This is a genomic window from Flavobacterium pectinovorum (assembly GCF_006438875.1).
GTDB classification, from domain to species: Bacteria; Bacteroidota; Bacteroidia; order Flavobacteriales; family Flavobacteriaceae; genus Flavobacterium; species Flavobacterium pectinovorum_A.
The window spans coordinates 1-57,671 of the sequence record NZ_RCZH01000006.1 but is presented as its reverse complement, the minus strand read 5'-3'; the positions used below and the strand labels follow the sequence as shown (position 1 = coordinate 57,671).

Sequence of the window (57,671 nt, the reverse complement as noted above, 5' to 3'; positions counted from 1 at the left end):
TTTAGTTAACTCGATATATTCAGGAGTATAAATATGTCTGTCGATTTCGATAATTAATTCATCGATTTCAATTTCAGGATTTTCATTTCGGCTAAAAGCCAATAAACTGCGTTTGATTTCAGACTTTGGAGTTCCTTTTACTCTGGTGATTTTGATTGGATAGAGTTCAGATTCTTTAGCTAAAGCAATAAAACTTTCTTCTTCTTTGAAAGGAAGAATAATAGCAAATATTCCGTTTTCAGAAAGTAATAAATCGGCTGCTTCAACCAATTCTTCAAAAGGCATTGCATCTTGAAAACGAGCTAAATCGCGTTGTTCGTTTTCGGTCTTATAATCTTCAGCATAGAACGGTGGGTTTGAAACAATCAAATCGTATTCATCTTCCGGCTCTTCAATAAATTCATCCAAACCTGCATGGAAACAGAATAAACGATCTCCCCAAGGAGAATTCTCAAAATTATCTACCGCTTGTTCGTAAGCTTCTTCGTCAATTTCAAGAGCATCAATTTGTTCAGCATGAGTTCGCTGAGCCAGCATCAAAGCGATAATTCCGGTTCCCGCACCAATATCCAATACGCTAAACGGATTATGATTTATTGGAGCCCAAGCACCAAGTAAAACACCATCGGTTCCTACTTTCATGGCCGTTTTGTCTTGTTGAATAGAGAATTGTTTGAATGTAAACATATATAAATTCCAATTTTTTTAAATTCCAAATTCCAAACTGAAAAAAGAAATTCCAATAGAGAAATCCCAAATTCCAATTGGAATGAAATATTTTGTTTGAGTTGCAAAAATAAGATTAAAATCCTAATTAATTATTTTGATGTTTTGGTGATTATTGCTGATAGAATCTTTCTTAATTCTTCGACTTCGAATAATAAAGAATCTGAGAGTATTCTTTGATCGGGATTTAATTCATGTAATAGTCATAACCAGAATTTAGATTCTTTAGCTTCTTTTCGAGAGATTTTAAGTCGAAATATTAAATCTTTGTCTCCAAGTTTTTTCGTTGGCTTCAATATAATTTGCTCCTACAGAACCAGATGATCTGACTAATTGCTTTCAGTCTTCTATATTTGATGTTGTTTTGGGTAGATTTCTAATATAAATTCTACACTCTTTTGCAAAAAGAAAAGTTCTCTCTTCTAAATCATAAGGTTTTCCCATAAAAATAAATAAATTCCAATTTTTTAAATTCCAAATCCCAATAATGAGAATTTAAAGATAAAACAAATCATTTACAATTTGAAGGTTTTTTCTTTCAAATTTATTGTAATCACAATGATTTCGGCACCAAATTGGAATTTGGAATTTTTCTATTGGAATTTTCTTTTTTTTTTTAGATTTGGGATTTCTTTTTTGGAATTTCCTCTATGTTAGTTGGAATTTGGAATTTCTCTATTGGAATTTTCCTATTTGGTTGGAATTTGGAATTTTAAAAATTGGAATTTCTAAACTTAAAGGTACATCTCAACAAGCCCTTCTGGCAAATTCATGATGACTTTTTTATTGTCGCGATCGATTTTTACAAGGAAATGGTCGATCATCGGAATTAGCATTTCTACTTCTCCATTTAAAACTTCAAAAAGAGGTTGTGCAGTAGTATCGTTTACGGCAGCAATTTTTCCGAAAACGCCTAAACGCTGATCTTCAATTTCAAAACCGATAACTTCGTGGAAATAGAATTTGTTACCGGAAAGTTTTGGCAACATACTTAATGGAAGATAAATTGCATTGCCCATAATAGCATCCGCATCTTCTTCGGTATTCATGTCCTCAAAACGAATTCTAAGAAAATCGTTTTTGTGTAAGGAGCTTTTTTCAATAAAAAAAGGAACCAGGTGTTTGTTGCATTCAACAAACACTGATTCCAGATTTTCGTATAACTCAGGTTCGTCCGTGTCTAAATAAGCCAGAACTTCACCTTTGAAACTAAATTTTTTAGCGATTTTACCTAAATAAAAACATTCTTCTTTACGCATTCCCGCTAAATATAATTATGCTTCAGTTGTTTCGTTATTCTCTTCAGCAGCAGGAGCTTCTTCAGTAGCAGCTTCCGCTTCAACTTCAGTAACTTCTTCTTCAACTGCAGGAGTTGCAGCAGCGATAGCATCAGCTTCAGCCTGAGCTGCAGCAGCTAAACGTTTAGCGTTAACTTCTTGTTCTGCTTTAAAAGCTTTAGCTCTAGCATCAGCTTGCGCTTTTGTTAAACCTTCTTTTTTAGCATCAACTTTTCCAGCTTTAGCATCTAACCAAGCAGATAATTTAGCATCAGCTTGTTCTTGCGTTAAAGCACCTTTACGAATACCTCCATCAAGGTGGTGTTTCAATAAAGCTCCTTTGTAAGAAAGAATTGCTCTGGCAGTATCAGTTGGTTGTGCACCATTGTGCAACCATTTTACAGCGCTATCAATGTTTAATTCGATAGTTGCAGGGTTTGTGTTTGGATTGTAAGTACCGATTTTCTCTAAGTATTTACCATCTCTTTTTGAGCGTGCATCTGCAGCTACAACCCAGTAAAAAGGTTTTTGTTTTTTACCGTGTCTTTGTAATCTAATTTTTACTGACATAATCGTATGATTAAATTTTGAGGTACTCGACCTCTATTAATTAAGGGTGCAAAGATATAATTTTTTTGTAAATAATGGGTTTCAAACCCTATTAATTATATCAGAGATGGATTTTTAGTAATTTTTGTATCGTTTTTGACTCCTTTTTTTTAAAATATTTATCTTAAATGTGATACTTTTGCTTTAAACTTATTTTTTTATGAAAAAATATTATTGGCTATTTATTACTATTTTTTTACTTGCATCTTGTGAGGAAGATGTAAAATTCAATACTCCGGCTTTTCAAGGTTTAAAAGACAACGTTTTTTGGAGAGCTCAAAATTATTCAGCTCAGGCAAAAGCTAGCGGTGGCGTGTATGTTAGTGGTGGTTTAGGAACCAATACTGTGACTCTTAAATTACCTTCTTTAGGACCAAAAACGTATGTTTTAGGTGTAGATAATTTAACAGCCGCTTCGTATTCAGATAGATTTGCAATTGATAAACCTGAGTTTACAACCGGAACAAATAAAGGTAGCGGACAAGTTATTATTACGGAATTTGATGCCGAAAAAAGGACTATTTCCGGAACATTTAAATTTACTGCAGTAAATACAAATACAGAAGATCTTGAAAATCCAAGTGTAACCTTTACAGAAGGTGTTTTTTATAAGATTCCGTACAATCCTGTGGTAACTTCTGGTAATTAAGTTTTTCATTTGCAATTGTTTGGTTTTATTCATTTCTATTTTTTTAAATCAAAATAAAAACATAAATAAACTAATATATAGTAGATTACAGAAAAATAAGACTACATTTGCTACATTATTATAAATAAGTACATATGAACATTTTTGTTGGAAGCCTTCCATTCAGTATTGAGGAAGCAGATTTAAGAGAGTCTTTCGAGGCTTACGGAGCAGTAGATTCAGTTAAGATCATTACTGATAAATTTACAGGAAGAAGCAAAGGTTTTGGTTTCGTAGAGATGCCAAACGATGCTGAGGCTCAAAAAGCAATTGATGAATTGAACGGAGCTACTGTTCAAGGTCGTGCAATTGTGGTTAATAAATCTGAACCGAAACCAGAAGGCGAAAGAAGAAGCTTCAACAATAACAGTCGTGGTGGAGATTCACGCGGTGGTTATGGTGGAGGAAACAACCGTGGTGGAAATGACCGTGGTGGTAACAGAGGAGGATATTAATATTTTTTTCTAAATATAAATAGAAAGGGATCAATGTAAATTGATCCCTTTTTTTATGCAATAAATTTTGTTTCTTTTGTAGAGATGCACAGCAGTGCATCTAACATCCAACAGAAAGCGAAGAAGCACTACTGTGCGCCTCTACGTGAAACCTGAAACAAAAAAACTATAGATTCGCAACCAGCCAATCTCCAACTTCGCTGGTTTTGTAAGTTTTAGTTCCTTTTGCAGCTAAATCTTCAGTTACAATTCCTTGTTCTAATGATTTATTTACTACAGCTCTAATTGCTTCGGCTTCGTCTTTTAGTCCAAACGCATCTTCGAACATCATAGCAGCAGATAAAATAGTTGCCAATGGATTAGCAATGTTTAATCCAGTTGCTTGTGGGTAAGATCCGTGAATTGGTTCGTATAATGAAGTATGTTCTCCAACAGAAGCAGAAGGCATTAATCCCATTGAACCAGAAATTACAGAAGCTTCATCAGTTAAGATATCTCCAAATAAATTCTCAGTAATCAATACATCGTAAGAGTTTGGCCATTGAACCAAACGCATTGCTACAGCGTCAACAAACTCGTATGAAACTGTAACTTCAGGATAATCTTTTTCCATTGCCTGAACAGTTTCTCTCCATAAACGTGAAGTTTCCAAAACGTTTGCTTTATCAACACAACATAATTTTTTGCTACGTGTCATGGCTAGTTCAAAGCCTTTTTTTGCTAAACGCTGCACTTCGGCTCTTGTGTAAACACAATTGTCAAAAGCAGTTTCTCCGTCGTCTCTTCTTCCTTTTTCTCCAAAGTAAATTCCACCGGTTAATTCTCTTAAGAAAACTAAATCAGTTCCTTCGATTCTTTCTCTTTTTAAAGGAGAATTATCAATTAAAGAAGGGAATGTAAATGTTGGACGAACGTTAGCGAACAAACCTAGTTTTTTACGCATCAACAATAATCCTTGCTCCGGACGAACTGGAGCGCTTGGATCGTTATCATATTTTGGGTGACCAATTGCTCCGAATAAAACAGCATCAGCAGCCATACAAATTTCGTGAGTTTCGTCAGGATAAGGAACTCCAACGGCATCAATTGCACATGCTCCGGTTAGTGCTGAAGTCCATGTTATTTCGTGATTGAATTTTTTTGCAATAGCATCAGATACTTTTACGGCTTCATTAATTACCTCAGGACCAATTCCGTCTCCTGCTAAAAGGGCTATGTTAAATTTCATTATTTGGTGTTTATTAATTATTTATTAAGGTTCAAAGTGGCAAAGGTTCAAAGCAACAAAGGGAAAACCTCTGTTCCTCTGTAACTTTGAACCTTTGTCCCTTTTTAAGGAACTACATTAAGCATTTTTTGGGTAGCGATAATCGCCGCAACAGTTTGATCAGAATCCAATCCTCTTGTTTTAAATTCTTTTCCATTATCATTGATCCAGGTAATAATAGTCTCGCATAAAGCATCAGAACTACTTCCGGGTGGGATTCGAACAGCATAATCAATCAGTTTAGGCAAAGTCATTTTTTTGCTTTTATAGATTTTGGTTAGTGCATTCATGAAAGCGTCAAATTGTCCATCACCTTGAGCGTGTTCTTCTATGATTTCGCCATCAAGATTTAAGCTTAATGTTGTTGATGGACGTGTTCCTTTGGAATGAACTAATATATAAGATTCAATGGTAATTTTATCTTGATAGGTATGACTGTTCAAAACATCCGATATAATGTACGGGAGATCTTCTTTGGTAACCGTTTCTTTTTTGTCACCTAATTCGATGATTCTTTGGGTAACCAATTTCAAATCTTCATTGTTTAATTTTAAACCTAATTCCTGAAGATTTTTTTCGATATTGGCTTTTCCTGAAGTTTTCCCTAAAGCATATTTTCGTTTTCTTCCAAAGCGTTCCGGAAGCAAATCATTAAAATATAAATTGTTTTTGTTGTCTCCGTCAGCATGAATTCCGGCAGTTTGGGTAAAAACATTATCACCTACAATTGGCTTATTTGCAGGGATTCTGTATCCTGTAAAAGTTTCAACCAGTTTACTAACGGTATAAAGAGAAGTTTCCTTGATGTTGATGCTTACTTCTGGCAGATAATCATTTATAACGGCAACAGTACTTTCAAGCGGAGCATTTCCTGCGCGCTCACCCATTCCGTTTACCGTAACGTGAAGTCCGTTTATACCCGCTTTTACCGCTTCCATTACATTGGCAACACTTAAATCATAGTCATTATGCGCATGGAAATCAAAATGTATTTGAGGATATTTTACTCTTATTTTTGAAAGGAATTCAAAAGTTAATGATGGAATTAAAACCCCTAAAGTATCAGGAAGCAAAATTCTTTTGACAGGCTGAGTGGATAAAAAATCGAGAAATTGAAAAACATAATCAGGAGAATTTCGCATTCCGTTGCTCCAGTCTTCCAGATAAACATTGGTTTCAATATCGTTTTCTTTTGCCAAAGCAATGATTTGGGCGATTTCAGAAAAATGTTGTTCAGGAGTTTTTTTTAATTGATGCGTCAAGTGATTCATTGAACCTTTGGTCAATAAATTCTGAACTTTAGCTCCGGCTTTTTTCATCCATTCGATCGAAACACCACCGTCTACAAACGAAAGGACTTCAATACGATTGATGTAACCTTTTTCGGTTGCCCAGGTAGTAATTCCTTTTACGGCTTGAAATTCTCCTTCACTTACGCGAGCCGAAGCAATTTCGATTCTGTCAATATTTAATTCTTCCAACAATAATTGTGCAATGGTTAGTTTTTCTGCAGCAGAAAATGATACTCCTGATGTTTGTTCACCATCACGGAGCGTCGTGTCCATTATTTCAATTTTTCTTTTTTCCATATTGATTGTCTATATTTCTTTAAAAGTGAAATTATAGTTGTGCTTTTATATTTTTCCCCTTACTTCGTTTAGTTTCATGGTCATCGAAAGGGCTGAATTTTCTATCCAGTTATTGTATTCTTCGATTGTCTTTAATCGTAATCCTTCCTCTAAATAACCTTCTTCGACCATTTGAGAAGAACCGGCAACTTTAGACCAAATCCCTATTTTTGATTTAAAATCGGAATCTTCCTGATTGTAAACTTCATCTGAATTTATTTTTTCAATAGAATGAAAACCCGCTTCTTGTAATAATTGAGGTAAATCTTCAGCAATCTTATTATTCATTCCGGCATCTTCTCGCCATTTCAAAAAAGTTTTATAAAACTCCTGCATGCTTTGCGGTGGCAACGGATTCCATATTAAATTGGTGTGATCATAGTCCAGAATCGAAATTTGACCGTTTGGCTTCAATAACGATTTCATTTTTATTAAAGCTTCTTTCGGATTGCTTAACCATTGTAATGTTCTGGCTGAAATAATTAAATCAAATTGTATTTCAGGATTGTATTCAAATAAATCAACAGCAATTAATTCTAAATTAGAAACCGATTGATAAAATTCCTGGCCACTTTTTATGAAACTTTCTGTATTGTCGATTCCAATAACTTTTCCGTTAAAGCCAATAGTATTTGCAATGTCTTTTGAAATTGAACCTGTTCCGCACCCAATATCTAAAATCGTCATTCCGGGTTTTAAAATCTGAATCAGATTTCGATAATCTTTTGATAAACTTCTATCGTTAAATATTTTTGTTGCGTTTTCGTCCCTTTTAATATGTTTATTGCCTTTCATTTACAATGGGATTATTTTTAAAGCTGATTTCTATATCGGATTATTTGGAAACATTCCTTCGGTCGATTTCATTTAGAAAGACCCGACAAGTTTCGAAAACCTGTCGGGTCTAATAGATCGAGCAAGATTTTATTAATACGGAAGCTTATCAGCGAAAGTCACGATATCTTCCTTAATATTCTGTAAATAATCAATGTCGTCAAAGCCATTAACCATATTATTTTTTTTGTATCCGTTAATAGCAAAAGATTCTGATTGACCAGTTGCTAATAAAGTAATCGTTTGGTTTGGTAAGTTGATTTCTAACTCCGTTTTAGGATCAGCTTCGATTGCTTTGAAAATAATATCAGCAAATTCCGGGCTAACCTGAACTGGTAAAACTCCGATATTCAAGCAGTTTCCTTTGAAAATATCTGCGAAGAAACTTGAAACTACAGCACGAAATCCGTAATCATAAACAGCCCAGGCTGCATGTTCTCTTGAAGATCCTGAACCGAAGTTTTTTCCTCCAACAAGGATTTTTCCGCAGTAAGTTGAATTGTTTAAAACGAAATCAGCTTTTGGAGAATCGTCTCCATTGTATCTCCAGTCTCTAAAAAGATTGTCTCCAAAACCTTCACGCTTTGTAGCTTTCAGGAAACGAGCCGGAATGATTTGATCTGTATCTACGTTCTCAATTGGCAGCGGCACTGCACTGCTGGTAAGTATATTAAATTTATCGTATGCCATTTTTTGGAATTTTAGATTTTAGGATTTAGATTTTAGATTTTCTTTTGAAAACTTAAACTTAGAACCTAAAAATGTTTTGTATTAAATAATGTTGATCATTTTATTTGAAGAAATTTAGATAAAGATTTACTCAAAGTGAGAAATCTAAAATCTATAATCTCCAATCTAAAATAACTCTCTCGGATCCGTTAGTTTTCCTGTTACAGCAGCAGCGGCAGCCATAATTGGACTCGCTAATAATGTTCTTGATCCAGGACCCTGACGACCTTCAAAGTTTCTGTTTGATGTACTAACTGCATATTTTCCGGCAGGAACTTTATCATCATTCATTGCTAAACAAGCAGAACAGCCAGGCTGACGTAATACAAAACCAGCTTCAGTTAAAATATCCAATAAACCTTCTTCTTTAATCTGAGCTTCAACAACGTGAGAACCCGGAACTAACCAAGCAGTAACATTATCTGCTTTTTTTCTTCCTTTTACAATTTCTGTAAAAGCTCTAAAATCTTCAATACGTCCGTTTGTACAACTTCCTAAGAAAACAAAATCAATTGGTTTCCCAATCATAACATCGTCTTCCTGAAAGCCCATGTAAGCAAGCGATTTTTTATAAGTTTCCTCACCACCTTCAACTTGATTGGCGTTCGGAATATGTTTTGTAATACCAATTCCCATTCCAGGGTTAGTACCGTAAGTAATCATTGGTTCAATGTCAGCAGCGTTGATGTTTAATTCAGCATCAAAAACGGCATCATCATCAGTTTTAAGTGTTTTCCAATAAGCAACTGCTTTATCCCAAGCTTCGCCTTTTGGAGCATATAATCTGCCTTCAAGGAAATCAAAAGTTTTTTGGTCAGGCGCGATCATTCCACCACGGGCACCCATTTCGATACTTAGGTTACAAACTGTCATACGGCCTTCCATAGTCATGTTTTCGAAAACATCACCTGCATATTCAACAAAATAACCAGTACCTCCAGAAGTAGTCAATTGAGCAATAATATAAAGTGCAACGTCTTTTGGACCAACACCTTTGCTTAATTCACCATTTACGTTAATACGCATTTTCTTTGGTTTTGGCTGCATGATACATTGCGTAGAAAGTACCATCTCAACCTCAGAAGTTCCGATACCAAAAGCAATTGCTCCAAAAGCACCATGAGTAGAAGTATGAGAATCTCCACATACAATAGTAGCACCTGGCAAAGTAATTCCGTTTTCAGGACCAACTACGTGTACAATTCCATTTTTAATGTGACCTAATCCCCAGTGCGAAATACCGTATTCAGCAGCATTATCTTCAAGCGCTTTAAGCTGATTGGCTGATAAAGCATCTTCAACTGGTAAATGTTGGTTTATGGTTGGTGTATTGTGATCTGCAGTTGCAAAAGTACGCTCTGGGTATAAAACCTTAACGCCTCTGGCTTTTAATCCTAAAAAAGCAACAGGACTCGTAACCTCATGAATGAAATGACGGTCAATAAAAAACACATCTGGTCCATCTTCAATTTTACGCACTACATGTGAATCCCATACTTTGTCAAATAATGTCTTACTCATTTTTTATTTTTTTTAATTGTAATATTCTAACCAAAGCAATTCCTGCTCATTATAATAGAAAAACAAAATTAGAAAAAGATATAAGGTCGTCAATTTCAATATTTCATTATATACGATACCCAAACTGAAATACAAATTGCGAATGGCTTTTTTGTAATCAGATTTGGTTGTAGAATGAATATAAATTGGTTTTGCTTTTCTTTTTTGGCTTAATTTTGATTTGCTTGCTTTATTTTTAATAGTTGGCAAATTTATCTCAAAATCAATACATAATATAATGTTTAATTGAAAAAAATGTAACAAAATCAATGAAAATAGTAATAATTGTTAGTTTTAAAATCTTTTTTTACTTTTTAAAAAGCTTCATTTATTGGTTTTTTGAAGCTTAAAAAATCAAATTTTTAATGATCTTTTATGTTGAAAATTTCATTTAAATACTACGACATCCAAGTGGATGAATTTTATGAAATTTTATGATTTTTTAAAAGAAAAAGAGACTTATTGAAAGTGAATAATTTTGAAGACTAATTCAAGGAGTTTTTAAACTCTAATGGTGTTAAATTGGTTTTCTTTTTGAATAATTTACTAAATGACTGAGGATATTCAAAACCTAATTGATAGGCGATTTCTGCTACCGACAGATTCGTGGTCATCAGGAAATCCTTTGATTTTTCAATTAGTTTGGAATGAATATGTTGTTGTGCATTTTGTCCGGTTAAATTCCGAAGCATGTCGCTCAGGTAATGACTGGAAACGTTGATTTGTGAAGCAAGAAAATCTACTGTAGGTAATCCTCTTTTTAGGGTTTCGGCATTGTCCAGATAATTACCAAGAGTTTCTTCTACTTTGGTTAATAAATCATTGCTGATTGTTTTTCTGGTAATGAATTGGCGTTTGTAAAAACGATTACTGTAATTAAGTAAAACGTCTATATAAGAAACGATTACATCCTGGCTCATTTCGTCTATAGCAGTATGAAGTTCACTATCAATGCTTGTTAATAAACCTGTAATAGTTGTTTTTTCGCTATCAGAAAGATGAAGTGCTTCATTGGTATCATATGAAAAGAAGCCGTATTTTTTGATGTTTTTTCCTAAAGGATAATTTCTGATAAAGTCCGAGTGGAAAAGTAAGGTATAACCAAAATATTCAATTCCTTCTTGATTATCGGTAAAAATCAATTGATTGGGTGAAGTAAACATTAATCCGCCTTCATTAAAATCATAATAACCCTGACCGTAACCCATTTTTCCGTTAGTTGAGTATTTATAGGATATTTTATAGAAATCTAGTAGAAAATGGTTATTAGTTAAATCAGCATCTATAACCAGTTTGGTGTTGTCGACCAAACTTATCAGAGGATGAAGCGGTTTTGGGAGTTTAAATAAACTATGAAATTGTGATAAAGAGGAAATTTTTGTCGGATTGTTGTTTTTCTTTTCCATGATATAAATTTATAAAAAAATTCAAAACTAATACCGTTCAGGTTATCAAAACCTGAACGGTACCAGATAATAAATTATGCTCCTAAAAATTGTTTCCCCAATGCAGCACGAAAAACTTCGTCTCCTTGTTCCAGTCTTTGTTTGTAAAGTGCTTTAGCATCTTCTCCTGCTACATATCTCAGTTTGTTTTTTCCGTCTGTAGCGGCTTCATAAACTACGTCGGCAATTTGTTCCGGAGTTGATGCCATTTCAAACATGGTGTCAACATTTGAAAGTAAGCTGTTTGTCATTGCTTCATATTCAGGTTTAGTTCCTGAATCAAGTGAGCCGTGTAGAAATTCTGTTTTGATACCACCCGGAGAAACTGTTTTAATGTTTATTCCAAACGGATTTAATTCAAACGCCATGCTTTCGCTCCAGCCTTCAAGTCCCCATTTTGTTGCGTGATATACAGAGCTTAAAGGAAAAGCAATCAATCCGCCTATCGAAGTAGTTGAGATGAACAATCCGCTTTTTCTTTCTCTGAAATATGGAATAAAAGCATTTGTAACACGAATTACTCCCAATAAATTAGTGTTAAGTTGTTTTGTAATCTGGTCATCATTAAAGCTTTCCAAAGGACCAATCAAGCCATAACCGGCATTGTTAAAAACGATATCAATATCGCTTAATGCAATGGCTTTTTGAACCGTGCTTTGTATTTGGTCATAATTGGTAACATCAAGTGGTAATAGCGTTACATTATTTAAATTAGAAAGTTCTGTTTCCTTTTCAGGATTTCTCATTGTTGCGATTACATTCCATCCTTTTTCCTGAAATAATTTTGCTGTAGCTTTCCCTAATCCTGAAGAAGCGCCTGTAATAAAAATAGTTTTCATAATAATTGTTTTAAATTGATAGGGCAAAGTTCAGGATAGAGTACAGTTTAAAAGTGTTCATTTTGGTGCAATGAGTATCCAAAATGAATAATCGAAGTTTTTCGGATAAAAAGGAGGTTGTTATCTCTTTGAGCGTAATTTTTTTAACACCTAGAAACATAGATTTGTTGCTTAAAAAAGGCGTTTCACTTATTTAAACACATCCCGTCCCGACGCTCAATGTCATTAAGTTAAGAAAAATGCAATGTAACAATTTGTTTTTGTTCCATCGGAACATTTCATTGGTAGCCCAATAAATATGGCGTTTTTTCACGTTCCTTAGGAACGTTTGATTTTATAAATAATTATTGGTAAAAACATATACAGATTACATATACAATTTCTCAAACGTCCCAATGGGACGATGTTTCTCTCGATACATTTTTTTTCTACCAATGAGGTGTTCCGATGGAACAAAATATTTGTCGAATAAATCTCGCGCAAAGTCGCAAAGCCGCCAAGTTTACATACATTTTCTTTGCGACTTTGCGCGATTTTTTTTAGTCTTAATTATCTAAAAAAAGCTTAACTTAATGACATTGCGCTTCGGGATCGGGCAATGTCATTAAGTTAAGAAGAAATCTATAAAATTACTTAACAGTTTAATCAAGAAAGTAATTAGGAAAATCCGTTTTTATCAGCGTTTTCGCTTTAGCGAATCAGTAAAATCAGTGTCTAATTTTTGACGCGGATAAAACAGATTTACTTCGTAAAAACGCGGATAAAAACGGATTTGATTTGCAATAATTTTATTTTTTAAAAGCTTAACTTAATGACATTGGGCTTCGGGACTATGTGTAAAAAGCTAGATTTTTTTAAGCCTCTTTTTTACAATACAAAAACCTATGTTTCTATATGTTTATTTTTTTTCACGAATTACAGCTATAGGTTTATTTAATGCTTTTGTTAACAACTTTAGCTTCGTTATTTCTCTAAAAAAAGTGTAAATTTGAACTTCCTCCATTTTCTAAAAAGCAATTTTTTATAATCCATATAATCAGTGGTTTATATTGGAATTTGGAATTTAATTTTTGCTATTTTAATTCTATGTATTTAATATTCGATACCGAAACTACTGGATTACCAAAACGTTGGGATGCTCCAATAACCGATTCTGATAACTGGCCTCGCTGTATTCAGATCGCCTGGCAGCTTCATGACGAAATGGGAACGCTTATAGAACATCAGGATTATTTAGTTAAACCTGACGGATTCAATATTCCGTATGATGCAGAACGTATCCACGGAATTTCGACAGAATTGGCTGAAGCCGATGGAATCACGTTGGCTGAAGTTTTGGAGAAATTCAATATTGCTTTAAGCAAAACCAAATTTATTGTGGGTCAGAATTTAGGTTTCGACGTTAATATTATGGGCGCCGAGTTTCATAGAGCTGGCGTGGATTCCACTATGAGTTCAATGCCGGTTTTGGATACTTGTACGGAGGTTACGGCTTCATTACTAAAACTTCCCGGAGGTCGTGGAGGTAAATTTAAATTACCAACCCTAACAGAATTACATAGTTATCTTTTTAATAAACCTTTCGCGGAAGCGCACAACGCAACTGCTGATGTTGAGGCAACTACGCGTTGTTTTTTAGAGTTAATCAGAAGAGAAGTTTTTACCAAAGAAGAACTGGATGTTCCGAAGGATTACTTCAGGGAATTTCAGAATAGAAATCCTCAGGAATTTCCTTTAATAGGTTTAAAACACATCAACTTAAAAGCAGCTTCTGATAAAATCAGAGAGCAGTTAAAAGCTTTAGAATCTGTAGGTAAAGAAACTACAGTTTCACATTCTGACAGAGAAGATTTTAAAACCGCAAAATACGCGCATCTACACAATCATACGCAGTTTTCGGTTCTTCAATCTACTATAGGAATTGGAAATATAGTTGCAGCTACAGCCAAAAACGGAATGCCAGCTGTTGCCATGACAGATACCGGAAACATGATGGGAGCTTTTCACTTTGTGAGTGCCGTTATGAACCACAATAAAGCAGCATCCGGAAAAAATAAGGCATTAGTTGAAGCTGGTGAAGAACCAACGGAAACTGAAATGAAACCAATTGTGGGTTGCGAGTTTAATGTTTGCGACAACCATTTGGATAAAAGCAAAAAAGACAACGGAAATCAGGTTGTTTTATTAGCCAAAAATAAAAATGGATACCACAATCTGGCAAAAATGTCGTCGATTGCATTTACCAATGGTTTCTATTATGTTCCGAGAATTGATCGAAAAATTATCGAAAAATACAAAGAAGATATCATGGTTTTATCCGGAAATTTATACGGAGAGATTCCGAGTAAAATTCTAAATATCGGTGAAAACCAGGCCGAAGAAGCTTTGATTTGGTGGAAAGAACAATTTGGCGATGATTTCTATCTGGAGATTATGCGTCACAATCAGGAAGATGAAAATCGTGTAAATAAAACCCTGATTGAGTTTTCTCAAAAGCACAATGTCAAATTAATTGCGACAAACAATACCTATTATTTAAATAAAGAAGACGCCAATGCGCACGATATTTTGTTGTGTGTAAAAGATGGTGAAAAACAAGCTACACCAATTGGTCGTGGTCGAGGATATCGTTACGGATTACCAAATCAGGAATATTATTATAAGTCAGGAGAAGAGATGAAAAAACTCTTTGCCGATTTACCGGATTCGATCATCAATATTCAGGAAATTGTAGACAAAGTCGAAATTTATTCGCTTTACAGAGATGTATTGCTTCCTAAATTTGATATTCCAGAAGAGTTTGTTGTTGTTGAAGATGAAGCTGATGGCGGAGTTCGAGGTGAAAATAAATATTTGCGACACCTGACAATGGTTGGAGCAGCAAGAAGATATGGCGAAATTACAGAATCGATTCAGGAACGTTTGGATTTTGAACTATTAACGATTTCAAATTCCGGATATCCTGGTTACTTTTTGATCGTTCAGGATTTCATCGCCGAAGCTAGAAAAATGGATGTTTCGGTTGGTCCCGGTCGTGGATCTGCGGCGGGATCTGCGGTTGCATATTGTTTAGGAATTACCAATATTGACCCCATTAAGTATGATTTGCTTTTTGAGCGTTTCCTAAATCCGGATCGTGTATCCATGCCCGATATTGATATTGACTTTGATGACGAGGGTCGTGGTCGTGTTATGGATTATGTAATCAATAAATACGGTCAGAATCAGGTAGCGCAAATTATCACTTATGGTAAAATGGCAACCAAATCAGCGATTCGTGATACGGCTCGTGTACTGGATTTACCATTATTTGAAGCCGATAGAATTGCAAAACTGATTCCGGCAATGATGCCATCCAAATGGAATTTGGCGCGTTTTATTTCTGAAAGCGAAGATGAGGTTAAAAAAGCTCTTCGTTCAGATGAATTTGATAATGTAAAAGAATTAATCGCCATTGCCAATGAAGATGATTTGGCAGGAGAAACGATTCAACAGGCAAAAATCCTTGAAGGATCGATGCGAAATACCGGAATTCACGCCTGTGGGGTAATTATTACGCCATCGGATATTACGAATTTCGTTCCTGTAACCACCGCAAAAGATTCTGATTTATATGTAACACAGTTTGATAACTCGGTGGCAGAAAGTGCCGGATTACTTAAAATGGACTTCTTGGGTCTGAAGACCCTTACGCTAATAAAAGATACCGTTAAACTGGTAAAATATAGAAACGGAATTGACTTAGATCCGGATACTTTCCCGATTGATGATGTTGAAACATATGCACTTTTCCAAAGAGGAGAAACGGTTGGAATCTTCCAATACGAGTCACCCGGAATGCAGAAATATATGAAGGATCTGAAACCAACGGTTTTTGGAGATTTAATTGCCATGAATGCTTTATATCGTCCGGGACCTTTGGAGTATATCCCATCTTTCGTAAGAAGGAAAAATGGTGAAGAAGAAATCAAATACGATTTAGATGCCTGTGAAGAATATTTAGGAGAAACCTATGGAATTACCGTTTACCAAGAGCAGGTAATGCTTTTGTCGCAATCGCTGGCTGACTTTACAAAAGGTGAAGCCGACGTTTTGCGTAAAGCGATGGGTAAAAAACAAAAGGAAGTTCTGGATAAAATGAAGCCTAAATTTGTGGAACAAGCGGCGAAAAAAGGTCATGATGCTAAAATTTTAGAGAAAATCTGGAAAGACTGGGAAGCATTTGCGAGTTACGCCTTCAACAAATCTCACTCGACTTGTTATGCTTGGATTGCGTATCAAACCGCTTATTTAAAAGCGCATTATCCTGCAGAATACATGGCTGCGGTTCTTTCGAATAATATGAATGATATTAAACAAGTATCATTTTTTATGGAAGAATGTAAACGAATGGGATTACAGGTTTTAGGACCGGATGTCAATGAGTCGTATTATAAATTTACTGTAAATGACGAATATGCGGTACGTTTTGGGATGGGAGCTATTAAAGGAGTAGGTTCCGGAGCTGTGGCAACAATTGTAGAAAGCAGGAAAGACGGTAGATATAAGTCGATTTTTGATTTGGCAAAACGTATTGATTTGCGTGCAGCCAATAAAAAAGCAATCGAAAATCTGGCACTTGCCGGAGGTTTTGATTCGTTTGAAGGAACAACAAGAGCACAATATTTTCATGATGATGGCGACGGAATTACATTTTATGAAAAAGCAATTCGTTATGGATCGAAGTTTCAGGAAAACGAAAATTCGTCGCAGGTAAGTTTGTTTGGAGAAACGAGTGAAGTTCAGATTGATGAACCTGTTGTGCCCCCATGCGAAGATTGGAGTACAATGGAAAAATTAGCCAAAGAGAAAGAAGTAGTTGGAATTTATATTTCCGGACATCCTTTGGATGATTTTAGATATGAGATGAAATACTTTTGTAATGCCAGATTAGAATCGCTGAAAAGCATGAATGAATATGTAGGTAAAAATCTAAATTTTGCCGGAATCATTAATAACGTGCAGCATCGTGTGGCAAAAAACGGAAAAGGCTGGGCAGTATTCAATTTAGAAGGATATGATGAAAGTTATGAGTTTAAGATTTTTGGTGAAGAATACTTAAAATTCCGCCATTTTCTAATTCAGAATAATTTTGCTTTCCTTAAAATTTTAATAAAAGACGGTTGGGTAAATCACGATACAGGCAAAAAATCAGATCCAAGAATGCAATTTGTTGAGATAAGACAATTGCAGGATATTCTGGAAGCATTTGCCAAGAAATTGATTTTATTATTGAATATAAAAGACTTGCAGGAAGATTTTATATACAAGTTGAGTGAGCTATTTAATGAGAATAAAGGAGACAATACCGTGGCATTTGAAATCATGGAGTTAGAAAAAATAAAACGCTTGGTTGAGGTCGAAACACCAACTGATTTTGAAGAAAGCGACGATCCTGTTTTTGCAGATGAAGCCGAAGATGGAGAGGTTTCTATAGAGGAAACAAAGATTCAGGAAGTAAATGAGATCGAAGAAATAAAAGTAGTAACCAAATTAACACTGCCAAGCCGCAGGTTAAAAATTAAGATTTCTGCTGAACTATTGCATGAATTAGAGAAAATGCAGGTAAATTTTAAGCTAAACTAAATTTTAACAGTTAAAATTTAATTGAATGCATTTTTTTTTAGTTAAAAATATGCATGCATAATACTTTTTTAGTAATATTGCTTAAAATTACAACGATTTCGTTCTAAGTCTAACAAAGCAAACTTTAGACATATGTTAAAATATTCTATGTTTGTATAAATTAATTAAATCAGAATTATGAAAAAGAACCTATTTTTATTAGGATTATTAGTTTGCTCTATGGCCACAATGGCGCAAACAGAAAAAGCAGATAAACCAGAAACTTGGTATTTTAAAATTGGTGGATCTTATTTCAACCAAACTGCTTCTACTGAATTTCCAACAGTTGGAGGAAATGCAGCATTAGATAGAACTTATGTTGGAGGAAAATTAGTATCTGAAAAAAGTATTACAGGTTCATTTGGACAAGGATTTAGAACAGGAATTACAGCAGGTTACCGTTTTTCAGCACGTTTAGGAGTTGAATTAGGAGCAAATTACTACTCAAGTAATTCTAAAACAATGGCACAAACAACATCTGATACACCATATATCCCAACATCTGCAACAACAGGAATTTATAATTTCAAATCAGTAGGTGAAATTACTGCCTTTGATATTGCTCCGTCTATCGTAATGTTTTTAGGAGAATCTCATGGTTTTGAACCATATACTAAAGTTGGAGTTTTAGTTCCAATTCACGGGGATTTAGAAATTACTACAGACGCAGTTGCACCAGTTGGAGTTAATCCAGGTACTGGAGCTCCAGTTTTTGGAAACGTTCACAGTGTTGATAAAGTAAAACCAAACCCAACATTAGGATTCTCTGCTGCTATGGGTACTTCTTATAAATTAGGAAAACATATCTCAGCTTTTGCTGAATTGGAATACCGTAACTTTACAGTACACGGAAAAACTAAAGAAACTACAGACTTTACAGTTAATGGCGCTGATAAATTAGGAACTAGAACTACAGCTCAAATTCATACTAATTACAGAGATGGTTTAGATGTTAATTCTAATAATGCTCTAACTAATCCAAATGGAGTAAACAAAGACAAACCAATGGATGAGTTAAGTTCTTACGTTGGAATCTCAGGTTTAGGATTAACTTTAGGTCTTAAATACAGCCTATAATTCTAAAGACATTTATAGTTTATAAAAAAGAGGATATTCAAATGAATATCCTCTTTTTTTGTGCTTTTTTGTCATTTCGACGAAGGAGAAATCACACGCGTAACTCGACAAAGATTGGCGATTTTCTTTGCGTAATTTCTAGTGTGATTTCTCCTTCGTCGAAATGAAAAGATTGCGTAATCTGTTTATTTTACAACGGATTTTAATTCATCCATAGCATTTCTTTAGGAGCTAATCCCGATAGAAATTCTGAATTGCTTCCAGTTTTAGCTCAATGTCATTAAGTTAAGAGAATATTGCCGAATAAATCGCGCAAAGTCGCAAAGTCGCAAAGAAAATGTATGTAAACTTGGCGGCTTTGCGACTTTGCGCGATTTTTTTTTAGTCTTAATTATCTAAAAAAAAAGCTTAACTTAATGACATTGAGCTAAAACTGGAAGCAATTCAAAATTCTAATAGTATCAAGAATTCCTAAACTCCTTCAAAACTTCATCAATAACCCAGGTTGTTCTTGCGGCTGAATTTCCTTTTGATGGATTGACACCTTCATTGCCTAAGAGTTCTGCAACAACAGTTTCAATAAGAGGTTGCTGAATATGAACCGGATTTTCGATCGTGATACTTTCTTTCTCTCCATTTATGTATTGAATATGAATAGGATCATTGCCAAAAGTTGAGAAAGAGATTTTTCCCTTATCACCTACTATATCAGTATTGTCATAACGTTCAAAACTGGTAAAATTCCATAAACCGGTTCCGTGAATTCCATTTTCGAATAAAAAAGACATCGAAACGGAATCTTCGGCAGGATAGGCAAGAAGTTGCGAACTTGCATGTCCACGAACAGATTTAATCGGACCTAATACAAAATCAAGAAAATCTAAAGTATGGCAAGCCAAATCAACAAAAATTCCACCACCGGAAATATGTGGTAAAACCGTCCAGGGAAGATTGATTTCGTCATCATATCTTTCTTCAAACGGATGGTATAAAATACAGTTTACATGTCTTATTGTTCCTATTTTATTTTGGTCAATTAGTTCTTTAATCTTTAAGAATCGGGGTAAACTTCTTCTATAATACGCTACAAATAAAGGTACATTGTGTTCTTTGCAAACACTGATCATTTCGTTGCATTCTTCAAAGGTCAAAGCCATTGGTTTCTCCACGTACACAGGTTTTCCGGCTTTGGCACACAAAATAGTATATTCTTTATGAGACGATGGAGGAGTTGCAATATAAACGGCATCAACTTCAGGATCATTAATTAAATCAACTGCATTTGAATACCATTTAGGAACATTATGGCGTTTAGCATAATCTTCGGCAAGGGCTGCATCCCTGCGCATTACAGCAACTAAAGATGAGTTTGGAGTTTTCTGAAATGCAGGTCCGCTTTTTACTTCCGTTACATTTCCACAACCTATAATTCCCCATTTTACAATTTTCATTTTCTGCTTTTTTTAGTTAATTCAAATTTAAAAAAGGTTTGCCACGAATTGCGCTAATTTTCACGAATTATTTTTTCACGCTCCCGATAGCTATCGGGATAAAAAGATTTAAGCAGATGAACGCAGATTTTAATAAAAAGGTTCGCCACGAATTTCACGAATTTTCTCGAATTTTTATTTTGATACTACTTAAAAAGTTAGCTATGAATTCACGTTATTTTTTCACGCTCCCGATAGCTATCGGGATAAAGAGATTTAAGCAGATGTACACAGATTTTAATAAAAAGGTTCGCCACGAATTTCACGAATTTACACCAATTAAATTCGTGCTAATTTGTGCAATTCGTGGCAAAAAATGCAGTACAAAAAAACCACGAACTCACAAAATAATTCGTGAATTCGTGGCTATAAAAAAAATAGACTAAAGTTTACTTTTTAGGCAAAGCTTTAAATCCCATATTGTAAAGTGTGAATGCTTGAATGTCTACATTTTCCTGAATTGTTGCGGCAACAGATTTTCCTGCTCCATGACCCGCTTTTACATCAATACGAATCAAAACTGGATTGTTTCCTGTTTGCTTGTCTTGCAATTCAGCGGCAAATTTAAAACTATGCGCAGGAACCACACGATCATCATGATCACCCGTTGTAACCATAGTTGCAGGATATTGAACGCCTTTTTTAACGTTTTGAACCGGAGAATATCCTTTAAGGTATTCAAACATTTCTTTATTATCCTGAGAAGTTCCGTAATCGTAAGCCCAACCTGCACCGGCAGTAAAAGTATGATAACGCAACATATCCATTACGCCAACAGCCGGTAAAGCTACTTTCATTAAATCAGGACGTTGCGTCATTGTTGCACCAACTAACAAACCTCCGTTAGAACCACCGCGAATCGCTAAGAAATCTGATGAAGTATATTTTTGAGCAATTAAATATTCGCCAGCCGCAATAAAATCGTCAAATACATTTTGCTTTTGCAATTTAGTTCCCGCATCGTGCCATTTTTTACCATATTCACCACCACCTCTTAAATTGGCAACAGCATAAACACCGCCATTTTCCATCCAGACAGCGTTTGCAATGCTGAAACTTGGCGTTAAGCTAATGCTGAATCCGCCATAACCGTATAAAATAGTTGGGTTTTTACCGTCAAGTTTTAATCCTTTTTTATACGTGATAATCATCGGGATTTTAGTTCCGTCTTTTGAAGTGTAGAATACTTGTTTTGATTCGTAATCTTCACTTTTAAAATCAACTTTAGGTTTTTGATATACTTCTGATTTGCCTGATTTTGGCTCAAGAGAATAAATGGTTCCCGGCGTAGTATAATTGGTAAAGCTGTAGTACAATGTTTTATCCTGTTTTTTTCCTCCAAATCCACCAGCAGTTCCTACCGCCGGAAGTTTGATTTCACGAAGTAATTTTCCGCTGTAATCATATTGTTGTACAAACGAAACGGCATCTTTAGTATAATTGGCAAAAAAGAATCCACCACCAGTTGAAGGCGATAAAGTATTTTGAGTTTCCTTGATGAAATCTTTCCAGTTTTCAGGTTTTGGATTGCTAAAATCAACCGAAATAACGCGACTGTTAGGCGCATTTAAGTCCGTTTCGATAAACAATTTATTCCCTTCATTTTCAATAATAGAATTTGAAGTATTAAAATTGTCTACAATAGTAATAATAGGACTATTTGGAACCGTTAAGTCTTTAATATATAATTCGTTTCCGTAAGTAGAATTTGCTGCAGTAATTACTAAAAAACGATCGTCTTCTGTAACATGACCACCAACATATCTACGTTTTTGGTCTGCGCCAAAGATTACTTTGTCCTCTTTTTGAGAAGTTCCCAGTTTATGAAAATACAATTTATGCTGATCAGTTTTTGCAGATAATTCACTTCCCTTTGGTTTCTCATAACTAGAGTAATAAAAACCTTCGTTACCATGCCAGGAAACACCACTAAATTTTACATCGACCAAAGTATCTTCCAAAACTTTTTTAGACAATGCATCGATAATAATTACTTTTCTCCAATCGCTTCCGCCTTCAGAAATGGCATAAGCGGCTTTATTTCCGTCTTTCGAAAAATCCAATCCGCCAAGCGAAGTCGTTCCGTCTTTCGAAAAAGTATTAGGATCTAAGAAAACTTCCTCTTTACCATTTTGTCCTTTTCTATAAACAACAGATTGATTTTGAAGTCCGTTGTTTTTTGAATAATAAGTAAATTTCCCTTCTGTATATGGAGCACTAATTTTTTCATAGTTCCACAATTTTTCCATGCGTTTTTTAAGTTCATCACGGAAAGGGATTTTATCCAGATATCCATAAGTAACTTCATTTTGAGCCTTTACCCAAGCTCCTGTTTCTGCTGATTTGTCGTCTTCAAGCCAGCGATATGGATCACTAACTTTGGTATCAAAATAAACATCAACAGTTTCTCCCTTTTTAGTTTCGGGATATTGAATTTTATTCTGTCCAAATGAAATTCCTGCGGTTGTAATAGCCATTATAAGAAATGTTTTTTTCATTGTTTAAGTTTAAACGGTTATAACAAAAATAAAACTTTTTGTTGTGAAACAAAGTTTAAACTATATAAGTTATATAAGTAAATATAAGCTGAGGCTAAACTTAAATGAACTTATATAACTTATATGGTTTAGATTAAAATTACAAGTTGAAATTAACTCCCAGAACAATATTTCTTCCAATATTAGGAATTCCGTCTGTTTTTAATCTTGAAAGGTGAGCAATGTATTTTTTATCAAATATATTGTTTCCGTTCAGGTTCACATCAAAAGCATGTTTCCCAAGTTTTACAGTTCCGCCAAAGCCAAGATTTACCAACGTATATCCGTTTGAAGCCGTTTCAAAACCGCTTACGTTACTCTGATTAAAAGTTGAGGAAACATTTAGGGAAGCATATCCTTCTTGGAACCAATCTTTGATTTTGAACTCCGTTCTTAATGTATTATTCCAATTATTTGCCGGAATCATAGGCAAATAATCACCGTTTTGCTTTTTGCCCGTTACAGTTTCAAAGCTAGTCTCAAAATGTAACCAATCTAACGGATGCGGGTGAAAATGCAAACCAACTTCACCACCATACAAATTGGCATTATCCTGAGTATAAGCAAAAACATTATTGTCTTCACGAACTTCTCCCGTTGGCGAAGTGTAGATGTAATTATTGATATGATTGTAAAAACCGTTAATGAAAAACTCAAAATGTGTGTTTTTGTATTCTAAATTTAAATCAGTCTGAACGTTTTGTTCTGTTTTCAAAGCAGCATTTCCAATTTCATATCGGTTTGTACCTTCATGTACACCGTTTGAAGTTAATTCGGCTAAATTTGGCGCTCTAAATCCTGTAGCAACATTCAATCGAAGCGTTAAAGGTTCAGCCAGTTTTGTTTTGTATCCTAAAGAAGCATTGAAGCTGTCAAATGATCGGTCTAAAGCCTGAAAATAGCCTTCTTCGCCTTCAATTCCGTGTGCTATAGAAGTAATTTTTCTATTGTCAAAACGCAATCCCGCTTGCAAAACATTACTTCCCCATTCGTAATTTGCAGTTCCAAAAGCACCAAAATCATTCGTTGTTGCGTCAGGAATCAAGTATTCTTCTCCAGAATTAGTATTCGTTTGATGCATTCCCTGAACGCCAAAAATAGCTTCAATTTTACCAAACTTCGGAAAATGATATTTAGCATTGTAATTAAAAGTATTCAGTTTCATATGAAGAGAAGCGTTATTACTATTTTCAAACTCGCTTCTGTCATTGGCGATATAACCTAAATCAACATCTAATTTTGAGTTTTCAAAAAAGATAACATTGTTCAAACTCAATAAATGATTGAAGATTCCTTGTCTTGGGAATTCTGTGTTTTTACTTGAAGATTGTTCTCCAATTCCATTATCCGGCATTCCAAGATCTAATTTATTGTAATTATATCTCAAAACACTTGAAAAGCTTGAGTTACTGTAACCAATTCCGGTTTTAAAGTCAGTTTCGTTATAACGAGTGTTTGTTACGCGTTCTCCATCGGCAATTTTATAATCAGAATGTGTGTTGAAACTTCCGCGAGCCAGAAATTTCCAATTATCAGTAGACGTTTTTAATCCAATAGAAGAATTACTTCCTTGTGTATTGGTAAAATATTTTTGACTGAAATTAGCTTTAAACGTATTCGCGTCCGCAAATTTCTCAGGATTAAAATACAAAACTCCACCTAAAGCATCAGAACCGTACAATAATGAAGCAGGTCCTTTTATAACTTCAACACTTTCGATTCCGGCATCATTTAAACCTAAACCATGTTCGTCTCCAAACTGCTGATTCTCGATACGAACACCTTGCGAATAGACCAAAACACGGTTTCCGCTAAGTCCGCGAATTACCGGTTTTCCGATAGAAGTTCCGGTAGAAATTTGTGAAACTCCCGGAATCGTTGCTAAACCTTCGATTAAAGTCGAAGTTCCTTTTTGTTGTAACGTTTTGATGCTTTCATGCTCAACTTTCATTACGTTTTGCGATTGCAATTTGTTGAAAGGCGTTGAAACGACAACTTCATCCATTTCAAAAATAGATTCCGTAAGCGATATATCCAGCGTGTTTTGTTTTAATAGTTTATTGATAGTTTTATTTTGAGTGGTATATCCAACAAAAGAAAAAGCAAGTCCTAAACTTCCATTTGGAAGATTCTTAAATTCGTATTTTCCGTTTTCATCAGTCTTAGTTCCTTTGTGTAATTCAGGCGCATAAACAGAAACGTTTGGCATAGGTTTGTTTTCAAGATTCGTTACCGTTCCTGAAACTGAATTTTGAGCCGAAAGCAGGCTCGAAAACCCTAAAATAAGGGCTAATATTATTTTTTTCATTTGAAAATGATGCTATAGTTAAACTCGTTGAGCGTTTTTTAACACATAGTAACATAGTATTTAAAGTATTCGAAAAGGCGTTTCACTTTGTTAAAATGCACATAGCTTTTATCTATGTGAAAGAAATATATTTCTTTTTAACGACCTCTTTAATAACAATATATGATCTATGTGTTTAGATTTTTTCTTTTAAAACAAAAACCAAACAGAATAGTAAAATTTGCCGATCCTGAAAAGTTTCAGAATGGGGAAATCGACTAATTTTTTTGAATTAGATTAAAAAGATTTTTGATTTTATTTCGAATGTTCGAAATTTAAGCAACTATAGTTTGAGGAGGACCGCGCAATAAATAGGCACTTTCTGAAAATGGAAATATCTTTTCTGAAAGGGCAAAGAAATAAGGAATTTCTTTGTGAAAGGTGCGAAATTGAAATGAAAATTCCTGAGGAACAATATAGCTTCCAAAAGTAAAATGACATACATAACATAGGTCATAATTATGGTGCTGATGCGTTATTTCTCCGCTTGGATCACTGTAGTCGTGATGACATTGCTTTTCTGAAAGTTGCTTTACAATATGCTCATAACTGTGTATCGACTGAAACAATATCGAGAACAATATTGTTAGAGCGAAAGAAACACTTAATATGAGCTGCTTTTTCTTCATGCAATGCAAAGGTATAAAAGCGCAATGAAAAAACGTTCTATTTTTTAGATTCTATTGGTTATTTATTGAAAAAAGCGCAACAAATGGTTTTATTCGTCGATAAAAAGAGAATAATTACGTTCTAATTGTCAGCTGAACTATCATTATATTATATTTGTAAGTAAAATAAATAGACCCTAAAAAACGTTTACTTGAAAAACTCTTTAAAACCAAAATACGATATGCGATTTCTTTTTAGTTGTTTGTTTTTAGTATCGTTTTTCAATGTTTTTTCGCAAGAAGAGACAAAACCTAAAATTGCACCGATTGTAAAAATCGATTCCCTATATCGGGAAGACCAGTTTTATTTTTCGATCACCTATAATCTTCTGACTCAGGTTCCGCAAGGGCTTAAACAGAATAAGTTTTCTGCCGGACTTTCAGCAGGATTCTTGCGCGATATGCCTATTAATAAAAAAAGAACCATTGCAATTGCTACAGGTTTAGGTTTGAGTTATCAGAATTATTATCAGAATCTTACTATTTTACAAACTCCAAGCGGAGGTTTGGCTTATGAAGTCAGTGATTATAATGATATTACTTCCAATAGATACCGTCAATATTTAGTAGATCTTCCAATAGAGTTTCGATGGAGAAATTCGACTTATGAAAGTTATAAGTTCTGGAGAATTTATGGCGGATTTAAATTAAGCTATGTTTTCTCCAATAAATCTGTATTGGATAATGGCGAAGAAACGTATAAAGTCACTAATAATCCGGATATAAATAAATTTCAATACGGTGTTTATTTGGCTGCGGGTTATAATACCTGGAATGTTTATATCAATTATGGTTTAAACACTTTGTTTAAGAAAAACCTACAAACGGTTTCCGGACAAAATATCGATGTGAGAACGCTCAATGCGGGATTAATATTCTACATATTATAACCACAGATACAAAAACAGCAATTGCGGTAAAATTCCAATAAACGTCCCGATTAATAATTCGTTTGGAGAGTGAGCTTCCATTTCTAATCGCGAAGATGCTACAATACCGGTCAATAAAATCAAAAGAGCCGACCAGTAAGGATTTTGCAATTGCAAGTGAATCGATAAGCCAATTACAAAAATTGTAAATCCGCTAATGGCCATCATGTGTAAGCTTGCTTTAATTTTAAAAAGCGAACATACTAAAGCCAAAATGGTGCTAAATAAGGCTGCAAGAAAAAAGAAATGCAACTCTGGATAACGTGCAATTACAATGCTTCTTTTGACCAATAAAATATATAAAAAACACTGTAAAACAAGCGGAATTTTGCGTTGCGAAGTTTCATGAACCATTACAGATTTTACATGTCCTGTTGAACGTAACAGTAAGAAAAACAATATTGGAACTAAGATTGTAATGATCAGAATCTGAAATAAAACATAATATTTTTCCTGATTCGTAAAAATATCATTTTTACAAAACAGATAAAATAAAGTGGCATACATCGATATGAAGATCGGATGTAGAATATAGGAAAATATTGGAAGTATTTTTTTCAAAACGTACTATTTAGTGGTGTCAAGCAAATATAAACAAATAATGGTTTTTGACTTATTCTTTTTTTGCCACAGATTAAAATGATTAAAAAAGATTATTTTTTTTTCGCCACGAATTTCACGAATTTTCACAAATCAGTACGAAAAAATAATTCGCGAAAATTCGTGAAATTCGTGGCTAAAAAACTAACACAGATAAGAAATCATCTTAATCCTTTTAATCTGTGGCAAAAAATAATTAGTGAAAATTTGTGAGATTCGTGGCAAACCTTTTTTTAAATTTGACAAAAGAAATTTTCTAAATGAGCATAAACTTAAAAAGCCTAATCCCAGTTCTAAAAGCGGAATGGATTGGCTCAGACACTGATATTTTTGTCGATCATATTTCGATTGACAGTCGTTCGCTGCAAAACGGATCGAAAACCTTGTTTTTTGCCTTGTCAGGCGTTAATAATGATGCTCATTTGTATATTCCTGAACTTATAGAAAATGGCGTTCAGAACTTTGTAGTACAATATATTCCTGAGAATTGTTCCGGAAAAGCAAATTTTCTAGTGGTAAAAAATCCCTTAGATGCTTTGCAGGAATTTGCCGGTTATTACAGAGATCTGTTTGATTTTCCAATTATCGGACTGACCGGAAGTAACGGAAAAACAATTGTAAAAGAATGGCTTAATTTTTTACTGAGTCCGGATTATAATATTATCAGAAGTCCTAAAAGTTACAACTCGCAGGTTGGAGTTCCATTGTCTGTTATTGCGATTAATGGGAAACATAATTTAGGCATTTTTGAAGCTGGAATTTCGACGGTAAACGAAATGGTTAATCTCGAGAAAATCATTAAACCTACAATTGGTGTTTTGACGAATATTGGTTCGGCACACGATGAAGGTTTTCAGAATCTGGAACAAAAAATCAACGAGAAATTATTGCTTTTCAAACAATCAGAAGTGATTATTTATCAAAAAAATGAAATTGTTGATTTGTGCTTAAAGGAGTTTTTAAAAGATAATGATTCAGCAGAAAGGCAACTTTTCTCCTGGAGTTTTACCGATAATTCTGCCGATGTTTTTATTCTGAAAAAAGAAAACAAAAACGACACAACGATTATTCAATATAAATATAAAGGCGAAACGTTTAGTTTAGAAATACCTTTTAGCGATTCGGCTTCGATAGAAAATGCAGTTTCCTGTTTGTTGGTTTTACTTTATTTTATGTATGATTTTGGCACGATTCAAAACCGTATGCAAATGCTGTATCCGGTTCGAATGCGATTGGAAGTTAAAAACGGAATCAACAATTGCAGTATTATCGATGATAGTTACAGTTCTGATTTTCAGTCGCTAAAAATTGCTTTGGATTTTCTGGAAAGTCAGAATAAAAAGAATGCGTCTAAAACAATTATTTTATCTGATATTGTTCAAAGCGGATTTTCAAACGAAGAATTATATACAAAAGTTGCACAGCTTATCGCCGATAATAAAGTAAATCGGGTTATAGCAATCGGAACAACTATTTCTTCCTTTGCAGCTAAATTTTCGAACTGTATAACCTTTCAAAATACAACTGAATTTATTACTCAAATTGAAAGTTTGAATTTCAATAATGAAACTATTTTAATAAAAGGAGCAAGGTCGTTTCAGTTTGAGCAAATTGTTTCTTTGCTTGAAGAAAAAACGCATGAAACAGTTCTTGAAATCAACATGGATTCGATTAGTCATAATCTGAATTACTATAAATCAAAATTGTCCGATGATGTGAAAATCATGGTTATGGTCAAAGCGTTTGGTTATGGAAACGGAGGATTGGAAATTACAAAATTACTCGAACATCATAAGGTAGATTATTTAGGTGTGGCTTTCGCCGATGAAGGAATCTCACTTAAAAATGGCGGAATAAAATTGCCAATTATGGTTTTGAATCCTGAATCGACTAGTTTTCCGTCGATAATTCAATATCAGTTAGAGCCGGAAATTTATAGTATAAAAGGATTAAATGCCTTTTTGAAAATTGCACGCGAAAAGAATTTAAAAGACTTTCCAATTCATATAAAACTCGATACAGGAATGCATCGTTTAGGTTTTGAAGAGCATAATTTAAACGAATTGATTGAAACCTTAAAAGGAAATTCATCAGTAAAAGTAAAAAGTGTCTTGTCGCATCTTGCCACAAGCGACGAAGTGAAACATTTTGACTTTGTGCTTTCGCAGATTAATTTGTTCGATCAATTGTCGTCAAAATTAATTTCGGCATTAAATATAAACCCAATTCGTCATATTCTGAATACTTCGGGAATCAGCAATTTCCCAAATGCACAATTTAATATGGTCCGTTTAGGAATTGGTTTGTACGGAGTTTCTAACGATCCTGCAGAACAAAAATATTTGGAAAACGTTGGAACCTTAAAATCGATAATTTCTCAGGTTCGTACCATTCCAAATGGTGATAGCGTTGGTTATGGTCGTCGTTTTATGGCAGAGAAAGAAACCAGAATAGCAACGATTCCAATTGGTTATGCTGATGGGATTTCGAGATTATGGGGAAATCAGGTTGGATTTGTAGTAATCAAAAACCAAAAAGCATCAATTGTTGGCAGCGTTTGTATGGATATGTTAATGGTTGATGTAAGTCATATAGATTGTAAAGAAGGAGATTCGGTGATTATTTTCGGCGAAAGCCCGACAGTTATAGAAATGGCTGAAGCTTTGAAAACGATTCCGTATGAAATTATGACAAGTATTTCGCAGCGTGTAAAACGGGTATTTTTTAGATAATTGTAAGAAATATAAAGAAAATTACGTATTTTCGATACACATTTAATTATAAACTAAAAATAAACAATTATGGGGATATTTTCAGAATTTAAGGAATTTGCAATGAAAGGCAACGTAGTCGATTTGGCTGTCGGTGTAATCATTGGAGCTGCTTTTGGTAAAATTGTAAGCTCATTAATTGAAAATGTAATTACGCCATTAATACTGAAACCGGCTTTAGATGCGGCACATTTGTCTACGATAGAAGAGCTAACTGCTTTTGGAGGAGTCAAGTATGGTTTGTTTCTTTCGGCAGTAATTAACTTTATAATTGTTGCTTTTGTGTTGTTTCTCATCATCAAGGGAATTAACCATGCTAAAAAGAAAAATGAAGTTGCTCCTCCGCCAGCCGGACCAACTCAAGAAGAGTTACTAACACAAATTAGAGATCTTTTAAAAAATAAATAATATACCGCTACACTAAGTCTAACTAAACCGTTCCTTAATTGGGACGGTTTTTTTGTAATAATCATAAGCAGATTTGGTAATTTTATTGTGATATTAAAAAGAACCGTAACAGAATAAAAGTGGATACTCAAACAGCAAAATATATAATCAATTACTTTCCTAATTTGTTGACAGATTTAGAAAGAATGGCTATTCGGCACAATAACTCAACTGATAAATTAGAAAATTCAATTTCGGACAATGCAAATTTGATAAAAATCTATAGAGAAAAAGGTTGGCTTACTTCTGATCAAAATGTACTGAATTTACTTAAAAGTGGCTATAAACAATTTGAATTAAATACTGCAAATAGAATTTTATCTCAAAATCTTAATAAAGTATTCTTCAATAATTGTCCAAAATGCAATCAACTTTCAAGAACACCATATGCAAGGCAATGTCGTTTTTGTGGGCACAATTGGCACAATGTAACGGTTGCTCAATTTAAACTTAACAACTCTTTTCAAATAACAGGAAGGGATTTTTTCTTGTTAGGACAAATAGTAAAGGGAGCAGTCAAAGTGGGGCAATTTATAGACTTAACAATGTTGGGACTCAACAAGAAACCAAAAATTGCTGCAATTGAATTTGCACTTAAACGACAAGATGGTAAAGTTTGGGAGGATATCGGACTAGGAACAAATGAACTCACTGAAGAAGATAAAGAGTATTTAAAAAGTATTGGTTCCTTCGGGACGCCTTTTGACATAATTAACGAACGCTAAATGCGGTATTTTACTAGTTAAGGATTTAAATTAATTTTTGTTTTGTTTGATTTGTAACATTTTGTTATTTTTTGTGAAGCGCCTTGTTTTGTTTTTTATTATAGCTACTTTTGCAGAGTAAATTAGATTAATTCATACTAAAGATATAAAAATGAGAATAGCCGTTGTAGGTGCCACTGGTATGGTTGGCGAGATAATGCTTAAAGTTTTGGCAGAAAGAAATTTTCCTGTTACAGAATTAATTCCTGTTGCATCTGAAAGATCAGTAGGAAAAGAAATAGAATATAAAGGAACAAAATATAAGGTTGTAGGAATGCAGACTGCAGTGGATATGAAAGCTGATATTGCTTTGTTTTCTGCCGGAGGAGATACATCATTAGAATGGGCTCCAAAATTTGCTGCAGCCGGAACAACGGTTATTGACAACTCATCGGCTTGGAGAATGGACCCAACTAAAAAATTGGTAGTTCCTGAAATCAACGCTTCTTCATTAACAAAAGAAGATAAAATTATTGCAAATCCAAACTGCTCGACTATTCAAATGGTTTTGACTTTGGCACCTTTGCATAAAAAATACAACATCAAAAGGATCATCGTTTCTACTTATCAATCAATCACCGGAACGGGTGTAAAAGCGGTAAGACAATTAGAAAATGAGTACGCTGGAATTCAGGGAGAAATGGCTTATAAATATCCAATTCATAGAAATGCAATCCCACATTGCGATAGTTTTGAAGAAAACGGATACACTAAAGAAGAGATGAAATTAGTGCGTGAAACTCAAAAAATCCTTGGTGATAACACGATTAGAGTTACAGCTACTGCCGTTCGTGTTCCTGTTGTTGGCGGGCATAGTGAGGCAGTAAATGTTGAGTTTACAAATGATTTTGATGTAAATGAAGTTCGTGAAATTTTGCACCATACAGATGGAGTAGTAGTTCAGGATAACTTAGATACTTTTACTTACCCAATGCCATTGTATGCAGAAGGTAAAAATGATGTTTTTGTTGGAAGAATTCGTCGTGACGAAAGCCAGGAAAACACTTTAAACATGTGGATTGTTGCTGACAATTTGCGAAAAGGTGCTGCAACAAACACAATTCAAATCGCTGAATATTTAATTTCAGCCGGTTTAGTATAATCAGAGATTAAAGAAAATTGTTATAAAGGAAAAACCGTAGTTACAGTAATGTAATTGCGGTTTTTTTGTAGAATAATTTTAACGCAAAGCGCGCTAAGATTTTATCTAATAGTATGTTTAAAAAAAAACAACGTTCGCACGAGTTCGCAAAGTTTTTTCGCCACGAATTTCACGAATTTTCACAAATTAATTCGTGCTCATTCGTGAAATTCGTGGCGAAAAAAAATCATTTTAATCTCTATAATCTGTGGCGGAAAAATTTTAACATGGCAAACATAGGAGTCCGCAAGCCAGCTTTGTGAACTTTGTGTTTTCTATGCGTAAAGTAAAATTAAATCTTAGTGCGCTTTACGGTAAAATTGATCCCTAATTTATAGCTCCGCAGGTTTTGGTATTAATTCATAAAAAAGCCATATTTTAGCTATAAGAAATACAAAACGTATGAACTTCGATAACTATAAAATAATCCCCAACTACAAGAGTAATAAAACAGACTTATTCCTTGCCGATGAAGAAGATATTCTGGCTTGTGAAAAAACATTAAATATAGCTTTTGACACTGATTATAAAGAGTATGTTCTGAGTTTCGGAAGCGGAATCCTTGGCGGTACTTACGTCCGTATATTTCTTCCTGAAACTATCATACTGACTTTGGCAGAGTGGAAAAATCGTATAGACGAATATTGGTTTTGGGATGAAGGAAAGGATGTTTTGACGAAAGATGAAGTTTTGAATTCAATAAGAATTGGAGATACTTTTGACGGAGACGAAATCATTTTGCTTAAAAACGAATATTTTATTCTGCCAAGAAATAGTGAAATGATTTATAAAGCAGGAAATACACTCGACGAAACGATAACATGGTTGTGTTCATCAGGAATATTAACAGAAGCATTTTCTGAAAGAGAATTTGAGCCTTTTGATCCAAGTGATTTGGAAGAATAATTTTAATCTATATAAATGAAAGATATAAACATAAAATACATTGAAGAAAATTATCTGGAAGCTGAAGAAATTATAAGAATAATGGATCTTAATTCAGATAAATTAAATCAACTTATCAAAGATCAACTTATTCCAGAGCCGTCTTATGTCGTAAATTCAGAAGTAACAATTAGTTCGCCTTTAAATGATAATTATAAGGTTGTTTCTTCTAAAAAGTATTTTCCTAAAAGTATTTTGAAACTTATCGCGGACAATACTTTACATCATAATCCTGAAAAGTTTAAAAAGGATTTTAGACAAAATCTCTTATCTAATTTGAAGAAACACCAGCACAAAATATTTGCTTATGGGGATACTTTTGATGAAAATGGAGAAATTGATTTGGTAAAAGTGGAGAAAGCTTTAGAAGAGGAATGGGAATATTTTTGTAAAGGAATTTATGGTATTTGTACTTTAGAAAGCGATGAAGATGCAATCATTGAAAAAGAAATCGCAATAAAAAGAATTTTAAATTTTATTGAAATTAAAGGTTCAGTTGTAACTCAGGAAAAGATAGAACTTTTAAAAGATCTCGACGACGAATTTAATAAAGTAACAAGTCTTTTTGCGCCTTATCAGCGTGAAACAAGCAGCAGAGGTAAATATCTGGATAAATTGCTAAAAGAATTTGATTTAGAGGAACTGATAAAGAAGTACGAATAAAATTTCTTAATATAATGAACCTGTCGGGTTTAATAATTAAGGCATAAAAAAGCGAGAACTTAAATTCTCGCTTTTTTATTATTTAATATTCTGGAGCTAATTCCAGTTCTAATCCTTCTAATTCTGTAGTAATTGGTATCTGACAGCCTAAACGACTATTAGATTTAACATAAAATGCTTCCGAAAGCATGGCTTCTTCTTCATCTCCCATTTCCGGTAATGCAATATCATTAAGAACATAACACTGGCAAGAGGCACACATTGCCATTCCTCCACAGGTTCCTTCGACAGGAAGTTCGTATGCTTTGCATAACTCCATTATGTTCATTGCCATATCAGTTGGAGCTTGTAATTCGTGTATAACTCCTTCTCGATCTTTAATCTTTATTAATACATCCATTTTAATTATTTGGAATTTTTGTTCGGATTTGATAACGGGAACAAATCCTTATTTAAATTAACTTGTTGGTTTTAAGCTAAAGGCGTATTCTTTTCTATCGTTGTCTTTTGAGTGTATTTTAATACCTAAAATATTACCTCCCTTATCTAAAATTGTTACTATAGCAATTATAGAATAATAATCTCTATCTGATTGGAAAATTAAAGTTCCTTCATAAGTTGTGTTTACAACTCCTTGTTTATCAGTTTTTGCTGACACTTTTCTTGGATGAGAAAATTCGGCAGAACTATAGGTAGCTTTGTTTGAGAATTTTGCTTCTCCGTTGCAAAGATCATACAAAAAATCATAATTACCAATTCTAAGGCTTCCTTCTTCATTGCTTGGTATTGTCGAAAATACAATTTGACCGGAATAGTTAAAATCTGTCCATTCCTCATCTTCATTCAACCAGGCTTTGTCTACGACTAATGTTGTTGGACTTTGACTTTGTTGAGCATAACTTACGGTCACGAAAAGAAACAATAAAAATAGAGTGTAATACTTCTTCATAAGCTTAAGATTTAGAGGTTGTTTACAAATTTAAGTTAAAAATGTAAAAATACTGAACTAAAACCCTTAAATCTTTAGATTGTTTTTTATTAAATCCGCAAATTTTTGCTTTATTTTGATTGCTTTTTTAGGTTTTTACAAATCAAATCGCTTAAGCACTATTATTCTTGTTAATTCAAGATCCCTAAAAAAGCAAGGAAAACAGGTGTTTTTATTACATTATATTTACCACAGTTTCTATTTGTGGAGCAAATTTTTTGATAGTTGTTTCGACTCCTGCTTTAAGTGTCATTTGGTTTACACTACAGCTAATACATGCTCCTTCAAGACGCACTTTGACATGTTTGTCATCGTCTATAGAGATTAATGTAATGTCTCCTCCATCAGAATTTAAAAAAGGTCTGATTTCATCTAGAGCCAATAATACGTTGCTTGTTAATTCTTCTGTTGTCATAATTTTATCAATTAGGTAATTAGTCAATTAGATAATTAGAAAATTCACTTTGAAGTAAAATTATCTAATTATCTAATTTTCAAATTATCTCATTAGTTTTTTCTCAATTATCTAATTTATTTCTTTACTGCTGAACAACCTGCCATAGTTGTAATTTTAATGGCTTCTGTCGCAGGTAAGCTATCGTTTCTGTTTACTGTTTCCTGTACAACGTTTCTGGTTATTTCTTCAAAAATGGTTTCGATTACCGAAGCCGTTTGCAAAGCCGCAGGGCGACCGTAATCTCCCGCTTCACGAATTGATTGTACAATTGGCACTTCTCCTAAGAACGGAACATTTAAATCTTCTGCAAGATTTTTTGCACCTTCCTTTCCAAAGATATAATATTTATTGTCAGGTAATTCTTCTGGTGTAAAGTACGCCATATTTTCGATAATTCCCAAAACAGGAACATTGATATTGTCTTGCATAAACATTGCAACTCCTTTTTTTGCATCGGCAAGAGCCACAGCTTGAGGAGTACTTACTACTACAACTCCAGTAATAGGTAATGATTGCATAATTGAAAGGTGAATATCTCCAGTTCCCGGAGGTAAATCAATTAGCATAAAGTCTAATTCTCCCCAATCTGCATCAAAAATCATTTGGTTCAAAGCTTTAGCAGCCATTGGACCTCTCCAGATTACAGCCTGACTTGGAGCAGTGAAAAAACCGATAGAAAGTATTTTGATTTCATAACTTTCAATTGGTTTCATTTTTGATTTTCCGTCAACGGTAATTGAAACTGGTTTTTCGTTTTCTACATCAAACATAATTGGCATAGAAGGACCATAGATATCAGCATCCAGAATTCCAACACTAAAACCCATTTTTGCAAGTGTTACGGCAAGATTTGCTGTAACAGTAGATTTTCCAACTCCACCTTTACCAGAAGCAACGGCAATTATATTTTTGATTCCCGGAATAGCCTTTCCTTTTATTTCGTTAGGATTTTCCTTGGCTTCAACTTTAATATTTACTTTAACTTTTGCATCAGCAGAGATCAAATCATGAATCGTTTTTTTGATATCATCTTCAGCTCTTTTTTTAATGTGCATCGCTGGGGTATGTAATAATAAATCTACCACAACTTCGTCGCCAAAAGTTATTACATTGGTAACAGCACCACTTTCAACCATATTTTTTCCTTCTCCTGCTATAGTGATTGTCTCTAAAGCTTTAAGAATTTCTTTCCTGTCTAATTTCATTTTAATCGTCTGTTTTCTATTGAGGGAGACCAATTTAAGAACTGTGTTTATTTAAACTGATTTCAGACTACAAAGATAACAGATTATGTTCGGATTCAAACTCTTTTAAATTGTATTTCTCGATATTACGATTACTCAAAATGATTCTAAATAATTGAGTTTCGTTTCTTTATTGAATTAAAATTGTCTGATTTTCATTTGATATTCAAAAAACTAAAGCATGTTTAAAGTTGAAACACGTGATTTTTGAAATAAATTTTCAGAATAAGAGGATTAAAATGTGGATAATCTTAGCTATATTTGAGTACCCTAAATCGACGCTTTCTTATGTTTTAAAAAGTATCTGAAAACTTGCTTTTGGGTGAATTATGGTTTTTCGATATTTTTTTGAATAAAATTATTTTCTAAATTTTAAATCTAAAAATATGCGAAATTTTACTTCTTTATCTGTAATTATTACCGTTAGTTTTTTGATGTTTTCTTTTGAATCTTCAGCAAAAAATAGTCACATAAAATATAAACCAACGGAATCGTCAAACCTAATTGTCGAGAAAAATTATGTTACGAATCTTGTTATCAATACAGAATCGATTAATGAGTTCTATAAAAAATATCCTAAGCTAAAAAAATATCAAAATGACGTGTTGGATCTTTATAAAAAGAAAGAATTTAAGTCGATTTGGTACGATGATAAAAACATCAGTGAATTTGGATCTTTGCTGTACCATAAAGTGAGACAACTCAATGATCAGGGTATTAAAGCAACCATGCCTTACAGAGATTTAATCGATGATGTCTTTAATGAAAATGTAACGGAAGATCTTTCTCAGATGGACACAGAGCTTTTGCTGTCTAATATGTATGTGTTTTATGCCAGTAATGTTTATTCAGGTGTAGATCCCGCTACTTTAAAGAAAATTGGCTGGTTTTTGCCAACAAAAACTATTTCGTATACCAAAATATTAGACTCTCTAATGGTCGATCCGGACAGACTCAATAAAGACGAGAATTTGTTGTATGGACAATATTATAAGCTTAGGGCTGTCCTGAAAAAATATCGTACGATCGAAAAAAACAATCTTTGGAAGAAAATAGAAATTGATAGTGCCAATTATAAAGATTTAAAACCTTTTGATAGCGGTGTTGTAATAACGCAAATCAGAGAACGCTTGTTTGTTGTGGGTGATCTGGCACAAGATTCTAAAAGAGATGTTTATGACGAAGAGATGATGGCGGGTATTTTAAAGTATAAAAAAAGATATGGACTTAAGCTAAATTATACTTTAAGCCGAGAGCATATTGACCAAATGAACGAACCAATTGGCAAAAGAATCAAAACTATAATGCTAAATATGGAGCGTTGCCGATGGATACCGGCAAATTTGGCGCAGGCAAATGAATACATAATGGTCAATATACCTTCGTTTAGACTGGTTTATGTTAAAAACGGAAAATATGATTTAGTTTCCGATGTTTTTGTGGGAACCAGAATGACGGAGACGGTAATCTTTAGCGGAATGATGGACCGAATCGTATTTAGTCCTTATTGGTACGTTCCGCAAAGTATCATTAAAAATGAACTAAAATCGAAAATTGCCGAAGATAAAAATTATCTGGCTGAACATAATATGGAATGGAATGGAGGGAATGTGCGACAAAAACCGGGACCAAAAAACTCTTTAGGATTAGTCAAATTTATGTTCCCAAATCCAAATGATATTTATTTGCATGATACACCGGCAAAAAGTTTGTTTGAATTTGAAAAACGTGTTTTTAGTCACGGCTGCATCAATGTAAAAGAAGCAAAAAGCCTGGCACTTGAAATATTGAAAGACGATCCGGATTGGTCAGTTGATAAAATAGAAAGCGCAATGAGCGGTGAAAAAGAAACAACTTGCAAGCTAAAAAATAAAATACCAATCTATATTGGTTATTTTACAGCTTGGGTAAGCGATGATGGAGAAATTGGATTTTATCCGGATGTATATGACAGAGATCCGCAATTAGATAAATTACTTTATTCAGATTCTGTTGCTTCAAAATAAGATATTCAATAATTAGTAAACCCGCCAGATTTTATGAATCTGACGGGTTTCTTTTTTAAAAAAAATGGTCTACAAGTTTATTCGTATTTTAAATATTTTAAGATATCTATTTTGGTTACCTGATAGGCTTTTGCCAAAACAATCAGCAAAGTTAAAACCATTAAGGAAACCAGTGCTATACTAAACGGAACAATCGAAACATTGATTCTGAAAGCAAAATTTTCAAGCCATTTTTGTAATAAAATATAAGCCGGCACAATCCCGATTGCGAATCCCATTAAGCAAAAAATGACATATTGTTTTGATAATGCTTTTAATAAAACATCAGTTTCTGCACCCAAAGTTTTTCGGATCGCAATTTCTTTTAATCTTCTTTCCATTGAAAAAGAAGCCAAAGCAAATAATCCAAAAACTGCAATGATAATAACCACCAGATTCAGAATAAAAAACAGATCTTTTTGTTTCACTTGTTCCTGATACGTTTTGGCAAATCCTTTGTTTACAAACTCATAATCAAAAGGATAATCAGGATTCACATTAGTTTCCCAATATGTTTTTAGCTTAGCTAAAGTTTCCGTTAGATTATTTGGAGAAACTTTTACATAAACATTATCAAAGTTATTCCATTTCAAAGTTTTCATATTGATAAAAACCATTGGAGGAACTTTGTTTTGAAGTCCTGTAATATGAAAATCTTTGACAACTCCAACAACTTTAAATTTTAAGTTTTCTTTTTCCCCCCAACCCGAGGTTATTACTGTATTTATAGGGTTTTTAAGGCCTAATAATTTAGCTAAGGTTTCGTTTATCAGCCAATTATTGATCGTATCCGAAGCAAATTTAGGAGATAAATCACGGCCTTCGACAACTTTAATTTTCATCATTTCAAGAAAGCCAAAATCCATTTCAACGTTTCGTGGTTGTACAAAAACACCATTATGTGTAAAACCGGAGCTTGAGTTAGTGCTGTTGCCAAAACTTCCTGCAAAAGTAGAAACATCCTGAACTCCTGACATTTTACTGATTTCTTGTTTTGTAGTAAAATATTTTTGAGCTTTTTTACTGTAATCTGCAGAATTAAACGGAATTCTGATCACTTGATCACCGCTAAAACCAAGATTTTTATTCATCATATAATCAACCTGAGAATTTACAATTAAAGCGCCAATGATGAAAAATGCTGCAATCCCAAATTGAAAAATAAGCATAGAATTTCGAATCCAAATACCGCTTTTGCTTCGCGAAAAGTTTCCTTTTAAGACTTTTAAAGTTTCAAAGTTTGAGATATAAATGGCAGGGAAAATACCCGCAAGAATGATTACTAATCCAAATATTAAAATAAGTTGCAGGTAAAATTCGCCTCCATTCATTGTAAGAGTTTTGCCTAAAAAAGAATTATAATAAGGCAAAGAAAGTTCCACTATTGCCAAAGCAAATAAAATAGCAAGAATAACAATTATAGCAGTTTCAAATATAAATTGTGCAATAATTTGATTTTTACTTGCACCAACAATTTTACGAACACCTACTTCTTTAGCGCGTTTTATAGCCGAAGCTGTTGCTAAATTAATGTAGTTTACAAGTGACAAAATCAAAATCAAAATTGATAATCCAGCCATAATATAAAGAAGCTGTAGGTTTCCTTTTCCTTCAGGAGTTGTTGATCCGGAAGCTTTTGAACCATGAAGATGCAAAGTTTTTAACTGATCCAGAAGAATCTTGATTTCTCCATTTTCTTTGATGTATTGTGCCACAGTCTGACCACTTTCTTTAGCATCTTTCAAAGTCCTGTTGACATAATTAACATTATGCATTTTCTTTAAAACTAAAGCAGGATCAACATTTTTTTTGATTTTGACCATCAAGCCATAATTGAAATTTCCCCATTGGTTGAAATCATGTTCGCGCATGATACTTCCAAAAACATAATTAGGCTCAAAAGAAGAAGGTTTTATAATACGATAAAGAGCTTTTACGATATAAGATTTGTTATCATAAGTAATAGATTTTCCAATTGGATCTTCATCTTTAAAAAGCAGTTTTGCTTGATCTTCTGCAATAGCAACACTATTTTTTTCTTTTAAAATATCTTTTTTAGAACCTTTTGTTATTGGAAAAGGAAAGAAATCAAAAAAGTTACTGTCAGAAACCATAATTTTTTTATCGATTACTTTTTGATTTTGATACTTTATAACAGATTCGCTATACCAAATGTTTAAAAAACAAATTTGCTCAATTTCGGGAATCGTTGCTTTACAAGTTTGTCCAAACGGAATTGAACTCGTTGCCCAAGTATCTCCAGTTGCACCTATTACATTCAGGACTTGATAAGAATTTTCTTTTTCAGGATTCCATTGATCGTATGAGTTTTCGTTATTCCAATATAAAATAGCAAAAATAACACCTGCAACTCCAATGCTTAAGCCCAGGACATTTAAAAACGAAAACAGTTTGTTTTGCTTTAAATGATAGATAAATATTTTAAACCAGTTAAAAATCATTGCTTAGTTTTTTTATAGTTATTTTAGAAGTTTGATAAAATTCTAAAAAAGATTAGTTTTTAGATAATAGCCAATACTTTGCAAACAAATCCTATCAGGAAAGTGATTGCGGTTATAATAAAATTGATCATTTTGAAATTATTTAGCGTCCATAAAAACATCCACATTTCTCTGATTTAATCGCTCAGAGAATATAACACCATCTTTCATATGAATCGTTCTTTGCGAAAAAGAAGCATCATAATCAGAGTGGGTAACCATCAAAATTGTGGCACCTTTAGCATGCAAATCAGTCAAAAGTTCCATAACCTCATTACCATTTTTACTGTCCAGATTTCCTGTTGGCTCATCGGCCAAAATGATTTTTGGATCATTTACCAAAGCCCTTGCCACAGCAACCCTTTGTTGTTGTCCTCCTGAAAGCTGCTGAGGATAATGTTTTAAACGATGTGAAATGTTTAACTTCTCAGCAATCGCTTCAATTTTTTGTTTTCTCTCAGATGCTTTTACATTGTTATAAAGCAAAGGCAATTCGATATTATCATAAACAGAAAGCTCATCGATCAAGTTAAAATTCTGAAAAATGAATCCAATATTTTCTTTACGAACCTGAGCTCTTCCTTTTTCTTTTAGACCAATCATTTCCTGATCTAATAATTTATAACTTCCATCAGAAGCGCCGTCCAAAAGACCAATGATATTTAATAAAGTAGATTTTCCGCAACCTGAAGGTCCCATGATAGTTAAAAAATCACCTTTTTTAATCTCTAAATTAATTCCGCTTAAAGCTGAGGTTTCTACTTCTTCAGTTCTAAAAACTTTGGTTAAATTTTGAATAGTTATCATATTTTTTTAAGGTTTTAAATGTTGTTGATTATGTTTTTTGATTGATGATTGAAACGTTGTTAATTGTAAATGGTTAATTATTGATTGTTAATTAGGTTAAGACTGAAAACCGCGACTGCGACTAAAAAACCTACTGCGGCTGCGACTGAGAAATCGATAATTCCTCTATATCCTTATAATCTGCATACGATGAGGTAATCACAGATTCACCTTCTTTTAAGCCATCAAGAACTTCATAATAGGAAGGGTTTTCTCTGCCCAGTTTTATGTTTCTTCTTTCCGCTTTATTGCCTTTTACTACAAAAATCCATTTTCCTGCCGTTTCCTGATTAAAGCTGCCTTTTTGCACGACTAAAGTTTTATTCTTTTCAGATAAAATCAGTTTTACCCCGAAGCTTAATCCATCTTGTAAAACGATTTCTTCCTTAGATGTAAAAGCTAATTCTACTGTAAAATGGCCACTTTTAACTTCAGGAATTACTTTGGTAACCAGAACTTCAAGTGCTTTTCCTTTGAATTCTACCTGACCTTTTAAGCCTTCGCGAACTTTTTCCAAATAGAATTCATCTACGTCGGCAGTAAGTTTATAACCGCGTTTCGAATCAATTTTTCCGATGCTTTCTCCAGCCTGAAATGTTTTGCCTAAAACAGGTTCAAAGGAAGTTAATCGACCCGTTTCCGGAGCAGTAATTAGAAAATTCTTTTTGTTATTTCTTAAGATGTCCAAACTTTTCTCCATAGTTTGAATCGAACGATTGATTTGCGAAATCTGAACCTGATTCGTTTGTTTTTCTTTTTGAATGCTTTGCTGAATCGTTCTTTTACGCTCTTCCTGAAAACGAAGGCTTTCTTTAAATGTATTCCAGTCGTTTTTAGAAATTACCTCTTTATCATACAATCTGGCATTCATATCGTACAATCTTTTGGCATCATTATAATCATGTTCGATCAAAATCAAATCCTTATTAAGGTTCAATTCCTGATTTCTGATATTCAGTTTTCCGGTATTCAAATTGTTGATTTGTTCAATAATAGCCGTTTCCTGAGTCAGATAATTAAGCTCTGTGTTCGGGTTGTACAAACGTGCCAGTGATTGGCCTTTGGTTACCATTGCGCCATTTTCAACAAAAATCTCTTTTACAGATCCGCCTTCAGTAACATTTACCAACATTACATTTAAGGGTTCGACTTTAGCCTGAAAAACGACGAAATCTTCAAAAAAAGCTTTTTCAACTTTTTGAATCGAAAGCTCGTCAGATTTTACATTTAAACTTCTTTTGGTGTTAAAAGAAAAAAAGATGCCAACAGCCAAAACTAAAAAAACAGCAATTGCTATTGTGAGATATCTAAATTTTCTATTTTTACGTGGGATTACCTTGTCCATTTTTTAAATAATTTGCTGATAGTCAATAGGTAAATACTGTGCCATAAAATTTATTATTTGTAAAGTATTGATTTTAAAGGAGCTTTGAAAAACATTTAAAAAAATGACTGTTCGATAATGAACAGTTGACCGTTCGATATCGGACAAAAAAAGACAGCATGCGAAAAAAACAAGCTCAAATATTAATTGTTGATGATCAGGAAGAAATTCTTTTTTCGGCAAAGATGATTCTCAAAAAGCATTTTGAAACTATTTTCACAACTAATAGTCCCAAAAAAATCATTTCTCTTCTAAGTGAAAATGATATAAATGTGGTTTTATTAGACATGAACTACCGAATTGGTTTTGAAGATGGGCGAGAAGGAATTCATTGGCTAAAAGAAATTAAAATACTTTCGCCACAAACGATCGTGATTTTAATGACTGCTTTTGGCAAAATTGAAACCGCAGTTGAAGGAATAAAAATTGGTGCCTTTGATTATGTTTTAAAGCCGTGGCATAACGAAAAATTGCTGGAAACAATTGATAAGGCTGTCGCCGAAAGTAGAAAAAACACCAAGAAAGTTGTTGTAGAAAAAACAGAAAAGAAGTATTTTGTAGGGACTTCACAAAAAATAAAACAAGCATATTCTATTGCCGAAAAAGTAGCAAAAACCGATGCCAATGTTTTGATTTTAGGTGAAAACGGAACTGGTAAATATGTTTTTGCTGAGTTTATTCATCAGAATTCAGAACGAAAAACGCAGCCTTTTGTACATGTTGATTTAGGATCATTAAGTGATAATTTGTTCGAAAGCGAGCTTTTTGGATATGCCAAAGGCGCTTTTACAGATGCAAAAACAGATACACCCGGAAGATTCGAAATGGCTTCAAACGGAACGATTTTTCTGGATGAAATTGGGAATATTCCGCTTCATTTGCAAGCTAAATTATTACATGTTTTGCAAACAAAAACCGTTACGCGCTTAGGCGAAAGTAAAGCCAGACCACTAAATGTTCGTATTATTGCCGCAACAAACAGTGATATAAAAGCGGAAGTAAAAAACAAAACATTCCGCGAAGATTTGCTGTATCGTATCAATACAATGGAAATTCATTTGCCATCATTACGCGAACGGAAAGATGATATTGTTCCGATGGCTCATTTTATTCTGGATCAAATTGCAGAAAGATACAATCATGGTCCCGAAGCTTCGGGATGGAAATTTGAAGAAAATGCCGCACAATACATGGAAAAATATCCGTGGAACGGAAATGTGCGTGAAATGGAAAATAAGATTGAACGCGCTTTAATTTTAGCCGATAATAATACAATTTCTGTACACGATCTGGATATTTTAAACTTTGAGGAATTACAGGAAAACGACGAAAACCCATTATCTGAGATGGAACGAAATGTAATCGAAAAAGCCTTGTTTAAACACCACGGAAATATCAGTAAAACAGCCGAAGAATTAGGTTTATCAAGAGCTGCGTTATACAGAAGAATCGAAAAATACGATCTGAAAAATACTTAAAGTCAAAAATAGTTTTGCCACTCCCGATAGCTATCGGGATAAAGGATTAAAAAGGATTTCTTTTGTTTCACGCAGATTCGGCAGATTTAGGCAGATTATTTTTGTTTTAATCTAATTTTATCTGCTTCAATCTTTTTAAAATCTGCGTGAAATAAATTTTAAGAATCTTTTTAATCCTTTAATCTTTGGCAATAAAAAAAATAAAATAATGAAAAACTGGAAGTTTTATAATGCATTGTTTGTGAGAGTGTTATTTGTTATGGCGCTCTTTTTCTTTTGCGTTTTTCTGATCTATAAAACGTTTTATTACAATGCGCTTTTGGTTGGTTTTTTTGTTGCTGTAATGTTGATTGAAATGTATTTCTTTTTCAGAAATCAATTATTATTTTACGATAAGACATTGCTTTCAATTTTACAGAATGATTTTTCGACTAATTTCCCTGAAGAACATAAAAAAGAGAATTTTAAAACCTTATATCTTTTATACAACACACTAAAAGTTCAGCAACAAGAGCAAACATCAAAAGAACTTGTTTACCAATCTATTTTGAATAGTATTGATACTGCGGCTTTAATTTTAGAAAAAGAAAATGAAGAATGGAATATATTTTTAATGAACGATTGCTTTTCAAACATTTTTAATGTGCCAAAAGTCAGTCATTGGAAATATCTTAAAAACTACTTGCCTTCACTTTGTGCCGAGATTGAAAACGTAGGTTTCACAGATTTAAAATCGGCAATTTCGATAAAAATAGAAGAACAGGATCTGCAGACTTTTATGTTGCAAACGTCACATGCAAAGACGTATAACAAAGAATATTTTATTATTCTATTGGATAGTATTCAGCGTGTCATTGAGAAAAAAGAGAAAGAAGCCTGGATTAATCTGATGAAAATTATTTCGCATGAATTAATGAATTCCTTAACGCCAATTCGGGCGCTTTCACAGAATTTACTACACATTGTCGATCAGGAAAAACTGGAAGAAGATGATTTTGAGGACATTAAAAGCAGTATTTCGACCATTATAAACCGAAGCGATCATTTACAGGTTTTTGTTGAGAATTACCGAAAACTGGCTATGCTTCCGACGCCAACCAAAATAATGACGCCAATAAATGCGCTTTTTGAAGATTGCCTCCGAATCATGAATCCGATTTTAAAAGCAGAAAACATCGAACTGATAAACGAGATTCATAGTCCACGTTCGATTTTGATTGATAAAAATCAGATGGAGCAGGTAATTATTAATTTGATCACCAACAGTATTTATGCCTTGAAAGAAAAGAGCGAAAAGAAAATGTTCATCTCTAGTTATGCTGAAAATAATCGCTTTTTTATCGTCATTTCGGACAACGGAAAAGGAATCGATCCGGAGATTAGGGATAAAGTATTTCTTCCGTTTTTTACAACCCGAAAAGATGGCGCCGGAATTGGATTAACACTTTCTAAAAATATTATAGAAGCACATGGCGGTTACTTAAGTTATCAAACCGATGAAGGTAAAACTAGTTTCGTTATTTGTTTGATTTAAGATTGAACCATATAAGTTATGTAAGTTCATATTAAGCATTGTGTATAAATCTCTCGCAAAGAGTTCGCGAAGTCGCAAAGTTTTATTTCTGAATTTTTTATTTGCATTTTTTGTCATTCCGATTTCTAGGATAAAATCAAATCGTTTTTTCTATGAGTCAATCACGTCCCGACGTTTCTGGATCTGGACGTTGCTATAAAAGAATCCTTCTCCGGAATTTCAGAGAGAGTTCCGGAGGAACGAAACATATTGTAGGGATGGATTTCAATCCATTCTTCGCAATAATAACCACAATCTTGTCATCCCGAGGAACGAGGGATCTCCGCGAGAAATTCCGCAATCAAAATCGCCAATCTTTGTAAAGCTACTTATGGAGATCCCTCGTTCCTCGGGATGACAAAAATGCGAATAGAAATAAGCGTCACGATTAAATGAACTTATATAACTTACATGGTAGAAACATCTGGAGTCCAAAAGTGCTTTTCCAAATCTATAATTTGATTATTTTCTACGACAATACCTTCGCTTTCCAGAAGTTGCTGCATTAAATTGGTTCCGTCAAAATAGTGTTTTCCGGTCAAAAGACCTTTTCTATTTACAACCCGGTGTGCAGGAATATCATCCATATTATGACAGGCATTCATTGCCCAACCCACCATGCGTGCAGAACGTGCGGTTCCTAAAGCTTTTGCAATTGCGCCATAAGAAGTTACTTTTCCGTACGGAATTTGTCTTGCAATAGCGTAGACTCTTTCAAAAAAATTATCTTCAACCATACTTGAATTATTTTACCATTAAGATATTAAGGTTCATTAAGACAAAGCTTAACTTTTTATTGAAAAAATAATTAAGAAAGTGAAGTTTTACAAAGCGATGCTTAATTTTTCTTAATTTCTTAAAGATTAAAATTAAATAAAAAATCCTTTTAGATCTGCTTAAATCTGCAAAATCTGCGTGAAATTAATTTAAGAAATTTTTAATCAGTGGCAGATATCTTTACCCGAAATAGTAATTCAAAATATTGAAAAGTGTTCCTACAGCAATTAATCCTGTAATACTACCGATGATAGTATTCATGTTTCGCATTAGATAATCGGTTTTCTTTTCGATTCTTCCAAAGAAACCAATGTAGCTGTATAAGGCAGCAAATGAACCCAAAACAGATCCAAAAACAAAAGTGAAAATAATGTTGTGTTCGAATGCAAAAAGGTGATAAGAAGCCAGTGTCACGCTAACAACAACATAATACGGAATCGGGAAAAAGTTCAGACCCGAAAGCAGCATTCCTAAGAAGAAACGGCTTTTTTTACTGCTTTTTTTGATTTTCGATTTTTTGGCTTTAGGCTCTTTGGCGATAAACAAAAAGTAAATCGTCAAGATCGAGAAAATAGCAAAACCAACTTCGCGTAATAAAGTAACAACATCAGGGCGATTGTCAATAACCTGCGCAAATAAAACAGCTAAAGAAACCTGAAAAAAGATCACCAAAATCGCACCTGCAACAAACCATAAAGCATTCTTTTTGCCCTCTTTTAGGTTTACTTTGGCTGCTGTCATGTTGATTAAACCTGGCGGAATAATCCCAATGAAAGCGGCAAGAAAACCTGAAAGTAAAGGGGTAAGTAATGCCATTCAGTTATTTAATGAGTTTTGAAAGTTGTATTTAAAATTAAATTAGTCTTTAATTTTAAAGCGAATATACGTAATTGCCTTGTTAATTTCTAAATATTGTTTCTCGTAAAAAGTCTGAAAAGCAGTAACTTCTTCAGGACTTCCTTCGTTTGTATATACGTTGTGGTTTGCATACAAAACTTCGTGTCCTTCACCATGAAGCAATCCTAAAGTATAACCGTGCATAAATTCACTGTCGGTTTTTAGGTTTACAACACCTTCTTTTTTAAGGATTCTTTTGTACAATTTCAAGAACTCAGAATTGGTCATTCTGTGTTTCGTTCTTTTGTATTTGATTTGCGGATCCGGAAAAGTAATCCAGATTTCATCCACTTCATTTTCAGCAAAAACATGATTGATTAATTCGATTTGAGTTCGAATAAAAGCAACATTATGCAGTCCGTTTTCAACAGCGGTTTTAGCACCTCTCCAGAAACGCGCGCCTTTAATATCTATTCCGATAAAATTTTTGTCAGGATATCTTTCTGCTAATCCAACAGAATATTCTCCTTTTCCACATCCTAATTCTAAAACTAATGGATTATCATTTTTAAAGAAATCAGAGTTCCATTTTCCTTTCAAAGGCATTAAATCGCCTACAACTTCTTCTCTTGTTGGTTGAAAAACGTTTTGAAACGTTTCGTTTTCTCTGAATCTTTTTAGTTTATTTTTACTTCCCACTTTTACAAAAATTTTCAGCAAAATTAAGGAATATAAACGAATGAAAATAGCGCAATTACGTTTAAAGTTTTTAGCCGTGAATTTTCATGAAGGATATTTTTTTTTCGCCACGAATTACACAAATTTTCACGAATTAATTTACGCAGTATGATCAAAAAAAAATTCGTGAAAATTCGTGTAATTCGTGGCAAACTTTATAAATATGGTTTTACCCGTAATGCGCTTCAGTAATAGGTTTTAAATTTGGGTCAAGCGTTTCATCGTGTTGCGATAAATCCAGTCCAATATGTTCGTTTTCTTCAGAAACACGCAGTGGAATAATAAAGTTGGTTACTTTAAACAAGAAATAAGCTCCGAAGAAAGTAAATATCGAAACCAAAACCAATGCCATCATATGATGTGCAAAAACATTCCATCCGCCGTGTAATAGGCTTGCATCTTCACCATGAGCAAAGATAGCAGTAAGGATCATTCCCATAATTCCACCAACGCCGTGACAGGCAAAAACGTCAAGCGTATCATCAAATCTTTTAGAGAAACGACAATTTACAACTGAGTTTGAAACTAAAGCCGTAACAAATCCAAAGAACATACTCTCAGGAACAGATACATATCCTGCGGCAGGTGTTATCGCAACCAAACCTACAACAGCTCCAATACAAGCACCAAGAGCCGAAACTTTTCTTCCGTTCATTCTGTCAAAGAAAACCCAGGTTAACATCGCTGCTGCCGATGAAGTTGTAGTTGTTGCAAAAGCCATTGCGGCAGTTCCGTTGGCAGCAAGAGCTGAACCAGCGTTGAATCCAAACCATCCAAACCACAACATTCCCGTTCCTAATAATACAAATGGAATATTGGTTGGTATATGAGCACTATTTTTTCTTTTTCCTAAAACGAGAACTCCTGCCAAAGCAGCAAATCCAGAACTCATATGTACAACGGTTCCTCCAGCGAAATCTTTTACGCCAAAATAAGTTCCTAAAATTCCTGTTGGATACCAAACCGAATGGCACAAAGGTGCATATATAAAAATGGTAAACAAACTGATGAAAAGTAAATACGATATAAAACGAACACGTTCTGCGAACGAACCCGTAATAATTGCCGGAGCGATAATCGCAAATTTCATTTGGAACAAAGCAAAAAGCATAAACGGAATTGTGCTTGCCAATTTCTTATGCGGTAAAACGCCCACATAATCCATAAAGGCAAATGTAGTTGGATTGCCAAAGAAACTATAAAAGTGGGCACCGGAGCCAAACCCTACAGGATCGCCAAAAGCTAAACTAAAGCCAACTACAACCCATAAAAGCGTTACAACGCCCAAACAAATGAAACTTTGCAACATGGTCGAAATAACGTTTTTTCGACCTACCATTCCGCCATAGAAAAAAGATAATCCCGGAGTCATGATCAAAACCAGACAGCAAGAAGTCAGCATCCAGGCAACATCGGCAGGTACAATATGATCGGTTGTGCCAAATTCAGATAATACGTAACTATTTTGAGTAACAGTTGGCCAAAATGCGCCGGTAATACAAACAATACTTATAATAATAAAGGAAATGACCCAGCGTTTTTCTATTTTCATTTTTCAGATACTTTATTTAGCCCTATTTTTTTTGGGGTCAAAGTTAAAAAAAAATAAAGATTTTGATTTCGAGGGCTGTTAAAATAGAGGTGTAGCTTTTATTTTAGTCAATTTTGTAAAATTCGAACCGTTTTTTTGACACAATCTTATTTTGAACTTCTAAATTATAGGTAATATTGTCAATTGTATTATAATTAAATTGATACCAGATCTTGTAAAGTCCTAGAAAAGTTAGGATTATAATAAGAAAGCTAAAAAATGTTTATTTTTTCTTAAGCTTCTCAATCAAAACGTCTTCGATAGGCGTTTTTACCTTAATCACTGCATTAACGTCATCATTCGGAATTGTCATCGATAAAACATAATGCTGAATTTTCCATTCTTTCCCCACTTTTATCAAAACGCCAGAACCACGACAAATTTTCATTTGCGTATTTAGCAATTCATCAAACCAGGCAATTTCCCCCGTTTTATCAAAAAAGATATGACGTTCAAGAGCCGTAAAATTCCAGGTTGTCCCTTTGTCAAAGAAAGGTTTTGCCCAAATTTTAAAATCTTTTTTAACCCAATTTTCGGTAGCGTCCGTTCCAATGAAAATAGCATCATCGGCCATGAGATTAAAATAGTCGTCGAATTTCACATCAGCGGCAGCTTTGTGCCACGCATCAATTGTTTGACTTACTTTTTCTTTTTCGGAAGTTTGTGCATTTGCAAAAGAAGCAACGAATAATAAAAGTAGAATTGATTTTTTCATAAAAGGCTTTGTTTTGGATTTAAAGTTAGCAAAAATTATAGTTTAATCTCGCAAAGTCGCGAAGTCGCAAAGTTTTATTTTTTACTGTTGGTCGTGATTTAATCGCGCAAAGACGCAAAATTTTTTTAAAGCCACAGATTAAAATCGTACTGTTTTGTCATTTCGACCGGAGGGAGAAATCACACTAGAAACTCCGTATAGTAAGGCAATAATCTTTGTCGAGTCACGAATGTGATTTCTCCCTCCGGTCGAAATGACACAAAATGAGCGAAAAACTTTGCGACTCTGCGAGATTAAAATCATAAGACAAAACTTAAATTATCTTACATCACTTATATGGTACAATAGGATTTAGTATCTTTGATTGCTTTAAAAATATACATCATGAATCCAAAAATACTTATCACATCAATATTTGTCACTTCCTTGGTTTTTGTTTCCTGCAAGAAAGAATTGGAACCACAAGAAAGTACGCCAGCATCTGAGTTGGTTAAATTAGGATTAGCAAAAGACACTACAAAGACGCAGTCAGTAGTTCAAAATCCCGCAACAAACCCGAACACGGTTTTGAGTAGTAATGCCGGATTAAATCCTGCACACGGACAACCCGGACATCGTTGCGATATTGCAGTTGGCGCTCCATTAAATTCGGCACCAACACAAGGACAAACTGCTACAGCGCAACCTGTACAAACCGTTCAGGTAAACCCAAGTCAGCAAAATGTAGTTACGACAACAACTGCTGCACCCGTAAAAGTAGCCAAAGGAATGAATCCTTCGCATGGTCAGCCAGGACACAGATGTGATATTCCGGTTGGAGCACCTTTGAATTCTCCTGTAGCGAAACCAGTTGCTGCGACTCCTGCCCAAAGCGGAACCACGACCCAAAATTTTACCGTTTCGCCACCTGCAAATAATGCAGTTCCAGCTTTATTGAGCACAGAAAAACCAGTTGCAACTGCCGAAGGAATGAATCCGCCACACGGGCAAACCGGACATCGCTGTGATATTGCAGTTGGAGCTCCGTTGCCAAAATCATAATATTTACGTCAATAATCTGGGCGTGCCACCAATATAAAAAGGGGCTGACTATGCAAAACGCTTAGTCGCCCCTTTTTATATTTCTACCAACATTTAACTCCTAACGGAGTATTTAGAAAAATATCTCGGAGAGATTATCTGTCGGTAGCAAAAAAAAAATGAAGATGGTTAATTTGTCCCGTAGGGACAACACAAAACGTTCCCAAATTTATTCACATTTGTAAACCAATAAACCGTTTATTCAATTTCAAAAATCGCTTGAATTTCTACAGCCGAATTAATAGGTAATGAAGCCGCACCAATTGTTGCTCTGGCATGTTTTCCTTTTTCTCCAAAAACCAATGCCGTCAAGTTTGAAGCCGAATTCATAATTCCTGCATGTTGTGTATATTCCGGAGTCGTGTTAAAATATCCTGTCAATTGTACACATTGTTTTACTTTATTCAAATCACCTCCACAAGCCTCTTTTAAAACTGCAATTACATTCAGCATTGTTTGATAAGTTGCTTCTTTGGCTTGATCGTCAGTAACTGTTGCGCCAACTTTTCCAGGATTCAGGATTTTTCCGTCTTTAAGAGCTACCTGATTAATATATACTTTATGGTCTGAAATCGTAAACGGAACATAATTTCCAACAGGTTTTGGCGCTTCAGGAAGTACAATATTATTGTCTTTTAATGTTTTGTTGATATCGACTTTAGTTTCTGTCGAAGTTGTTTTTACAACTTTTATATTCTCCGTATTTCTCAATCCTGATGCTACTCTTGCCAAAGCTTTTCCTTGTTCTTTAGCCAAATTCAATTCGCTTTGCGACGGACGCGTTCCTGTAGATCCTGCCAATGAAGTTGCTCCAAAAGGCGTATTTCCCTGAGGAACTGTTTTGTCTAAAGTTGCCGTTCCCATAATTCCGGTTGGTACAATTACCATTCCGTGAGAAGCAAGGATATTCCAAAAAGACAAAATTGCAGCTTCTTTTCCTGCTCCGGATCCAGCCGACATAAATACAGTTGCCGGTTTTCCTTCTAAAGTTCTAGAAGTCCAAAGCGGAATACTCTGACTGAAAAAATAATTCATATCGGCACTAATATTAGCAAAATGAACGGGACTTCCAAAAGCGATTCCGTCATAATTGGCTAATTCATCAATAGTGGCAATTGGTAATTTCTCAACATCAGCGTTTAGTTTTTCTTTCGGATTAATCGAAGGAACTCTTTTTATTGTTGCTTTTGTATTTGGATATTCCTGAATTCCTTCGGCAATAGCTTTTGCCATTTTATAAGTTCCGCCGTTTTGAGAATAAATCAAAACCAGAACATTTGTTTCCGAAGATTTTACTTGTGCATTTACGCCAAAACTTAACAGAACTGCGGTTAGTAATACGAGTAGTTGCTTTTTCATGAGTGTATTTTAAATAATTATTGTAGATAATCCCAATCAATTTGCTTGTTTTCGTTCAAGAATCAAGTTCATTTTTTGGGAGAGCAAAATTACTTCTTACAATACCGAAAAGCGTTATTATTATCTTAATTTTATTTTTCCGTATACTATAAAGCCTCGCTAAGGTTTATAAGAAACACGAAGAGTTGCGCAAAATTTAAACACATAGAAACATAGATTTTAGATGCAAAAAAAGAATACAAAAAAGAAATACATTTCTCTCACATAGCTAACTATGTTTGTTTAAATAAGTGAAACGCCTTTTTTAAAGCCCAAAGACTATGTTTCTATGTGTTAGAATTAATTGCAATACAAAATTACAATGTAAAAAAAAAATGGCATTATCTAAATTTAAGATAATGCCATTTTTGCATTTGTTGCTATAGGAATTAAAACGCCTTCTGTTTTTCGAAAGTCGTAGTAAGAGTTTTTTTTGCTTTTGCCAAAGCACCGATAAAAGCTTTTTCAAGAGTATCAGCGTGTTCTGTAACCGTTATGGGTTGTAGTTTTGCGGTACGAACTTCAATCACACATTTTTTATCGTGTAAGCTGAATTTCTCTCCGTTTTCATCTCCGAAATGTACTTCGATGCGGGTTATTTTTTCCTCAAAACGCGTTAAACCTTTTTCTAATTCGCCAGAAAAATAAGCTTCTAATCTCTCGTGTCCTTCGATGTTCTTGTCGGTGTTGATTTGAATTTTCATATCGGTTTATTATTTAATGATTGTTTCTCAAAGCTATCAAAATTTGATCAAAGTAACGAATGAGTTAATAAAACATTATGAAAAAATGTTGGAAAATTTCAAGGCTGTTTTTGTCGGACTTGGCGATTCTGAAATGTTATTATGGAACGCGGATTTAACGGATTCACTTCGTGAAAACGCGGATAAAAACAGATTTTTTTATTATTTTTTTGACAGGCTGAGCGTCCCGAGGCGTCGGGCAATGTCATTAAGTTAAGCTTCTTTATTTTAAAGCCACTCCCGATAGCTATCGGGATAAAGGATTAAAAAGATTAAAAAAAATGGGCGTAAATCTGCTAAATCAGTGTGAAATTTTTTTTTGCTTCTTCTGTGAGGGATTATTTCACGGTAGCATTATAGATTTTCCTTAACTTAATGACATTGGGCGTCGGGAGAAGCCTCGCAACAATAATCAAACTATAGTTGTAAGAATTAATTACTCATAACTTTTTTATGAATGCCGAAACCACAGCGTTTTTTGGTATCTTCGCAGTCCTAAAACTTTCAGATTATGAACTTGACTAAATTTTTGCCCGTGTGGTACGCTGGCGGTATTGGAAACAACTGCAACGCTCTGAAAGGCGTAGGACAGCTAACCCGTACGGGTTTTATATTACCTAAACTTTCAGATTATGAGTGTAAACACCCTTTCAAAAGAAACCGAATTGCGGTTAAACGAATTTTTCAACCAAGCGACTGATCCTAAAAGTTTCGCAAAAGCAATTCGAAGAGTAAATTATCTTCTCGCCATGTCTCTAATGCGCGAATGCGAAACCCTGCAAATCGATCCAAAATCAGTTGAAGATGGTTTTTATTGGTTGAATGAATTAGCAGAAATATTAAATCCTTATTTGGATGTTGAATGATTTATAATGAGAAAAGCCACTGTGTAGTGGCTTTTCTGTTTTGTGTTTTTTTCTGTTTGTTACTTTTTTCGCTTGCTTTGTCATTCCGAAGAATGAGGAATCTCCGCAAGTAACTCCGTTGCAATTGTCAAGTTAGGAGTTTTGTTTTTCTCTTACTTATGTTTAATAATGCAGGAGTTCAGATTTTTTTAATTCTAAATTTAGTTATGTGTTCGCATACGTCACATTTTACAAAACTATTATCATCTACAAACATATCTATTTCAAATTCGTAATCACAAACAGGACAATTGTAAATAATATCTATAAGATTTATAGGCGGATTAAGTACAGTTGGGATTTCTAAAATTGAATAATCTATCATTCTTTTTCTCTCAATATTTTCAATTCAGCCAAGTTGTATATAATCATATATAAAATCATTTATTTCTTCTCCTTCAGAATCAAATTTTAAAACAATTCTAGAGCATAATTTATCAACCCAATTTTCAATTTTTTCTAAAGAATCAATTTTATTTAGAAAAGACAGAAGTTTATTTTGATCAGTAAAATCATCTATGAACATAACAATATCTTCTTTAAAAGTATCTGCGTAATTCTCATTTGCTTGCGACAAGTAATTTTCTAAATGCTGAATTTTTTCATTTAAACTTAACATAGGAATTTTATTTCAAAGATAAATCTAAAACGCAATTATAGCTATATTCAAAGTTGAAAATTGATTATGTTTTTTTTATCTGTTTTAATTAATATCTGAAATTAAATGATATTCTTTAATTTCTTTAGATTTTATAATTCTTTCTTCAAATTTTAAATTATTTATGGGATTTTCAATCGTTAAAAAAGTTGGTGTATCATTCATGTTTAAGACTAAAGCAATAATATAATCATTTTTATATTCTGAAGCCATTAGAAACTCTTTTTCAGTTAATCTAAACTTTCCTTTTTTCTCTCTAATTCCTTTAACTTCTGCTAAAAATGAACTTTCGCTAACATTAATTTGAAAATCATAACCATCTCCATATAATCTAGCATCTTCTAAAATTCCATTCTTAAAGTTAGAAATTTCAGTGTAATTGTTTATAACGTATAATTCAGCTTCTAAACCTGTTTCTTGAAGTTTTTTAAATCTTGATTTTACAATTGGTTTGACTTTAACAAAAAGCTCTTTTATCTTGTAATTTTCTTTTAAATATAATTTTACAATATTTGAATAGTCTTTTACATTTTCATTGCCAAATAAACTATCAATTAGATGTTTTCTATGGATGTAAGAATCTCCATTTTGCCACCAACCTTTTCTATTATTAGTTGTAAAAAATGGATTAAATAAATCCATTCTGTTTTTTACGACACTACTTGTTTTAGCTATTCCAATCTCTACAAAATACTTAAAGAAATCAGTTTTTGTACTAAAGCCAAATTCCTTTACAAATGAATTATCAAATTTAGATAAGCCATAACCAAGTAAATTTAGAATTTCATAGTTTTCGTGTTTATTGCTTTTTTGCTCCATAAATTTTGCAACTAATTAAATGTAATTATCTACTTGATTTGTCTTTCGTTTATTGCGTTCTGAATTTCAAGAATACAAGAATCCAAATTCTTTTTGATATCGTTACTCCAAAAACGCAGAATCTTCCAGTTTTGAGATTCTAGATATGCATTGACTTCTATATCTCGTTGAATATTTCGTTCGATTTTTTTGATCCAGAATTCAGGATTGGTTTGCGGTTTTTTTCTGGTTTCCCAATCTTTCCCGTGGAAGAATTCTGAATCTACGAAAATGGCAATTTTGAGTTTTTTAAAAGTAAAGTCAGGTTTGCCGAAAACTGTTCTATTGTTTTTACGGTATCTATAACCTAAAGTCCATAATGCTTTTGCCAAACGAACTTCTTCTTTGGTATTTGTGCTGCGAACAGCTTGCATGTTTTTGGATCTTTGTTCTGGAGTTATTCGGTCCATAAAAATAATTATTAAAGTTTAGAACTTAATAATTAATGGTATTTTGTTAATTAATTCAAGTTGCTAGTTGATTGCTTTATTTAACTGGAGTCCAAATACAAACAATGTCAGTTTTATCAAAAAACCTTCTAATGTTACTGCATGTATAGTTCTTGGAAACATTTTTTTTATGTCGCTTATTGTTGTTTCTACTCTTTTTCTCATTTTTAACTTTTCATTTTTTTGCTCTATTGTATCTGTTCGTTTAGCATTTGACTTTCTTTGAATTTTTAATAAAACACATTTTTTCATTAGGGCAAAATCTTCTAAACCGTAATCAGTATAAGCACTATCTCCATAAATCGA

Annotated in this window: 47 protein-coding genes and 1 pseudogene (1 of these 48 running past the window's edge); 16 read left to right on the top strand and 32 right to left on the bottom strand. The window is 33.7% G+C overall.

What is annotated here, in order from left to right:
* The 3 genes from EAH81_RS10195 to EAH81_RS10185 all read right to left on the bottom strand — a co-directional run.
* Positions 1-687, bottom strand: the 5' portion of a protein-coding gene (locus tag EAH81_RS10195) for a tRNA1(Val) (adenine(37)-N6)-methyltransferase (RefSeq protein ID WP_140506576.1). 21 nt of this gene lie to the left of the window's left edge; 687 of the gene's 708 nt are visible here — the first part of the coding sequence; its start codon is at positions 685-687; the stop codon falls past the left edge of the window.
* 773 nt (positions 688-1,460) lie between these two features.
* Positions 1,461-1,985 carry a ribosome maturation factor RimM gene (gene rimM, locus EAH81_RS10190; protein ID WP_140506574.1) on the bottom strand — a complete coding sequence of 175 codons (525 nt, stop codon included), beginning with the start codon at positions 1,983-1,985 and terminating at the stop codon, positions 1,461-1,463.
* 15 nt (positions 1,986-2,000) lie between these two features.
* A complete protein-coding gene (locus EAH81_RS10185; RefSeq protein ID WP_140506572.1) occupies positions 2,001-2,573 on the bottom strand; it encodes a 30S ribosomal protein S16 in 573 nt (190 codons plus the stop codon).
* Positions 2,574-2,772: 199 nt separating this feature from the next.
* Here EAH81_RS10185 and EAH81_RS10180 point away from each other — a divergent pair, with 199 nt between their 5' ends.
* A complete protein-coding gene (locus EAH81_RS10180) occupies positions 2,773-3,261 on the top strand; it encodes a DUF6252 family protein (RefSeq protein WP_140506570.1) in 489 nt (162 codons plus the stop codon).
* Positions 3,262-3,395: 134 nt separating this feature from the next.
* A complete protein-coding gene (locus EAH81_RS10175) occupies positions 3,396-3,755 on the top strand; it encodes an RNA recognition motif domain-containing protein (RefSeq protein WP_089350002.1) in 360 nt (119 codons plus the stop codon).
* A 166-nt stretch (positions 3,756-3,921) separates the two neighbouring features.
* Here EAH81_RS10175 and leuB read toward each other — a convergent pair whose 3' ends face one another.
* From leuB to EAH81_RS10140, 7 genes are all read right to left on the bottom strand, one after another.
* Complete coding sequence (gene leuB, locus EAH81_RS10170) at positions 3,922-4,983, bottom strand: 3-isopropylmalate dehydrogenase (RefSeq protein WP_140506568.1); 1,062 nt, start codon at positions 4,981-4,983, stop codon at positions 3,922-3,924.
* A 104-nt stretch (positions 4,984-5,087) separates the two neighbouring features.
* On the bottom strand, positions 5,088-6,611 hold the full coding sequence (locus EAH81_RS10165; RefSeq protein WP_140506566.1) for an alpha-isopropylmalate synthase regulatory domain-containing protein: 1,524 nt from the start codon (positions 6,609-6,611) through the stop codon (positions 5,088-5,090).
* 45 nt (positions 6,612-6,656) lie between these two features.
* A complete protein-coding gene (locus EAH81_RS10160; RefSeq protein ID WP_140506564.1) occupies positions 6,657-7,445 on the bottom strand; it encodes a methyltransferase domain-containing protein in 789 nt (262 codons plus the stop codon).
* A 132-nt stretch (positions 7,446-7,577) separates the two neighbouring features.
* Positions 7,578-8,174, bottom strand: a complete 597-nt coding sequence (gene leuD / locus EAH81_RS10155) for a 3-isopropylmalate dehydratase small subunit (RefSeq protein WP_140506562.1) — start codon at positions 8,172-8,174, stop codon at positions 7,578-7,580.
* 165 nt (positions 8,175-8,339) lie between these two features.
* Positions 8,340-9,734: a 3-isopropylmalate dehydratase large subunit gene (leuC, locus tag EAH81_RS10150; protein WP_140506560.1), complete on the bottom strand. Its 1,395-nt coding sequence runs from the start codon at positions 9,732-9,734 to the stop codon at positions 8,340-8,342.
* Positions 9,735-10,258: 524 nt separating this feature from the next.
* Complete coding sequence (locus tag EAH81_RS10145) at positions 10,259-11,179, bottom strand: helix-turn-helix domain-containing protein (protein WP_140506557.1); 921 nt, start codon at positions 11,177-11,179, stop codon at positions 10,259-10,261.
* Between the two features lie 74 nt (positions 11,180-11,253).
* On the bottom strand, positions 11,254-12,057 hold the full coding sequence (locus EAH81_RS10140; protein ID WP_140506555.1) for an SDR family oxidoreductase: 804 nt from the start codon (positions 12,055-12,057) through the stop codon (positions 11,254-11,256).
* Positions 12,058-13,143: 1,086 nt separating this feature from the next.
* Here EAH81_RS10140 and dnaE point away from each other — a divergent pair.
* Positions 13,144-17,682 (top strand): DNA polymerase III subunit alpha, encoded by a 4,539-nt coding sequence (gene dnaE / locus EAH81_RS10135; RefSeq protein WP_140506553.1) that lies wholly within the window; start codon positions 13,144-13,146, stop codon positions 17,680-17,682.
* A gap of 177 nt (positions 17,683-17,859) precedes the next feature.
* Positions 17,860-18,798, top strand: a complete 939-nt coding sequence (locus EAH81_RS10130; RefSeq protein ID WP_140506551.1) for an outer membrane beta-barrel protein — start codon at positions 17,860-17,862, stop codon at positions 18,796-18,798.
* A gap of 461 nt (positions 18,799-19,259) precedes the next feature.
* Here the strand turns inward: EAH81_RS10130 and EAH81_RS10125 are convergent, their stop codons facing one another.
* The 3 genes from EAH81_RS10125 to EAH81_RS10115 all read right to left on the bottom strand — a co-directional run bounded on the left by EAH81_RS10125 (position 19,260) and on the right by EAH81_RS10115 (position 25,133).
* Positions 19,260-20,249, bottom strand: coding sequence for a Gfo/Idh/MocA family protein (locus EAH81_RS10125; protein WP_140506549.1), 990 nt, complete (start codon positions 20,247-20,249; stop codon positions 19,260-19,262).
* Positions 20,250-20,677: 428 nt separating this feature from the next.
* Entirely contained in the window at positions 20,678-22,786 is a 2,109-nt protein-coding gene (locus EAH81_RS10120) for a prolyl oligopeptidase family serine peptidase (protein ID WP_140506547.1), read from the bottom strand.
* A gap of 139 nt (positions 22,787-22,925) precedes the next feature.
* Complete coding sequence (locus EAH81_RS10115; RefSeq protein WP_140506545.1) at positions 22,926-25,133, bottom strand: TonB-dependent receptor; 2,208 nt, start codon at positions 25,131-25,133, stop codon at positions 22,926-22,928.
* A gap of 859 nt (positions 25,134-25,992) precedes the next feature.
* On the opposite strand from EAH81_RS10115, the gene EAH81_RS10105 reads away from it, so the two are divergent.
* Positions 25,993-26,730, top strand: a complete 738-nt coding sequence (locus tag EAH81_RS10105; protein WP_410501104.1) for a porin family protein — start codon at positions 25,993-25,995, stop codon at positions 26,728-26,730.
* Here EAH81_RS10105 and EAH81_RS10100 read toward each other — a convergent pair.
* The gene (locus tag EAH81_RS10100; RefSeq protein WP_241676546.1) at positions 26,725-27,330 is read right to left on the bottom strand and encodes a hypothetical protein; all 606 of its coding nucleotides are present in this window, start codon (positions 27,328-27,330) and stop codon (positions 26,725-26,727) included. The genes EAH81_RS10105 and EAH81_RS10100 overlap by 6 nt on opposite strands.
* 299 nt (positions 27,331-27,629) lie before the next feature.
* On the opposite strand from EAH81_RS10100, the gene EAH81_RS10095 reads away from it, so the two are divergent.
* The 6 genes from EAH81_RS10095 (at position 27,630) to EAH81_RS10070 (ending at position 34,100) form a co-directional block, all read left to right on the top strand.
* On the top strand, positions 27,630-30,101 hold the full coding sequence (locus EAH81_RS10095) for a bifunctional UDP-N-acetylmuramoyl-tripeptide:D-alanyl-D-alanine ligase/alanine racemase (protein ID WP_140506541.1): 2,472 nt from the start codon (positions 27,630-27,632) through the stop codon (positions 30,099-30,101).
* A 69-nt stretch (positions 30,102-30,170) separates the two neighbouring features.
* Positions 30,171-30,548 carry a large conductance mechanosensitive channel protein MscL gene (mscL, locus tag EAH81_RS10090; RefSeq protein WP_140506539.1) on the top strand — a complete coding sequence of 126 codons (378 nt, stop codon included), beginning with the start codon at positions 30,171-30,173 and terminating at the stop codon, positions 30,546-30,548.
* A gap of 167 nt (positions 30,549-30,715) precedes the next feature.
* Complete coding sequence (locus EAH81_RS27700; protein ID WP_194150820.1) at positions 30,716-31,312, top strand: hypothetical protein; 597 nt, start codon at positions 30,716-30,718, stop codon at positions 31,310-31,312.
* Positions 31,313-31,463: 151 nt separating this feature from the next.
* On the top strand, positions 31,464-32,453 hold the full coding sequence (locus EAH81_RS10080) for an aspartate-semialdehyde dehydrogenase (protein WP_140506536.1): 990 nt from the start codon (positions 31,464-31,466) through the stop codon (positions 32,451-32,453).
* A gap of 441 nt (positions 32,454-32,894) precedes the next feature.
* On the top strand, positions 32,895-33,398 hold the full coding sequence (locus EAH81_RS10075; RefSeq protein ID WP_140506534.1) for an SMI1/KNR4 family protein: 504 nt from the start codon (positions 32,895-32,897) through the stop codon (positions 33,396-33,398).
* A 15-nt stretch (positions 33,399-33,413) separates the two neighbouring features.
* Complete coding sequence (locus EAH81_RS10070) at positions 33,414-34,100, top strand: DUF6058 family natural product biosynthesis protein (RefSeq protein ID WP_140506532.1); 687 nt, start codon at positions 33,414-33,416, stop codon at positions 34,098-34,100.
* A gap of 82 nt (positions 34,101-34,182) precedes the next feature.
* Here the strand turns inward: EAH81_RS10070 and EAH81_RS10065 are convergent, their stop codons facing one another.
* The 4 genes from EAH81_RS10065 to EAH81_RS10050 all read right to left on the bottom strand — a co-directional run bounded on the left by EAH81_RS10065 (position 34,183) and on the right by EAH81_RS10050 (position 36,750).
* The gene (locus EAH81_RS10065) at positions 34,183-34,500 is read right to left on the bottom strand and encodes a 2Fe-2S iron-sulfur cluster-binding protein (RefSeq protein WP_099710409.1); all 318 of its coding nucleotides are present in this window, start codon (positions 34,498-34,500) and stop codon (positions 34,183-34,185) included.
* A gap of 57 nt (positions 34,501-34,557) precedes the next feature.
* Positions 34,558-35,049 (bottom strand): hypothetical protein, encoded by a 492-nt coding sequence (locus EAH81_RS10060; protein ID WP_140506530.1) that lies wholly within the window; start codon positions 35,047-35,049, stop codon positions 34,558-34,560.
* Positions 35,050-35,263: 214 nt separating this feature from the next.
* The gene (locus EAH81_RS10055) at positions 35,264-35,503 is read right to left on the bottom strand and encodes a NifU family protein (RefSeq protein ID WP_140506528.1); all 240 of its coding nucleotides are present in this window, start codon (positions 35,501-35,503) and stop codon (positions 35,264-35,266) included.
* Positions 35,504-35,619: 116 nt separating this feature from the next.
* Positions 35,620-36,750: an Mrp/NBP35 family ATP-binding protein gene (locus EAH81_RS10050; protein WP_140506526.1), complete on the bottom strand. Its 1,131-nt coding sequence runs from the start codon at positions 36,748-36,750 to the stop codon at positions 35,620-35,622.
* 425 nt (positions 36,751-37,175) lie between these two features.
* On the opposite strand from EAH81_RS10050, the gene EAH81_RS10045 reads away from it, so the two are divergent.
* Positions 37,176-38,795 (top strand): murein L,D-transpeptidase, encoded by a 1,620-nt coding sequence (locus EAH81_RS10045; RefSeq protein WP_140506524.1) that lies wholly within the window; start codon positions 37,176-37,178, stop codon positions 38,793-38,795.
* Positions 38,796-38,872: 77 nt separating this feature from the next.
* On the opposite strand, the gene EAH81_RS10040 is transcribed toward EAH81_RS10045, so the two are convergent.
* From EAH81_RS10040 to EAH81_RS10030, 3 genes are all read right to left on the bottom strand, one after another.
* A complete protein-coding gene (locus tag EAH81_RS10040; RefSeq protein ID WP_140506522.1) occupies positions 38,873-41,296 on the bottom strand; it encodes an ABC transporter permease in 2,424 nt (807 codons plus the stop codon).
* 138 nt (positions 41,297-41,434) lie between these two features.
* A complete protein-coding gene (locus EAH81_RS10035) occupies positions 41,435-42,142 on the bottom strand; it encodes an ABC transporter ATP-binding protein (RefSeq protein WP_140506520.1) in 708 nt (235 codons plus the stop codon).
* Positions 42,143-42,272: 130 nt separating this feature from the next.
* Complete coding sequence (locus tag EAH81_RS10030; RefSeq protein ID WP_140506518.1) at positions 42,273-43,526, bottom strand: efflux RND transporter periplasmic adaptor subunit; 1,254 nt, start codon at positions 43,524-43,526, stop codon at positions 42,273-42,275.
* A gap of 158 nt (positions 43,527-43,684) precedes the next feature.
* On the opposite strand from EAH81_RS10030, the gene EAH81_RS10025 reads away from it, so the two are divergent.
* Together EAH81_RS10025 and EAH81_RS10020 are read left to right on the top strand one after the other, a co-directional pair.
* Positions 43,685-45,043 carry a sigma-54-dependent transcriptional regulator gene (locus tag EAH81_RS10025; RefSeq protein WP_140506516.1) on the top strand — a complete coding sequence of 453 codons (1,359 nt, stop codon included), beginning with the start codon at positions 43,685-43,687 and terminating at the stop codon, positions 45,041-45,043.
* A gap of 208 nt (positions 45,044-45,251) precedes the next feature.
* On the top strand, positions 45,252-46,577 hold the full coding sequence (locus EAH81_RS10020; RefSeq protein ID WP_140506514.1) for a sensor histidine kinase: 1,326 nt from the start codon (positions 45,252-45,254) through the stop codon (positions 46,575-46,577).
* 446 nt (positions 46,578-47,023) lie between these two features.
* Here EAH81_RS10020 and EAH81_RS10015 read toward each other — a convergent pair whose 3' ends face one another.
* The 5 genes from EAH81_RS10015 to EAH81_RS09995 form a co-directional block, all read right to left on the bottom strand.
* A complete protein-coding gene (locus EAH81_RS10015; protein WP_140506512.1) occupies positions 47,024-47,353 on the bottom strand; it encodes an MGMT family protein in 330 nt (109 codons plus the stop codon).
* Positions 47,354-47,573: 220 nt separating this feature from the next.
* Entirely contained in the window at positions 47,574-48,209 is a 636-nt protein-coding gene (locus EAH81_RS10010) for a LysE family transporter (protein ID WP_140506510.1), read from the bottom strand.
* Positions 48,210-48,251: 42 nt separating this feature from the next.
* Entirely contained in the window at positions 48,252-48,929 is a 678-nt protein-coding gene (gene trmB, locus EAH81_RS10005) for a tRNA (guanosine(46)-N7)-methyltransferase TrmB (protein ID WP_140506508.1), read from the bottom strand.
* A gap of 208 nt (positions 48,930-49,137) precedes the next feature.
* Positions 49,138-50,520 (bottom strand): ammonium transporter, encoded by a 1,383-nt coding sequence (locus EAH81_RS10000; RefSeq protein ID WP_140506506.1) that lies wholly within the window; start codon positions 50,518-50,520, stop codon positions 49,138-49,140.
* 262 nt (positions 50,521-50,782) lie between these two features.
* On the bottom strand, positions 50,783-51,274 hold the full coding sequence (locus tag EAH81_RS09995) for a nuclear transport factor 2 family protein (protein ID WP_140506504.1): 492 nt from the start codon (positions 51,272-51,274) through the stop codon (positions 50,783-50,785).
* Between the two features lie 384 nt (positions 51,275-51,658).
* Between EAH81_RS09995 and EAH81_RS09990 the strand changes: the two genes are divergently transcribed.
* Positions 51,659-52,315 (top strand): hypothetical protein, encoded by a 657-nt coding sequence (locus EAH81_RS09990; protein WP_140506502.1) that lies wholly within the window; start codon positions 51,659-51,661, stop codon positions 52,313-52,315.
* 237 nt (positions 52,316-52,552) lie between these two features.
* Here EAH81_RS09990 and wrbA read toward each other — a convergent pair whose 3' ends face one another.
* Both wrbA and EAH81_RS09980 read right to left on the bottom strand, forming a co-directional pair.
* Positions 52,553-53,713 carry an NAD(P)H:quinone oxidoreductase gene (gene wrbA, locus EAH81_RS09985; protein ID WP_140506500.1) on the bottom strand — a complete coding sequence of 387 codons (1,161 nt, stop codon included), beginning with the start codon at positions 53,711-53,713 and terminating at the stop codon, positions 52,553-52,555.
* A gap of 428 nt (positions 53,714-54,141) precedes the next feature.
* Positions 54,142-54,456 (bottom strand): HPF/RaiA family ribosome-associated protein, encoded by a 315-nt coding sequence (locus EAH81_RS09980; RefSeq protein ID WP_140506498.1) that lies wholly within the window; start codon positions 54,454-54,456, stop codon positions 54,142-54,144.
* Positions 54,457-55,127: 671 nt separating this feature from the next.
* On the opposite strand from EAH81_RS09980, the gene EAH81_RS09975 reads away from it, so the two are divergent.
* Positions 55,128-55,361, top strand: coding sequence for a hypothetical protein (locus tag EAH81_RS09975; protein ID WP_140506496.1), 234 nt, complete (start codon positions 55,128-55,130; stop codon positions 55,359-55,361).
* Positions 55,362-55,749: 388 nt separating this feature from the next.
* Here the strand turns inward: EAH81_RS09975 and EAH81_RS09970 are convergent, their stop codons facing one another.
* The 4 genes and pseudogenes from EAH81_RS09970 to EAH81_RS09955 all read right to left on the bottom strand — a co-directional run.
* Positions 55,750-56,019 carry a hypothetical protein gene (locus tag EAH81_RS09970; RefSeq protein ID WP_140506494.1) on the bottom strand — a complete coding sequence of 90 codons (270 nt, stop codon included), beginning with the start codon at positions 56,017-56,019 and terminating at the stop codon, positions 55,750-55,752.
* A gap of 84 nt (positions 56,020-56,103) precedes the next feature.
* The gene (locus EAH81_RS09965; protein ID WP_140506492.1) at positions 56,104-56,877 is read right to left on the bottom strand and encodes a DUF3883 domain-containing protein; all 774 of its coding nucleotides are present in this window, start codon (positions 56,875-56,877) and stop codon (positions 56,104-56,106) included.
* Positions 56,878-56,906: 29 nt separating this feature from the next.
* Positions 56,907-57,326 (bottom strand): very short patch repair endonuclease, encoded by a 420-nt coding sequence (locus EAH81_RS09960; RefSeq protein ID WP_140506489.1) that lies wholly within the window; start codon positions 57,324-57,326, stop codon positions 56,907-56,909.
* 63 nt (positions 57,327-57,389) lie between these two features.
* Positions 57,390-57,671, bottom strand: a pseudogene (locus tag EAH81_RS09955) (IS982 family transposase); the annotation flags it as partial.

Excerpts from the sequence above, each read along its gene's own strand:
- EAH81_RS10075 (WP_140506534.1), top strand. The coding sequence starts at position 32,895 with ATGAACTTCGATAACTATAAAATAATCCCCAACTACAAGAGTAATAAA.
- leuD (WP_140506562.1), bottom strand. The coding sequence starts at position 8,174 with ATGGCATACGATAAATTTAATATACTTACCAGCAGTGCAGTGCCGCTG.
- EAH81_RS10010 (WP_140506510.1), bottom strand. The coding sequence starts at position 48,209 with ATGGCATTACTTACCCCTTTACTTTCAGGTTTTCTTGCCGCTTTCATT.
- EAH81_RS10060 (WP_140506530.1), bottom strand. The coding sequence starts at position 35,049 with ATGAAGAAGTATTACACTCTATTTTTATTGTTTCTTTTCGTGACCGTA.
- EAH81_RS10055 (WP_140506528.1), bottom strand. The coding sequence starts at position 35,503 with ATGACAACAGAAGAATTAACAAGCAACGTATTATTGGCTCTAGATGAA.
- EAH81_RS10115 (WP_140506545.1), bottom strand. The coding sequence starts at position 25,133 with ATGAAAAAAATAATATTAGCCCTTATTTTAGGGTTTTCGAGCCTGCTT.
- EAH81_RS09995 (WP_140506504.1), bottom strand. The coding sequence starts at position 51,274 with ATGAAAAAATCAATTCTACTTTTATTATTCGTTGCTTCTTTTGCAAAT.
- EAH81_RS10095 (WP_140506541.1), top strand. The coding sequence starts at position 27,630 with ATGAGCATAAACTTAAAAAGCCTAATCCCAGTTCTAAAAGCGGAATGG.
- EAH81_RS10185 (WP_140506572.1), bottom strand. The coding sequence starts at position 2,573 with ATGTCAGTAAAAATTAGATTACAAAGACACGGTAAAAAACAAAAACCT.
- EAH81_RS10050 (WP_140506526.1), bottom strand. The coding sequence starts at position 36,750 with ATGAAATTAGACAGGAAAGAAATTCTTAAAGCTTTAGAGACAATCACT.
- mscL (WP_140506539.1), top strand. The coding sequence starts at position 30,171 with ATGGGGATATTTTCAGAATTTAAGGAATTTGCAATGAAAGGCAACGTA.
- EAH81_RS10015 (WP_140506512.1), bottom strand. The coding sequence starts at position 47,353 with ATGGTTGAAGATAATTTTTTTGAAAGAGTCTACGCTATTGCAAGACAA.
- EAH81_RS09960 (WP_140506489.1), bottom strand. The coding sequence starts at position 57,326 with ATGGACCGAATAACTCCAGAACAAAGATCCAAAAACATGCAAGCTGTT.
- EAH81_RS10065 (WP_099710409.1), bottom strand. The coding sequence starts at position 34,500 with ATGGATGTATTAATAAAGATTAAAGATCGAGAAGGAGTTATACACGAA.
- EAH81_RS10080 (WP_140506536.1), top strand. The coding sequence starts at position 31,464 with ATGAGAATAGCCGTTGTAGGTGCCACTGGTATGGTTGGCGAGATAATG.
- EAH81_RS09980 (WP_140506498.1), bottom strand. The coding sequence starts at position 54,456 with ATGAAAATTCAAATCAACACCGACAAGAACATCGAAGGACACGAGAGA.
- EAH81_RS09965 (WP_140506492.1), bottom strand. The coding sequence starts at position 56,877 with ATGGAGCAAAAAAGCAATAAACACGAAAACTATGAAATTCTAAATTTA.
- wrbA (WP_140506500.1), bottom strand. The coding sequence starts at position 53,713 with ATGAAAAAGCAACTACTCGTATTACTAACCGCAGTTCTGTTAAGTTTT.
- EAH81_RS10045 (WP_140506524.1), top strand. The coding sequence starts at position 37,176 with ATGCGAAATTTTACTTCTTTATCTGTAATTATTACCGTTAGTTTTTTG.
- EAH81_RS10125 (WP_140506549.1), bottom strand. The coding sequence starts at position 20,249 with ATGAAAATTGTAAAATGGGGAATTATAGGTTGTGGAAATGTAACGGAA.
- EAH81_RS10120 (WP_140506547.1), bottom strand. The coding sequence starts at position 22,786 with ATGAAAAAAACATTTCTTATAATGGCTATTACAACCGCAGGAATTTCA.
- EAH81_RS09970 (WP_140506494.1), bottom strand. The coding sequence starts at position 56,019 with ATGTTAAGTTTAAATGAAAAAATTCAGCATTTAGAAAATTACTTGTCG.
- rimM (WP_140506574.1), bottom strand. The coding sequence starts at position 1,985 with ATGCGTAAAGAAGAATGTTTTTATTTAGGTAAAATCGCTAAAAAATTT.
- EAH81_RS09975 (WP_140506496.1), top strand. The coding sequence starts at position 55,128 with ATGAGTGTAAACACCCTTTCAAAAGAAACCGAATTGCGGTTAAACGAA.
- EAH81_RS10160 (WP_140506564.1), bottom strand. The coding sequence starts at position 7,445 with ATGAAAGGCAATAAACATATTAAAAGGGACGAAAACGCAACAAAAATA.
- EAH81_RS10030 (WP_140506518.1), bottom strand. The coding sequence starts at position 43,526 with ATGGACAAGGTAATCCCACGTAAAAATAGAAAATTTAGATATCTCACA.
- EAH81_RS10140 (WP_140506555.1), bottom strand. The coding sequence starts at position 12,057 with ATGAAAACTATTTTTATTACAGGCGCTTCTTCAGGATTAGGGAAAGCT.
- leuC (WP_140506560.1), bottom strand. The coding sequence starts at position 9,734 with ATGAGTAAGACATTATTTGACAAAGTATGGGATTCACATGTAGTGCGT.
- EAH81_RS10000 (WP_140506506.1), bottom strand. The coding sequence starts at position 50,520 with ATGAAAATAGAAAAACGCTGGGTCATTTCCTTTATTATTATAAGTATT.
- EAH81_RS10070 (WP_140506532.1), top strand. The coding sequence starts at position 33,414 with ATGAAAGATATAAACATAAAATACATTGAAGAAAATTATCTGGAAGCT.
- EAH81_RS10040 (WP_140506522.1), bottom strand. The coding sequence starts at position 41,296 with ATGATTTTTAACTGGTTTAAAATATTTATCTATCATTTAAAGCAAAAC.
- EAH81_RS10020 (WP_140506514.1), top strand. The coding sequence starts at position 45,252 with ATGAAAAACTGGAAGTTTTATAATGCATTGTTTGTGAGAGTGTTATTT.
- EAH81_RS10025 (WP_140506516.1), top strand. The coding sequence starts at position 43,685 with ATGCGAAAAAAACAAGCTCAAATATTAATTGTTGATGATCAGGAAGAA.
- EAH81_RS10180 (WP_140506570.1), top strand. The coding sequence starts at position 2,773 with ATGAAAAAATATTATTGGCTATTTATTACTATTTTTTTACTTGCATCT.
- EAH81_RS10145 (WP_140506557.1), bottom strand. The coding sequence starts at position 11,179 with ATGGAAAAGAAAAACAACAATCCGACAAAAATTTCCTCTTTATCACAA.
- EAH81_RS10035 (WP_140506520.1), bottom strand. The coding sequence starts at position 42,142 with ATGATAACTATTCAAAATTTAACCAAAGTTTTTAGAACTGAAGAAGTA.
- EAH81_RS10175 (WP_089350002.1), top strand. The coding sequence starts at position 3,396 with ATGAACATTTTTGTTGGAAGCCTTCCATTCAGTATTGAGGAAGCAGAT.
- EAH81_RS10130 (WP_140506551.1), top strand. The coding sequence starts at position 17,860 with ATGAAAAAGAACCTATTTTTATTAGGATTATTAGTTTGCTCTATGGCC.
- EAH81_RS10165 (WP_140506566.1), bottom strand. The coding sequence starts at position 6,611 with ATGGAAAAAAGAAAAATTGAAATAATGGACACGACGCTCCGTGATGGT.
- leuB (WP_140506568.1), bottom strand. The coding sequence starts at position 4,983 with ATGAAATTTAACATAGCCCTTTTAGCAGGAGACGGAATTGGTCCTGAG.
- dnaE (WP_140506553.1), top strand. The coding sequence starts at position 13,144 with ATGTATTTAATATTCGATACCGAAACTACTGGATTACCAAAACGTTGG.
- EAH81_RS09990 (WP_140506502.1), top strand. The coding sequence starts at position 51,659 with ATGAATCCAAAAATACTTATCACATCAATATTTGTCACTTCCTTGGTT.